The sequence below is a fragment of the Streptomyces sp. NPDC005402 genome (assembly GCF_040606575.1).
Taxonomy (GTDB): Bacteria; Actinomycetota; Actinomycetes; order Streptomycetales; family Streptomycetaceae; genus Streptomyces.
Genome location: NZ_JBEXFB010000007.1, coordinates 425,127 through 467,016, shown reverse-complemented (window position 1 = coordinate 467,016; position 41,890 = coordinate 425,127). Strand labels below are relative to the sequence as shown.

37 protein-coding genes and 1 pseudogene (1 of these 38 running past the window's edge) are annotated in these 41,890 nt (G+C 71.4%); 27 read left to right on the top strand and 11 right to left on the bottom strand.

Annotation, left to right across the window (positions count from 1 at the left end; all coding sequences use genetic code 11):
* Window positions 1-252: 252 nt before the first annotated feature.
* Both ABZT02_RS17090 and ABZT02_RS17085 read left to right on the top strand, forming a co-directional pair.
* Window positions 253-501, top strand: a pseudogene (locus tag ABZT02_RS17090) (ABC transporter permease); the annotation flags it as partial.
* Between the two features lie 163 nt (window positions 502-664).
* Entirely contained in the window at window positions 665-1,396 is a 732-nt protein-coding gene (locus tag ABZT02_RS17085; RefSeq protein ID WP_356018624.1) for a carbonic anhydrase, read from the top strand.
* Between the two features lie 21 nt (window positions 1,397-1,417).
* Here ABZT02_RS17085 and ABZT02_RS17080 read toward each other — a convergent pair whose 3' ends face one another.
* A complete protein-coding gene (locus ABZT02_RS17080; RefSeq protein ID WP_356018623.1) occupies window positions 1,418-2,095 on the bottom strand; it encodes a GDSL-type esterase/lipase family protein in 678 nt (225 codons plus the stop codon).
* 132 nt (window positions 2,096-2,227) lie between these two features.
* Here ABZT02_RS17080 and ABZT02_RS17075 point away from each other — a divergent pair, with 132 nt between their 5' ends.
* A complete protein-coding gene (locus tag ABZT02_RS17075) occupies window positions 2,228-3,220 on the top strand; it encodes a WD40 repeat domain-containing protein (RefSeq protein ID WP_356018622.1) in 993 nt (330 codons plus the stop codon).
* Here ABZT02_RS17075 and ABZT02_RS17070 read toward each other — a convergent pair.
* Window positions 3,203-3,994, bottom strand: coding sequence for a TetR/AcrR family transcriptional regulator (locus ABZT02_RS17070; RefSeq protein WP_356018621.1), 792 nt, complete (start codon window positions 3,992-3,994; stop codon window positions 3,203-3,205). The two genes, ABZT02_RS17075 and ABZT02_RS17070, sit on opposite strands and share 18 nt — an antisense overlap.
* Before the next feature lie 89 nt (window positions 3,995-4,083).
* Here ABZT02_RS17070 and ABZT02_RS17065 point away from each other — a divergent pair, with 89 nt between their 5' ends.
* The 4 genes from ABZT02_RS17065 to ABZT02_RS17050 all read left to right on the top strand — a co-directional run bounded on the left by ABZT02_RS17065 (window position 4,084) and on the right by ABZT02_RS17050 (window position 9,277).
* Window positions 4,084-5,049, top strand: coding sequence for an ATP-binding cassette domain-containing protein (locus ABZT02_RS17065; protein WP_356018619.1), 966 nt, complete (start codon window positions 4,084-4,086; stop codon window positions 5,047-5,049).
* Entirely contained in the window at window positions 5,046-5,855 is an 810-nt protein-coding gene (locus ABZT02_RS17060) for an ABC transporter permease (protein WP_356018618.1), read from the top strand. Before ABZT02_RS17065 ends, ABZT02_RS17060 begins: the two co-directional genes overlap by 4 nt.
* 130 nt (window positions 5,856-5,985) lie before the next feature.
* The gene (locus ABZT02_RS17055) at window positions 5,986-7,497 is read left to right on the top strand and encodes a cellulase family glycosylhydrolase (protein WP_356018617.1); all 1,512 of its coding nucleotides are present in this window, start codon (window positions 5,986-5,988) and stop codon (window positions 7,495-7,497) included.
* A gap of 166 nt (window positions 7,498-7,663) precedes the next feature.
* On the top strand, window positions 7,664-9,277 hold the full coding sequence (locus ABZT02_RS17050; RefSeq protein WP_356018616.1) for an alpha/beta hydrolase: 1,614 nt from the start codon (window positions 7,664-7,666) through the stop codon (window positions 9,275-9,277).
* 154 nt (window positions 9,278-9,431) lie between these two features.
* Here ABZT02_RS17050 and ABZT02_RS17045 read toward each other — a convergent pair whose 3' ends face one another.
* On the bottom strand, window positions 9,432-9,656 hold the full coding sequence (locus ABZT02_RS17045; protein ID WP_356018615.1) for a hypothetical protein: 225 nt from the start codon (window positions 9,654-9,656) through the stop codon (window positions 9,432-9,434).
* Here ABZT02_RS17045 and ABZT02_RS17040 point away from each other — a divergent pair.
* Window positions 9,655-9,792 (top strand): hypothetical protein, encoded by a 138-nt coding sequence (locus ABZT02_RS17040; protein WP_356018614.1) that lies wholly within the window; start codon window positions 9,655-9,657, stop codon window positions 9,790-9,792. The genes ABZT02_RS17045 and ABZT02_RS17040 overlap by 2 nt on opposite strands.
* A 243-nt stretch (window positions 9,793-10,035) precedes the next feature.
* Here ABZT02_RS17040 and serC read toward each other — a convergent pair whose 3' ends face one another.
* The gene (serC, locus tag ABZT02_RS17035; protein ID WP_356018612.1) at window positions 10,036-11,154 is read right to left on the bottom strand and encodes a phosphoserine transaminase; all 1,119 of its coding nucleotides are present in this window, start codon (window positions 11,152-11,154) and stop codon (window positions 10,036-10,038) included.
* A gap of 89 nt (window positions 11,155-11,243) precedes the next feature.
* Here serC and ABZT02_RS17030 point away from each other — a divergent pair, with 89 nt between their 5' ends.
* The 3 genes from ABZT02_RS17030 to ABZT02_RS17020 all read left to right on the top strand — a co-directional run bounded on the left by ABZT02_RS17030 (window position 11,244) and on the right by ABZT02_RS17020 (window position 15,709).
* The gene (locus ABZT02_RS17030; RefSeq protein ID WP_356018611.1) at window positions 11,244-14,105 is read left to right on the top strand and encodes an FAD-binding and (Fe-S)-binding domain-containing protein; all 2,862 of its coding nucleotides are present in this window, start codon (window positions 11,244-11,246) and stop codon (window positions 14,103-14,105) included.
* Window positions 14,106-14,213: 108 nt separating this feature from the next.
* A complete protein-coding gene (locus ABZT02_RS17025) occupies window positions 14,214-14,663 on the top strand; it encodes a GNAT family N-acetyltransferase (protein ID WP_356018609.1) in 450 nt (149 codons plus the stop codon).
* 110 nt (window positions 14,664-14,773) lie between these two features.
* Window positions 14,774-15,709: an EamA family transporter gene (locus tag ABZT02_RS17020; protein ID WP_356018608.1), complete on the top strand. Its 936-nt coding sequence runs from the start codon at window positions 14,774-14,776 to the stop codon at window positions 15,707-15,709.
* 263 nt (window positions 15,710-15,972) lie between these two features.
* Here ABZT02_RS17020 and ABZT02_RS17015 read toward each other — a convergent pair whose 3' ends face one another.
* Window positions 15,973-16,716, bottom strand: coding sequence for a class I SAM-dependent methyltransferase (locus tag ABZT02_RS17015; protein WP_356018607.1), 744 nt, complete (start codon window positions 16,714-16,716; stop codon window positions 15,973-15,975).
* Between the two features lie 105 nt (window positions 16,717-16,821).
* Between ABZT02_RS17015 and ABZT02_RS17010 the strand changes: the two genes are divergently transcribed.
* The 8 genes from ABZT02_RS17010 (at window position 16,822) to ABZT02_RS16975 (ending at window position 27,011) form a co-directional block, all read left to right on the top strand.
* Complete coding sequence (locus ABZT02_RS17010) at window positions 16,822-17,616, top strand: TIGR03084 family metal-binding protein (RefSeq protein WP_356018606.1); 795 nt, start codon at window positions 16,822-16,824, stop codon at window positions 17,614-17,616.
* Between the two features lie 157 nt (window positions 17,617-17,773).
* Window positions 17,774-19,450 carry an acyclic terpene utilization AtuA family protein gene (locus tag ABZT02_RS17005; protein WP_356018604.1) on the top strand — a complete coding sequence of 559 codons (1,677 nt, stop codon included), beginning with the start codon at window positions 17,774-17,776 and terminating at the stop codon, window positions 19,448-19,450.
* Window positions 19,447-21,045, top strand: a complete 1,599-nt coding sequence (locus tag ABZT02_RS17000; RefSeq protein WP_356018603.1) for a carboxyl transferase domain-containing protein — start codon at window positions 19,447-19,449, stop codon at window positions 21,043-21,045. The genes ABZT02_RS17005 and ABZT02_RS17000 overlap by 4 nt, the downstream gene beginning before the upstream one ends.
* Window positions 21,046-21,055: 10 nt before the next feature.
* Window positions 21,056-22,897, top strand: coding sequence for a biotin carboxylase N-terminal domain-containing protein (locus tag ABZT02_RS16995; protein WP_356018602.1), 1,842 nt, complete (start codon window positions 21,056-21,058; stop codon window positions 22,895-22,897).
* Window positions 22,898-22,939: 42 nt separating this feature from the next.
* Entirely contained in the window at window positions 22,940-24,076 is a 1,137-nt protein-coding gene (locus ABZT02_RS16990; protein ID WP_356018601.1) for an acyl-CoA dehydrogenase family protein, read from the top strand.
* A gap of 33 nt (window positions 24,077-24,109) precedes the next feature.
* Entirely contained in the window at window positions 24,110-25,678 is a 1,569-nt protein-coding gene (locus ABZT02_RS16985) for a 4-coumarate--CoA ligase family protein (RefSeq protein ID WP_356018600.1), read from the top strand.
* The gene (locus ABZT02_RS16980) at window positions 25,675-26,409 is read left to right on the top strand and encodes an enoyl-CoA hydratase family protein (protein ID WP_356018599.1); all 735 of its coding nucleotides are present in this window, start codon (window positions 25,675-25,677) and stop codon (window positions 26,407-26,409) included. Before ABZT02_RS16985 ends, ABZT02_RS16980 begins: the two co-directional genes overlap by 4 nt.
* Complete coding sequence (locus tag ABZT02_RS16975) at window positions 26,397-27,011, top strand: TetR/AcrR family transcriptional regulator (protein WP_356018598.1); 615 nt, start codon at window positions 26,397-26,399, stop codon at window positions 27,009-27,011. Before ABZT02_RS16980 ends, ABZT02_RS16975 begins: the two co-directional genes overlap by 13 nt.
* Before the next feature lie 75 nt (window positions 27,012-27,086).
* Here ABZT02_RS16975 and ABZT02_RS16970 read toward each other — a convergent pair whose 3' ends face one another.
* A complete protein-coding gene (locus ABZT02_RS16970) occupies window positions 27,087-28,211 on the bottom strand; it encodes a citrate synthase 2 (protein ID WP_356018597.1) in 1,125 nt (374 codons plus the stop codon).
* A gap of 170 nt (window positions 28,212-28,381) precedes the next feature.
* On the opposite strand from ABZT02_RS16970, the gene pdxH reads away from it, so the two are divergent.
* The 4 genes from pdxH (at window position 28,382) to ABZT02_RS16950 (ending at window position 31,733) form a co-directional block, all read left to right on the top strand.
* On the top strand, window positions 28,382-29,011 hold the full coding sequence (pdxH, locus tag ABZT02_RS16965) for a pyridoxamine 5'-phosphate oxidase (protein ID WP_356018656.1): 630 nt from the start codon (window positions 28,382-28,384) through the stop codon (window positions 29,009-29,011).
* 341 nt (window positions 29,012-29,352) lie between these two features.
* Window positions 29,353-29,751, top strand: coding sequence for a RidA family protein (locus ABZT02_RS16960; protein ID WP_356018596.1), 399 nt, complete (start codon window positions 29,353-29,355; stop codon window positions 29,749-29,751).
* A 31-nt stretch (window positions 29,752-29,782) separates the two neighbouring features.
* Window positions 29,783-30,202, top strand: coding sequence for a GNAT family N-acetyltransferase (locus ABZT02_RS16955; protein WP_356018654.1), 420 nt, complete (start codon window positions 29,783-29,785; stop codon window positions 30,200-30,202).
* A gap of 121 nt (window positions 30,203-30,323) precedes the next feature.
* Window positions 30,324-31,733, top strand: a complete 1,410-nt coding sequence (locus ABZT02_RS16950) for a PAS domain-containing protein (protein WP_356018594.1) — start codon at window positions 30,324-30,326, stop codon at window positions 31,731-31,733.
* 2 nt (window positions 31,734-31,735) lie between these two features.
* Here the strand turns inward: ABZT02_RS16950 and ABZT02_RS16945 are convergent, their stop codons facing one another.
* Window positions 31,736-32,512, bottom strand: a complete 777-nt coding sequence (locus ABZT02_RS16945; RefSeq protein WP_356018593.1) for an SIS domain-containing protein — start codon at window positions 32,510-32,512, stop codon at window positions 31,736-31,738.
* Between the two features lie 206 nt (window positions 32,513-32,718).
* Here ABZT02_RS16945 and ABZT02_RS16940 point away from each other — a divergent pair, with 206 nt between their 5' ends.
* Both ABZT02_RS16940 and ABZT02_RS16935 read left to right on the top strand, forming a co-directional pair.
* Window positions 32,719-33,411: a metal-dependent transcriptional regulator gene (locus ABZT02_RS16940; protein WP_037709529.1), complete on the top strand. Its 693-nt coding sequence runs from the start codon at window positions 32,719-32,721 to the stop codon at window positions 33,409-33,411.
* 521 nt (window positions 33,412-33,932) lie between these two features.
* Entirely contained in the window at window positions 33,933-34,841 is a 909-nt protein-coding gene (locus ABZT02_RS16935; RefSeq protein WP_356018592.1) for an alpha/beta hydrolase, read from the top strand.
* 305 nt (window positions 34,842-35,146) lie between these two features.
* Here the strand turns inward: ABZT02_RS16935 and ABZT02_RS16930 are convergent, their stop codons facing one another.
* Genes ABZT02_RS16930 through ABZT02_RS16920 form a run of 3 tightly spaced genes read right to left on the bottom strand, consistent with a single transcriptional unit; the run spans window position 35,147 to window position 38,202 of the window.
* Complete coding sequence (locus tag ABZT02_RS16930) at window positions 35,147-36,736, bottom strand: transporter (protein WP_356018590.1); 1,590 nt, start codon at window positions 36,734-36,736, stop codon at window positions 35,147-35,149.
* The gene (locus tag ABZT02_RS16925; RefSeq protein ID WP_356018589.1) at window positions 36,733-37,503 is read right to left on the bottom strand and encodes an ABC transporter ATP-binding protein; all 771 of its coding nucleotides are present in this window, start codon (window positions 37,501-37,503) and stop codon (window positions 36,733-36,735) included. The genes ABZT02_RS16930 and ABZT02_RS16925 overlap by 4 nt, the downstream gene beginning before the upstream one ends.
* Window positions 37,504-37,539: 36 nt before the next feature.
* A complete protein-coding gene (locus ABZT02_RS16920; protein ID WP_356018588.1) occupies window positions 37,540-38,202 on the bottom strand; it encodes a bifunctional DNA primase/polymerase in 663 nt (220 codons plus the stop codon).
* Between the two features lie 293 nt (window positions 38,203-38,495).
* Here ABZT02_RS16920 and ABZT02_RS16915 point away from each other — a divergent pair, with 293 nt between their 5' ends.
* Together ABZT02_RS16915 and ABZT02_RS16910 are read left to right on the top strand one after the other, a co-directional pair.
* Window positions 38,496-39,881: a transcriptional regulator gene (locus ABZT02_RS16915; protein ID WP_356018587.1), complete on the top strand. Its 1,386-nt coding sequence runs from the start codon at window positions 38,496-38,498 to the stop codon at window positions 39,879-39,881.
* Between the two features lie 170 nt (window positions 39,882-40,051).
* Window positions 40,052-41,827 (top strand): hypothetical protein, encoded by a 1,776-nt coding sequence (locus ABZT02_RS16910; protein ID WP_356018586.1) that lies wholly within the window; start codon window positions 40,052-40,054, stop codon window positions 41,825-41,827.
* Window positions 41,828-41,863: 36 nt separating this feature from the next.
* Here ABZT02_RS16910 and ABZT02_RS16905 read toward each other — a convergent pair whose 3' ends face one another.
* Window positions 41,864-41,890, bottom strand: partial view of an ABC transporter substrate-binding protein gene (locus tag ABZT02_RS16905; protein WP_356018584.1) — the final stretch only. Its footprint extends 1,311 nt past the window's final position; 27 of the gene's 1,338 nt are visible here — the last part of the coding sequence; its start codon lies beyond the right edge, outside the window; its stop codon occupies window positions 41,864-41,866.

Sequence of the window (41,890 nt, the reverse complement as noted above, 5' to 3'; positions counted from 1 at the left end):
TCCACAACTCCCTCAAGAACACCGAGGGTTCCGCCGCCGCCCTGACCATCCGCGCCACCACCACCCACGGCGACATCACCGCCCGCAGCCTCTGACCCGCAGCCCTCACAAGGGGCACCCACCATGACCGACCTGGCCATCGCGGCGAACAGGCTGCGCAAGTCCTACGGGGACAAGGCCGTCCTCGACGGCATCGACATCCAGGTGCCGGCCGGCACGATCTTCTCCCTCCTGGGGCCGAACGGCGCCGGCAACAACGCCATGCCGCTGATCTTCCTGCCGCTCGTCTCCAGCGCCTTCGTGACGGTCGACGCCATGCCGGGATGGTTCCGGCCGATCGCCGAGTACCAGCCCTTCACCCCGGCCATCGAGACCCTGCGCGGCCTGCTCCTCGGCACCGGGATCGGCCACAACGGCTGGCTCGCCGTCGCCTGGTGCCTCGGCCTCGCGGTCCTCGGCTACCGCTGGTCGACCGCGAAGTTCCACGCCGACCCGAAGTGACACCGCCGTGACGGCGCCGGCCAACTCCCTTACTCTGTCCACGGGTTGCGCGGTCCTGGTGCCGGCCAAGAACGCTTCAGTGTTCGCCCATGAATCACCAACGTCCGTCCATGAAAGGGCAATCCGAACGGAAAGGGAGCGGGTCGGACGTACGTTCCCCTCCGTGAACTCTGATCACGGACCCCACAGAACCGCGCGGCGCGCCCTCCTGCGCGCCGCGCTCACCGGAACCGCCGCCCTCGGCACCGGCCTCGCCGCCGGCGTCCCGGCCGCGGTCGCCACGCCCTCCGCGGCCGCCTCGCGCAAGCGGCCCGCCACCGCCGAGGAGGCCCTGCGCGAGCTGGCCGCCGGCAACCGGCGCTGGCGCACCTACCGCGAGCAGCACCCCGACGAGACGCCCGCCGTCCGGCAGGCGCTGGCGACCTCGCAGCACCCCTTCGCCCTGATCCTCGGCTGCATCGACTCCCGGGTCGCCCCCGAGCTGGTCTTCGACCAGGGCCTCGGCGATCTGATGACCGTGCGCACCGCCGGCCAGGTCCTCGACGAGGCCGTGCTCGGCAGCCTCGCGTACGGGGTGCTCGAACTGGGGATCCCGCTGCTCATGGTGCTCGGCCACCAGTCGTGCGGGGCGGTGAAGGCGACGGTCCAGGCGGACGAGTCGGGTGCGCGGTTGCCCGCGCACATCGCGTACCTGGCCGATCAGATCAGTCCGGCGATCGACCGCGCGAAGTCCGGGGACGCGCGGATCGACTCGACGGTCGACGCGAACATACGGCTCGTCCGTTCACGGCTCGCGGCGGAACCCGAGCTCGCCGCCAAGATGGACTCGGGCGAGCTGGCCGTCGTGGGCGCGCGCTACGAGCTGACCACGCAGCGGGTGCACCACCTCGACTGAGCCGACGCGAAGGCCGGCCCCTCAGCCGGCCTCGTAGGGTCCGCCGAGGCCCCACGCCTGGTGCATCGCCGCCGCGAAGGCCGCCGCGATCCTGTGCTCGCCGCTCGCGTTCGGGTGGGTGCCGTCGTAGGTGTCGTGGTTGATGTCGTACGACGACGGAGGCGAGGCGGGCAGCAGCGGGGAGCGGGGCTCGTCCAGGTCCGCGATCGCCTTGGCCAGAAGCTCGTTGAAGCGGGTGACCTCCGTCGCGAAGGGCGCGTCCGACTCCGCCCGGACGTTGGGGATGACCGGGAGGACCACCATCCGGATCCGGGGGTTCGCCCGGCGGGCCTCGACGACGAAGGCGCGGACGTTCTCCGCGGTCTGTTCCGCGTTCGTGTAGAAGCCCAGGTCGATCAGGCCCAGCGACACCAGGAGCACGTCGGCGCGGTGGACCCGTACCGCCTCGCCGATCAGCGGGGCCATGTGCAGCCAGCCCTCGCCCCAGCCGGCCAGGTGGGCCCGGGGGAAGTCGGGATCGGCGTACGCGTACGACGTCGGGGCGTCGGCCGCCTTGTCGTACAGCGTCTCGCGCGGGCCCACGAGGGCGAAGGGGTCGCCGTAGGTGTCACGCAGGTGCTGCCACATGCGATACCGCCAGGTGTGTTCACCCGCACTCCCGATCGTCATGGAGTCGCCGACCGGCATGAATCGCAGCATGCGCTCATCATCGGTGATTCTTACCGGCGGGTAATAGATCTCCGGCAAGTGGGCGCTGTGAAGATGGCCACGCGCCGGGACCGGGTCCGCCCGCCCGGCCCACCCGGCGGAGCCGGATGGCAGGCTGGGGGCATGCGTCGACCCTTCGTCCTGCTCGCCGGGATCCTGCTCGTGGGCGGCTTCACCCTGCCCGCCGCCGTGCCCGCCTCCGCCGCCGACGGGGACGGGAAGGGGGATGCGGGCTTCACCATCGGCGATCCCCGGATCACCGAGTCCAGCGGGCTCGCCGCCTCGCGGCAGCACCCGGGGATCTACTGGACCCACAACGACCAGGACACCGGCGCGTACCTGTACGCCGTCGACAGCGCCACCGGCAAAACCGTCGCCAGGATCACCATGACCGGCGTGGGCGCCCCGCGGGACGTCGAGGCCATCTCCATCGGGCCCGACAACCAGATCTGGGTCGGCGACATCGGCGACAACGACGGGGTCAGCTGGCCCTACGTGTGGATCTACAAGCTGCCCGAGCCGAAGGATCTCAAGGACCAGTCCGTCAAGGCCACCCAGTACGTCGTGAAGTACACCGACGGCTCGCGCGACGCCGAGTCGATGGTCGTCCATCCGAAGACCGGGCGCGTGTACATCATCGACAAGCAGGAGGACGGCGGGCATCTCTACGCGGGGCCCACCACCCTCTCCCCCTCCGGGACGAACGTCTTCAAGCCCGTCAAGGCCGTCGACCTGTGGGCCACCGACGCCGCGTTCTCGCCCGACGGGCAACAGCTCGTCGTACGCGGGTACTTCGGCGGTATCTGGTACGACTGGAACGGCGGCGACATCAAGCGGAAGGGGCGGCTCAGCGTGCCGCTCGGGCAGGGGGAGTCCGTCTCCTACTCGCCCGACGGGACCAAGATCCTGCTCGGCATGGAGGGCGCCGACAGCGAGGTGGAGGCCCAGGACGCGCCCGGTGACGGCGGGTCCAAGTCGTCCTCGGGGAGCGGGAGTTCCTCGGCCTCCGGAAGCGACGGCGGCGGGAGCTCCGACGGCACCATCAAGATCGGCGCCCTCGCCCTGGGGGCCGTCGCCGCCCTCTTCGGACTCCGGCGGCTATTCCGGCGTTCGTGAGCCGTCCGGGCCCGCCAGCCCCTCGCGCCGGTCGGCCACGAACACCTCCAGGCCGTCCAGGATCCGCTGGAGCCCGAACTCGAAGTGGTCGAACGCCGGGCTCCACGTGTCCTCCGCGAGGGAGGCGAGGACCGGGTAGCGGCCGGTGGCCATGACGTTCTCGATGAACGGGGCCTGGGCCGCGAAGAAGTCCGCGGTCGTCATGCCAGATGTGCGCTCCGCCTCCCGCTGGTAGACCTGCGTGCGGGCGGCCCCGACGACGTACCCGTCGACCATGATGACCGCCGACACCAGCTCCGGGTCGGTCAGGCCCATCGGACGGATCCGGCCGAGCATCTTCTCCATCCCGTCCAGCGCGCTCGGGCCGAGCAGCGGGCGGGCCTGGTTGACGCCGAGCAGCCACGGGTGGCGGGTGTAGAGGGCGAGCGTGGCGCGGGCCATGGCCTCCAGGGCGGAGCGCCAGCCGCCGTCGCCGTGGTCGGCGGGGTTCTCGGACGGGCGCTGGACGCGGTCGAGCATCAGGTCGAGCAGCTCGGCCTTGCCCGGGACGTACCGGTACAGGGACATCGCGCCGGTGCCGAGCTCGGTGGCGATCCGGCGCATCGAGACCGCCCCGAAGCCCTCCGCGTCCGCGATCCGGACGGCCGCTTCCACGATCCGGTCCAGCGTCAGCCCCGGTCGGGGCCCTCGGCTGGGGCGCGGCGCCCCGTCCCACAGCAGTTCGAGCGTGCGGACGATGTCCCCGCTGCCACTGGTGTCCCCGCTGCTCGTCATGGGTGCAGCTTAGTTCTGCCGAATAATTGAGTACAGCGTACGCGCAATCGGGTACGGTGTACTCAGTTAAGGGAGAGAAGGGGGAACCCATGACCGACGACGGATACGCCGTCCACGCCGAGGGCCTGGAGAAGCGCTACGGCGAGAAACACGCCCTCGACGGCTTCGACCTCGCCGTCCGCGAGGGCACCGTGCACGGCCTGCTCGGGCCGAACGGCGCGGGCAAGACCACGGCGGTCCGCATCCTGTCCACGCTGATCCGGCTGGACGGCGGCCGGGCCACCGTGGCGGGACTGGACGTGGCCCGCCAGGCGCGCGAGGTGCGGTCCAGGATCGGGCTCACCGGGCAGTACGCCGCCGTGGACGAGGTCCTCACCGGCCGGCAGAACCTGGAGATGTTCGGCAGGCTGTTCCACCTCGGCGGCAAACGGGCCAAGCGGCGCGCCGCCGAGCTCCTGGACCAGTTCGACCTCACCGACGCCGCCGACAAGGGCGTGGGCAAGTACAGCGGCGGCATGCGGCGCCGGCTCGACCTCGCCGCCTCGATGATCCTCGCGCCCGCCGTGCTCTTCCTCGACGAGCCGACCACGGGACTCGACCCCCGCAGCCGGGGCGAAGTCTGGGAGTCCGTACGGGCGTTGGTGGCGAGCGGCACCACCGTCCTGCTGACCACTCAGTACCTGGAGGAGGCCGACAAGCTCGCCTCCCGCATCACCGTCATCGACCAGGGCCGGTCCATCGCCGACGACACCCCGGACGGACTCAAGGACCGGGTCGGCGGCGACCGTATCGAGGTCGTGGTCGCCGATCGGTCGGAGATCCCGCGCGTGGTGAAGGTCGTCGCCCGGGTCTGCGACGGTGAACCCGAGGTGGAGGAGGGGGAGTCGCGGGTGCACGCGCCCGTCGTCGACCGCGTCTCCGCCCTCACCGAGGTGGCCCGCACCCTCCAGGACGAGGGCGTGAAGGTCGAGGACATCGGACTGCGCAGGCCGAGCCTCGACGACGTGTTCCTGCGCCTGACCGGACACCGCACGGAGAAGGAGACAGCGGCATGAGCACCATGGAGGCCACTCACGGCCGTACCTACTGGGTCCTCGCCGACGTCTGGAACATCGTCCGCCGCGGACTCACCCACTACCAGCGCCAACCGATCAACATCGCCTGGCAGTTGGGCTTCCCGATCCTCTCCGTCCTGCTCTACGGCTATGTCTTCGGCAGCGCCATGCAGGTGCCCGGCGGCGGGGACTACAAGGACTTCCTGATGCCCGGCATGTTCGTGATGACGATGGCCTTCGGCTTCATCAACACCGCGACCCTGGTGGTGTACGACGCCACGAAGGGCGTGATCGACCGGTTCCGCTCGATGCCGATGGCCTCCTCCGCGGTGGTCGCGGGGCGCGGGGTGACCGATCTGCTCGTCGCCTGCGCCGAGTTGGCGATCATGATGCTCACCGCGGTGGCCATGGGCTGGCGGCCCGACGGCGGGTTCGGTTTCCTCGCCGCCTTCGGACTGCTGCTGTGGCTCAGGTTCGCGCTGATCTGGGTCGGGGTGTGGCTGGGCCTGATGGTCCCCAACCCGGAGGCGGCGGGCGGACTGTTCGCGGTCGCCTTCCCGCTCACGATGATCTCCAGCATCTTCGTCGCGCCGCAGCTGATGCCCGACTGGCTGGGCGCGGTGGCCGCGTGGAACCCGATCTCCTCGACGGCGGCTGCCTCCCGGGACCTGTTCGGGACGCCGGTCGGGGGCGGGGACTCGTGGGTCGAGCAGCACGCGCTGCTGATGGCCGGGGTGTGGCCGGTGGTGCTCACGGCGATCTTCCTGCCGCTGGCGGTACGGAGGTTCCAGAAGCTGAGCCGGTGACGTCCCGCGCACAAGGCGACGTCCAGTGTCTTGACGTGTCCATGTGACCTGACTTCCATGGGAGGTGCAGGGTGATGGGAGCGCTCCCATCGAGTTCCGGGCCCGCGCCTCCCGAGAGGAAGCAGCGAACATGTTCCGCAGCTTGCGAAGAGCGCTGTGCGCGGTGGCGGCGGCTCTCCTGGTGCCGCTGGGGGCCGCCGGTCTTCAGACGGCCGACGCCGCCGAGGCAGTCGGCGCCGGCTACTGGCACACCAGCGGCCGTCAGATCCTGGACGCGTCGGGGCAGCCGGTCCGGATCGCCGGGATCAACTGGTTCGGCTTCGAGACCGACAACCACGTCGTCCACGGCCTCTGGTCACGTGACTACAAGTCCATGATCGACCAGATGAAGTCGCTGGGCTACAACACGATCCGCATCCCCTACAGCGACGACATCTTCAAGTCGGGCACCGTCCCCAACAGCATCGACTTCTCCAGCGGCAAGAATGCCGACCTCCAGGGGCTGAACTCTCTGGGCGTACTGGACAAACTCGTGTCGTACGCCGGCCGGGACGGCCTCAAGGTCATCCTCGACCGGCACCGTCCCGACTCCGGCGGCCAGTCGGCGCTCTGGTACACGGCCGCGGTCCCGGAGTCGACGTGGATCGCCAACCTCAAGGCGCTGGCGACGCGTTACCAGGGCCAGGACGCGGTCGTGGGCATCGACCTGCACAACGAGCCCCACGATCCGGCCTGTTGGGGCTGCGGGGACACGGCGACGGACTGGCGGCTGGCCGCGCAGCGCGCCGGGAACGCCGTCCTGTCCGTCAATCCCGACCTGCTGATCTTCGTCGAGGGCGTGCAGACCTTCAACGGCGTCTCCGGCTGGTGGGGCGGCAACCTCATGGGCGTGGCCCAGTACCCGGTGCAGCTGAGCGTCGCGAACCGGGTCGTCTACTCCGCCCATGACTACGCGACGAGTGTGGCCCAGCAGAGCTGGTTCAGCGATCCGGCGTTCCCCGCCAACATGCCGGGGATCTGGGACAAGTACTGGGGCTACATCTTCAAGCAGAACATCGCCCCGGTGTGGGTGGGCGAGTTCGGCACCACCCTCCAGTCGACCGTGGACCAGAAGTGGCTGGCGGCACTGGTCTCGTATCTGCGCCCGACCTCGACGTACGGCGCCGACTCCTTCCACTGGACCTTCTGGTCCTGGAACCCCAACTCCGGTGACACGGGCGGGATCCTCAAGGACGACTGGCAGAGCGTGGACACCGTGAAGGACGGGTATCTGGCGAGTGTGAAGGCGCCGGGGTTCCCGAGTTCGGGCGGCGGTGACCCCGGTGACCCGGGCGGCGGCACGGCGGCCTGCACCGCCGCCTACACCGTCAGCAGTGACTGGGGCGGCGGCTTCAACGCCGAGGTGAAGGTGACCAATTCGGGGTCGACGGGTCTGTCCTCCTGGAAGGTGACCTGGACCTGGCCGGGCTCACAGAAGGTCACCTCCATGTGGAACGCGTCGTACACCCAGACCGGCTCCACCGTGACCGCGACGAACGCCTCCCACAACGGGGCGGTCCCGGTGGGCGGTTCGGCGGGCTTCGGGTTCGGTGGCGCGCCCGGGGGCGGGGGTGTGCCGAGTGTGACGTGCACGGCGACGTGAGGCCCGCGTGACGGAGGCGCTCGGTGGGTGCCGAGCGCCTCCAGATCAAAGGAGTTTCAAATCTTTCGTTGAGATGATTCTCATCAACGAGCTTCTTCGGCAGGATTCGGTCCGGATCGTGCATTTTCCGGTCCGGACCCAACCCCCCATGGTTTGAGAGAACTTCATGAGAAGAAGCGCAGTCGTACTGTGCGGCGCGACCGTCGTCCTGGCCGGGACGCTCACCGCCGTCCCCGCCGAGGCCGGCACGTCGCTCTCCGCGGCCACCGCCCAGGCGGCGGCGAAGGTCAGCTGGAAGAAGTGCGGCACGGAGGACTACCCGACCCTGCAGTGCGGGTCGGTGAAGGTGCCGCTCGACTACGCCAAGCCGCAGGGCCGGAAGATAACCCTGGCCCTGTCCCGGGTTCCGCACACCGCGAAGAAGTACCAGGGCCCGCTGCTGGTCAACCCCGGCGGCCCCGGCGGCAGCGGTCTCGGCCTCGCCGAATTCGTCGCGGGCGCACTGCCCAAGGCGGTCGCGTCCCAGTACGACGTCATCGGCTTCGACCCGCGCGGCGTGGGTGACAGCAAGCCCGCCCTCGACTGCAAGCCGGGCTACTTCAACCCGGTGCGCCCGGACTCCGTGCCGAGCACCCTCGCGATCGAGAAGGCGAACCTGGAGCGCGCCAAGTCCTTCGCCGCCGCCTGCGGCCGCAAGTACGCGGACGTGCTGCCGTACATCAACACGATCAACGCCGTGAAGGACATGGACTCGATCCGCAAGTCCCTCGGCGCCAAGAAGATCAACTACTTCGGCTACTCGTACGGCACCTACCTGGGCCAGGTCTACGCCAAGCTCTTCCCGGGCCAGGTGCGCCGCCTGGTGCTGGACTCGATCGTCGACCCCGACGGGGTCTGGTACGACGCCAACATCTCGCAGGACTACGCCTTCGACGCCCGGCAGAAGGCGTTCATGGCGTGGATCGCCAAGTACGACTCCACCTACAAGCTCGGTACCGACCCGGCCAAGGTCGGCGCCAAGTGGTACGCGATGCGGGCGGCCCTCGCCAAGACCCCGGCCGGCGGCAAGGTGGGCGCCTCCGAGCTGGAGGACACCTTCATCCCCGGCGGCTACTACAACGGCTACTGGCCCTCCCTCGCCCAGGCGTTCGCGGCGTACGTGAACCACAAGGACACCGCCCCGCTCGTCAAGGCGTACGAGGGCATGGCGGCCATCGACGCCTCCGGCGACAACGGTTACAGCGTCTACACCGCCGTGCAGTGCCGTGACGTCGCCTGGCCGCGCGACTGGAACCAGTGGCGCAAGGACAACTGGGCCGTGTACGAGAAGGCCCCGTTCATGGCCTGGAACAACGCCTGGTACAACGCGCCGTGCGCGTTCTGGCCGACCAAGCCGGCGAAGCCGGTGAACGTCGCCAACTCCAAGCTCCCGCCGGTGCTGCTGTTCCAGGCGACGAACGACGCGGCCACCCCGTACCAGGGCGGCGTCACCGTGCACCGCCTGCTCAAGCACTCCAGCCTGGTCGTCGAGCAGGGCGGCGGCAACCACGGCATCTCGCTGAGCGGCAACGCATGCCTCGACAACTACCTGGCCAAGTACCTGACTGACGGCACGGTCCCGCGCGGCCACGGCACGGCCGACGCGGTCTGCAAGAAACTCCCGGACCCGACACCGCTGGAGTCTCAGTCGGCGAAGTCGGCCCTGAGCGGCACATCGGAGCCGGGCGCCACGGTTCCCGGTGGTGCCGCCCTGCACGGGATACTCGGCTTCCGAGGTTGAGTCCGACCTGAACGACCCTGAGGGCGCCCGGTGTTCACCGGGCGCCCTCGCTGTCTGTCGATCACCGATGGCATGTTCACCCGTGCGATTGACCATGTGGGCATCTGAACGTGGAGCGTGTGTTTGCTCGATTACGTTCCGTCGCATGGTCAGTTCACCACATGACGCCGTGCATCGGATCTTCCGGGAGGAGACCGATCTCCTGGCTCGGCTCGTGCCGGAGGCAGGCGTCAAGTTCCCCGAGTACAGCTCGATCGAGCCGCTCGACACCGATCTCGTACCGGTTGCCGCCGATTCTGCTGGTCGTGTGCCGGGACAAGAAGACGGCGGCATGGGCGAAGCAGCCCATCCGCATCGGGCGAAGTTTCCATACGAGCATGGAGGTGTTTCCCCTGGTCCTGGGACCGATCGGCGTGCGTCCGATCACCGATCCGGAGGAGGCGGCGAAAGACCCGGCCCTCACCACGATCTCCGTGCTCATCAACGGCAAGGACCAAGGTTCACTCCGATGGTGAGGCCAGGGGAGAGGCCAAGGCCGTCCTTCGGGTTCTCCGTACGCGGGGTGTCGAGGTCTCGGAGTCCGTGGAGGAACGGGTCATGGCCTGCGTCGACCTGGAGGTCCTGGAGACCTGGCTCGACCGTTCCCTGAGCGTGGAGAGCGCCGAGGAACTGTTCGGCGAGGAGTGAGTGGCCTGCCTCAGGACGAGAGAAGGGCGCCCGGCGAGAACCGGGCGCCCTTCGTCGTCGTACCGGAAAGATCAGAGCTTCTCGATCACGTAGTCGACGCACTTGGTGAGCGCCTCGACGTCCGCCGGGTCGATCGCCGGGAACATCGCGACGCGGAGCTGGTTGCGGCCGAGCTTGCGGTAGGGCTCGGTGTCGACGATGCCGTTGGCGCGCAGGACCTTGGCGATCGCGGCGGCGTCGATCTCGTCGGAGAAGTCGATCGTGCCGATGACCTGGGAGCGCTTGGCCGGGTCGGTGACGAACGGGGTCGCGTGCTTGGACTCCTCCGCCCAGCTGTACAGGCGGCTCGAGGAGTCCTTCGTGCGGGCCGTGGACCACGCGAGACCACCCTGGCCGTTGATCCACTCCAGCTGCTGGTTCAGCAGGAACAGGGTGGCCAGCGCCGGGGTGTTGTACGTCTGGTTCTTGCGGGAGTTGTCGATCGCCGTCGGCAGAGAGAAGAACTCCGGGACGTGGCGGCCGGACGCGTGGATCCGCTCGGCGCGCTCGATCGCCGCAGGGGAGAACACGCCGATCCACAGGCCGCCGTCGGAGGCGAAGGACTTCTGCGGGGCGAAGTAGTAGACGTCCGTCTCGGCGATGTCGACCGGGAGGCCGCCGGCGCCGGAGGTGGCGTCGACCAGGACCAGCGACCCGGAGTCCGCGCCCGCGACACGCTTCAGCGGGGCCGCGACACCCGTCGACGTCTCGTTGTGGGTGAAGGCGTACACGTCGACGCCCGCCTCGGCCTGCGGCTCCGGGTGCGTGCCGGGGTCGGAGGAGATCACGGTCGGCTCGGCCAGCCAGGGAGCCAGCTTGGAGGCCTTCGCGAACTTCGACGAGAACTCGCCGAAGGTCAGGTGCTGCGACTTGTTCTCGATCAGGCCGTGCGTCGCCACGTCCCAGAAGGCGGTGGAGCCGCCGTTGCCGAGGACGACCTCGTAGCCCTCGGGGAGCTGGAACAGCTCGGAGATGCCCTCGCGGACCTGGCCGACCAGGTTCTTGACGGGAGCCTGGCGGTGGGAGGTGCCGAGGAGGGAGGTGCCGGTCGCGGCCAGCGCGTCCAGCGCTTCCGTCCGCACCTTGGAGGGGCCCGCGCCGAATCGACCGTCGGCGGGCTTGATGTCAGCGGGAATCTGGATCTCAGCCACGAGGGGAGCGTAGCCGTTGGGGGAAACCTGGTCGAAACGTAGTCCGTCGGGTGAGACGGCGGTGTTGACCCGACTGGTTTGCTGGAGTCATGACGGATCTTGAGGCCGACCTGCGCAAGGCCGTCCGGGGTGAGGTCGGTTTCGACGTCACCTCCCGGGCCCTGGTCACCATGGACGCGTCCAACTACCGGCGTGTGCCCCTCGGGGTCGTCGCCCCGCGGGACGCCGACGACGTGGCCGCCGTACTGGAGGTCTGCCGCACCCACGGCGTCCCCGTCGTTCCCCGCGGTGGCGGTACCTCCATCGCCGGGCAGGCCACCGGTACCGGGGTCGTGCTGGACTTCACCCGGCACCTGAACCGGGTCCTGGCGCTCGACCCCGAGGCGCGTACCGCCGTCGTCCAGCCCGGTCTCGTGCTCGACCGGCTCCAGGACGCCGCCGCCCCGCACGGGCTCCGCTTCGGGCCCGACCCCTCCACCCACAGCCGGTGCACGCTCGGCGGAATGATCGGCAACAACTCCTGCGGCTCGCACTCGGTGGCGTGGGGGACGACCGCGGACAGTGTGGCGGAGCTGGACGTCGTCACCGCGCGCGGACAGCGGCTGCGGCTCGGGCAGGGGTGGGCCGGGGCGCCCGCGGGACTGCGGGAACTGGTCGACGGTGAGCTCGCGCGCCTGCGGACCGGCTTCCCCGAGCTGCCCCGCCGGATCTCCGGGTACGCCCTGGACGCCCTCCTGCCGGAACACCGGGCCGACGTCGCCCGGTCCTTCTGCGGCAGCGAGGGCACCCTCGGCGTGCTCACCGAGGCCGTGGTCCGGCTGGTGGAGGCGCCACGCGCGCGTGCGCTCGCCGTCCTCGGGTACGCGGACGAAGGCGCGGCCGCCGAGGCCGCCGCCGGGCTGCTGGTGCACCGCCCCCTGACGGTGGAGGGCATGGCGGCCGACCTGGTGCCCTCGGCGGCCGCGCTGCCTCGGGGCGGTGCCTGGCTGTTCGTGGAGACCGGCGGCTCCTTTGAGGCCGAGGCACACGCGCGTGCGGCGGAGATCGTGCGCGCGGCCGACGTCCTCGACGCCCTCGTGGTGACCGACCCGGCCGGGCAGCGGGCCCTGTGGCGCATCCGTGAGGACGCCAGCGGCACGGCGACCCGCATGCCGGACGGGACCGAGGCCTGGCCCGGCTGGGAGGACTGCGCGGTGCCGCCGCAGCGGCTGGGCGCGTACCTGCGGGACTTCCGGGGACTGCTGGGCGCGCATGGGCTGCGCGGGACGCCGTACGGACACTTCGGCGACGGGTGTATCCACGTCCGGATCGACTGCGACCTGCTCACGGAGGCGGGGATCGGGAGGTTCCGGCGCTTCTCCGAGGAGCTCGCCGAGCTGGTGGCGGCGCACGGCGGATCGCTGTCCGGGGAGCACGGGGACGGCCAGGCGCGGGCCGAACTGCTGCCGAGGATGTACGGCGACGAGATGGTCGCCCTGTTCGAGCGGGCGAAGGCGGTGTGGGACCCGGACGACCTGCTCAACCCGGGGATGCTGGTCCGCCCGGCACCCCTCGACTCCCACCTCCGCTTCTCCGTCCTGCCCCGCGAGCCGGTCGACGTCGCCTTCGGGTACCCGGCCGACGGCGGTGACTTCTCCGCCGCCGTACGACGCTGCGTCGGGGTCGCGAAATGCCGTACGACACCGGCGACCGGGTCCGCCGTCATGTGCCCGTCCTTCCGGGCCACCGGCGAGGAGGCGCACTCCACGCGCGGGCGGGCCCGGCTGCTGCACGAGATGCTCGCCGGTGAACTGGTCACCGACGGCTGGCGTTCGACGGAGGTCCGTGACGCGCTGGACCTGTGCCTGTCCTGCAAGGGCTGCCGGTCCGACTGCCCGGTCGGGGTCGACATGGCCACCTACAAAGCGGAGTTCCTGCACCACCACTACACGGGACGACGGCGCCCCGCGTCCCACTACAGCATGGGCCGGCTGCCGGTCTGGCTGCGCCTGGTGGACCGTGTGAGGGCGGCCGCGGTGGTCAACACCCTCGCCTCGGTACGGCCGTTGGCGGCCCTCGCCAAGCGGCTCGGCGGGATCGCGCCCGAGCGGCGGATCCCCAAGGTGGCGACGGAGACGTTCAGCCGGTGGTGGAGCAGGCGACCGGCCCGCGCCACCGGCGAGCACACGGTCATCCTGTGGCCGGACACCTTCACCGAGCACCTCTCGCCCTCCGTGGGGCAGGCCGCCGTACGCGTGCTGGAGGCGGCGGGGCTGCGGGTGGCGCTGCCGCCCACCGTGCACCTGGAGAAGGCGCCCGTGGGCGACGGCAGGACGGTCGCCCTCGACCCCGTGTCCCTGCTGCGCGGCCGGGGCCGGGTCTGCTGCGGACTGACGTACGTGTCGACGGGCCAACTCGACCTCGCCCGTACGGTGTTGCGCCGCACCCTCGACCTGATGGCCCCGGTGCTGGAGTCCCGGGCCCCGGTCGTCGTCCTGGAACCGAGCTGCGCGGCCGCCCTCCGCACGGACCTGCCCGAACTGCTGCACGACGATCCGCGGGCCGCCCTGCTCGCCTCCCGGGTCCTCACCTTCGCGGAGGCGCTGGAACGACTCGCCCCCGACTGGCGGCCGCCGTCCCTGAACCGCCCGGCCGCCGGCCAGACCCACTGCCACCAGCACGCGGTCCTGGGCGACGCCCCCGACCGCCGACTGCGCGAGGCCGCCGGCCTCACCGGCGAGTTGACCGGCGGCTGCTGCGGCCTGGCGGGCAACTTCGGCTTCGAGGAAGGCCACTTCGAGGTGTCGCGGGCCTGCGCGGACGAGCAACTGCTGCCGTCGGTACGCCAGGCACCCGAGGGCGCGGTGGTACTGGCCGACGGCTTCTCCTGCCGTACGCAGCTGGAGCAGCTGGCGGGGGTGCGGGGGCGGCATCTGGCGGAGGTGCTGGCGGAGGGACTGGGACCGGCCTGAACGTGCCGTACGGCCGCCCCGGCGCCCACTGGCGCGACGGACAGGGAGGCGCTGGAGGTGTTCGGGCCACCTGACGGCGGAGGACCCTTGGCTTGAGAGACTCCCGCCATGAACACGAGCACGTGGGCCCTGCGTCCCGCGCACCCCGCAGACGTCGAGCCGATAGCCGAGCTGCGGGCCGTGGTGATGCGCCCCGACCTGGAGCGGCTGGGGCGGTTCGACGAGCACCGGGTGCGACAGCGGTTCCGGGACGCCTTCGTCGCACGGCACATGTCGATCATCGTGACCGAGGGCCGGTTCGCGGGCTGTGTCGCGCTGCGTCCCGCCGAGGACACGCACTGGCTGGAGCACTTCTTCATCGACCCGGAACTCCAGGGCCACGGCCTCGGCTCGGCCGTCCTGCGCAGCCTGCTCGCCCGGACCGACGCCGACGGCGAACCCGTCCGCCTGAACGTCCTCCAGGGCAGCGCGGCCCGGCGACTGTACGAGCGGCACGGGTTCACGGTGGAGAGCGAGGACACGGTGGACGTCTTCATGGTGCGCGGGCCGGGTCGGTAGTGGCTCGGGGGACAGTCGTATAACGGGTTTACGCCCATGACTCAGTCCACTATCGTGAACTGAGTAGTGCAGCATGATGGACGAACTCCGAGTCGACCCCTGGAAGCCCCGTGACCCCCTCCAGCAGCGCCCCGACGTCGTCGCCGAGCACGGCCTCGGTGGCCGCCACGCCCACCGGTGGGCCCCGCCGCTTCGGCTCCCTCGGTCCCGTCGGCCTGGTGCTCGCCGGAGGTGTCTCCGTGCAGTTCGGGGCGGCGCTGGCCGTGACCCTGATGCCGAGGGCGGGCGCTCTCGGGGTCGTGACCCTGCGCCTGCTGGTGGCCGCGCTCGTCCTCCTCGTCGTCTGCCGCCCCCGGCTGCGCGGGCACTCCCGTACCGACTGGGGCACGGTCGTCGCCTTCGGCCTCACCCTCGCCGCGATGAACGGCCTCTTCTACCAGGCCGTCGACCGCATCTCGCTCGGCGCCGCCGTGACCCTGGAGTTCCTCGGCCCCCTCGCCCTCTCGGTGCTCGCCTCCCGCCGCGCGGTCAACACCGTCTGGGCCGCGCTCGCGCTCGCCGGGGTCTTCCTCCTCGGCGGCGGCGACTTCGGCGACCTGGACCCCGCGGGCGTGGCCTTCGCGCTGGGCGCGGGCGCCATGTGGGCGTCGTACATCGTCTTCAGCGCGCGCACCGGCCGCCGCTTCCCACAGGCCGACGGCCTCGCCCTGGCGATGGCGATCGGCGCGCTGGCGTTCCTGCCGCTCGGCATCGCGGAGTCCGGCACCAGGCTGCTCGACCCGGTGACCGTGGGCCTCGGTGCGGCGGTGGCCCTGATGTCCTCCGTCCTGCCCTACACCCTCGAACTCCTCGCCCTGCGCAACCTCCCCGCCTCCGCCTTCGCGATCCTCATGAGCCTGGAGCCGGCCATGGCCGCCCTCGCGGGCTTCCTGATCCTGGACCAGACACTGTCCGCGCTTCAGGCACTCGCGGTCGCCCTGGTGATCGCGGCGAGCATGGGGGCGGTACGGACGCAGGTGGGGCGGGGCAGGGCCAGCACTCCGTGAGCGGTACCGGGGCGGGTCTCCTGGCCCTGTCTCCCACACGGGGGCTGCTCGCTGTCGCCGGTGAAGGGCTGCCGCCCGAGTCCGTCACCGGGCCGTGCATACCGTAGGTGCCGTACCGGGGCGGTGTCCGGGTCGGCGCGGGGGGTGCCGGCGGCGGAACCGGGGTGATACTCCTGCCTTCCGTCGCCGTCACGGCCTGGCGGGCCCCGTAAACCTCGCAGGCCTCAGTCGCCGGCGCCGGGGCAGACGTCATCCCGCGGGCGTCAGTCCACAACCTTCTCCCACACCGAGACATGCTGCTCACTGTCCGCTGTGAAGGGCTGCCGCCCCCAGTCCTCCCACCGGTCCCGCAGCCGCATGCCGGCCAGCCGGGCCATCAGGTCGAGTTCGGCGGGCCAGACGTAACGGAAGGGGATGGACCGGAACGATCCCTGCCCGTCCTCCGTGACGTTGACGTGGTGGGAGGCCATCGCCTGGGTGGCCACGTCGTAGGTGTCGAAGCCGAGGCGGTTCTCGCCGACGTGGAAGGGGACGGCGTTCTGCCCGGGCGGGAGTTTCCGCAGCTGGGGGACCATGACCTCGACGACGAAGGTGCCACCTGGCTCCAGATGGTCGGCGACATTGCGGAAGCAGTCCACCTGGGCGTCCTGGGTCGTCAGGTTCATGATCGTGTTGAAGACCAGGTAGGCGACCGAGAAGGTGCCGGGCGCGCGGGCCGTCGCGAAGTCCCCGACCGTCACCCCGACCGCCTCACCACCGGGCTTGGCCCGCAGCCGGTCCGCCATCGCCCGGGACAGCTCGATCCCGTGCACCTCGACGCCATGCCCGGCCAGCGGCAAGGCGATGCGCCCGGTCCCGATGCCCAGTTCCAGGGCCCGCCCCTCTCCGGCCAGCTCCGCCAGCACGCCAACGGCCGGATCGACCGCGTCCGCCGTGAACATCGCCGCCGCCGACTCGTCGTACGTCGCCGCGACGGACTCTCCGAAATAACCGTCGTCATCGATCACCGGAGGACCGTACTGCGGGGGAGGACGCGGGCGCCTTCGAAATCGGCGTCCTGAATTAATGCAAGCACGCTTGCTTGTTTTCGAAGTCGCTGACATCCTCGCCCCATGGCAGACCCCACGCCCGTCATCGACGACCTGTGTGCGGAGAGCGAGGAACTCGACCTGCTGGTAGCGGAGTTGAGCCAGGAGCAGTGGTCGCTGCCGACCCCCGCCCCCGGCTGGACCGTCGCCCACCAGATCGCCCACCTCGCCTGGACCGACCACTCCTCCCTGCTCGCCGTCACCGACCAGAAGGCCTTCTCCCGCGAGGTCGAGAAGGCGCTGGCCGCGCCCGGGGACTTCGTGGACGACGGCGCGGAGGAGGGCGCCCGCAAACCTCCGGCACGACTGCTCGCCTACTGGCGGGCGGGACGCGAGGACCTGGCGGAGGCCCTGCGCGCGGCACCCGAGGGGGCCCGTTTCCCCTGGTACGGCCCGCCCATGTCCACCGCCTCCATGGCCACCGCCCGTCTCATGGAGACCTGGGCCCACGGCCTGGACGTGGCGGAGGCGCTGGGGGTGGCCCGTGCGGCGACCGACCGGATCCGGCACATCGTCCGCCTCGGTGTCCGCACCCGTGACTTCGCCTTCGGGGTGCACGGCCTGACCCCGCCCTTCGAACAGTTCCGCATCGAACTCACCGCTCCCTCCGGCGAGTTGTGGTCCTACGGCCCCGAGGACGCCGCCGCCCGCGTCACCGGCCCCGCCCTCGACTTCTGCCTCCTGGTCACCCAGCGTGCCCATCGAGCCGACCTCGCCCTGACCGCCGTAGGAGAGGACGCCGACCAGTGGCTCGACATCGCCCAGGCCTTCGCGGGCCCGCCGGGCGTGGGGCGCCCGGCGAGGGGGACGGCCGGATGACCCCCCTGCGGATCGGCAACGCCTCCGGTTTCCACGGCGACCGCCTTGCACTGTGTGCCGTGGGCATGGAGGCGGGTCCTTGGCCCGACATCGCTCCAGCACCGCAGGCTTTCGCAGACCCGCCCGGCGTTGGCCGCCCGGAGAGGAGGGCGGCCGGATGACCGCCCTGCGGATCGGCAACGCCTCCGGGTTCTACGGCGACCGCTTCGACGCCCTGCGCGAGATGCTCACCGGCGGCGAGCTCGACGTCCTCACCGGCGACTACCTCGCCGAACTCACCATGCTCATCCTCGGCCGGGACCGGCTGAAGGACCCCGACGGCGGATACGCCCGCACCTTCCTGCGCCAACTCGAGGAATCCCTCGGCCTCGCGCACGAGCGGCGCGTCCGGATCGTCGCCAACGCCGGGGGTCTCAACCCCGCCGGACTGGCCTCTCGCATAAGGGAGTTGGCGGACCGGCTCGGCCTGCCGGTCCGGGTCGCCCATGTCGAGGGCGACGATCTCACCGCCGGGCACCCCGGCGCCCTCGCCGCCCACGCCTACCTCGGCGGCTTCGGCATCGCGGCCTGTCTCAAGGAGGGCGCGGACGTGGTGGTGACCGGCCGGGTGACGGACGCGGCCCTGGTCACCGGGCCCGCCGCCGCCCACTTCGGCTGGGGGCCAGGGGACCACGACCGTCTCGCGGGGGCCGTCGTCGCCGGGCACGTCCTGGAGTGCGGGACACAGGCGACCGGCGGCAACTACGCGTTCTTCACCGACGGCGAGCGGGATCTGAGAAGGCCCGGCTTCCCCCTCGCCGAGCTCCACGAGGACGGCACCGCCGTCATCACCAAGCACCCCGGCACCGGCGGCTTCGTGGACGTCGGCACGGTGACCGCCCAGCTGCTGTACGAGACCCAGGGCGCCCGGTACGCCGGCCCCGACGTCACCGCCCGGCTCGACACGGTCCGGCTCACCCGGGACGGCCCCGACCGCGTCCGGATCTCCGGTGTCCGCGGTGAGGCCCCGCCGCCCACCCTCAAGGTCGGCCTCAACCGCCTCGGCGGCTTCCGCAACGAGGTCACCTTCGTCCTGACCGGCCTGGACATCGAGGCCAAGGCCGCGCTGGTGCGGGAGCAGTTGGAGCCACACCTGGCCAAGGTCACCGACACGCGCTGGGATCTGGTCCGCACCGACCGCCCGGACGCCGACACGGAGGAGACCGCCAGCGCGCTGCTGAGGCTGGTCGTCCGGGACGCGGATCAGGAGGTCGTCGGGAGGGCGCTCAGCGGGGCCGCCGTGGAGCTGGCCCTCGCGAGCTACCCCGGGTTCCATGTGCTGGCGCCACCGGGAAAGGGATCGCCCTACGGGGTCTTCGAGGATGTGTACGTCCCCCATAGCGCCGTGAACCATATGGCCGTCCTCCACGACGGGCGTCGCATCCCCGTGGTACCGGCCCAGGAGACCGCCGTACTCGAGAAGCCACCGGAACCACCCCTGCCCGAGCCCCTGCCGCCCGGTCCGACCCGACGGGCCCCCCTCGGGCTCGTCGCCGGGGCCCGCAGCGGTGACAAGGGCGGGAACGCCAACGTGGGCGTGTGGGCACGGACCGACGAGGGCTGGCGGTGGCTCGCGCACACGCTGACCGTCGACCGGGTGCGCGAACTCCTTCCGGAGACAGCGGACTTGGACGTCACCCGGCACGACCTCCCGCAGCTCCGCGCCCTGAACTTCGTCGTCGAGGGGATTCTCGGCGAGGGCGTCGCCGCCCAGCACCGTTTCGACCCGCAGGCCAAGGCCCTCGGCGAATGGCTGCGCTCCCGCCACCTGGAGATCCCGGAGTCCCTGCTGTGACGATCCTGCGGACCACCCTCGACACCACCGGCCCCGACTACCAGGCCCACCGCGAAGCCATGCTCGGCAAGCTCGCCGACCTGGACACCGAGCACGCGAAGGCGCTCGCGGGCGGGGGCGAGAAGTACGTCCAACGGCATCGCAAGCGCGGCAAGCTGCTCGCCCGGGAGCGCATCGAGCTGCTCCTCGACCCCGACACGCCCTTCCTGGAACTGTCCCCGCTGGCCGCCTGGGGCAGCGACTACACGGTCGGCGCCTCCCTCGTCACCGGGATCGGGGTGGTGGCAGGCGTGGAGTGCCTGATCACCGCCAACGACCCGACCGTGCGCGGCGGTGCGAGCAACCCGTGGTCGTTGAAGAAGGCCCTGCGCGCCAACGACATCGCCCTCGCCAACCGCCTTCCCTGCATCAGCCTGGTGGAGTCCGGCGGCGCCGATCTGCCGTCCCAGAAGGAGATCTTCATCCCGGGCGGGGCCATCTTCCGCGATCTGACCCGGCTGTCGGCGGCCGGCATCCCTACCGTCGCCGTCGTCTTCGGCAACTCCACCGCGGGCGGCGCGTACGTCCCCGGCATGTCCGACCACGTGATCATGGTCAAGGAGCGGGCCAAGGTGTTCCTCGGCGGTCCGCCCCTCGTCAAGATGGCCACCGGTGAGGAGAGCGACGACGAGTCCCTCGGTGGTGCCGAGATGCACGCGCGCGTGTCGGGCCTCGCGGACTACTTCGCCGTGGACGAGCAGGACGCGCTCCGGCAGGCCCGGCGAGTCGTCGCCCGCCTCAACCACCGCAAGGCGTACGGCGATCCGGGCCCCGCCGAGCCCCCCGAGTACGACCAGGACGAGCTCCTCGGCATCGTCCCCGGCGATCTCCGCACCCCCTTCGACCCGCGCGAGGTCATCGCCCGGATCGTCGACGCCTCCGACTTCGACGAGTTCAAGCCCCTGTACGGCACCAGCCTGGTGACGGGGTGGGCGGCGCTCCACGGATATCCGGTCGGCGTACTGGCGAACGCCCAGGGGGTCCTGTTCTCCGAGGAGTCCCAGAAGGCGGCCCAGTTCATCCAGCTCGCCAACCAGCGCGACATCCCGCTGCTCTTCCTGCACAACACCACCGGCTACATGGTCGGCAAGGAGTACGAGCAGGGCGGCATCATCAAACACGGCGCGATGATGATCAACGCGGTCAGCAACTCGAAGGTCCCGCACCTCTCCGTCCTGATGGGCGCCTCCTACGGCGCGGGCCACTACGGCATGTGCGGCCGCGCCTACGACCCCCGCTTCCTCTTCGCCTGGCCCAGCGCCAAGTCGGCCGTCATGGGCCCCCAGCAACTCGCCGGCGTGCTCTCCATCGTCGCCCGCCAGTCGGCCGCGGCGAAGGGACTGCCGTACGACGAAGAGGGCGACGCCGCCCTGCGCGCCATGGTGGAGCAGCAGATCGAGTCCGAGTCGCTGCCCATGTTCCTGTCCGGGCGGCTCTACGACGACGGCGTCATCGACCCCCGCGACACCCGGACGGTCCTGGGAATGTGCCTGTCCGCGATCCACACCGCGCCTTACGAGGGCGCGCGCGGCGGCTTCGGCGTCTTCCGGATGTGAGGAAAACCCAGTGATTTCAGCACTCCTTGTGGCCAACCGGGGCGAGATCGCCTGCCGGATCTTCCGCACCTGCCGTGAGCTGGGCATCCGGACGGTCGCCGTGCACTCGGACCCGGACGCGAACGCCCTCCACACGCGCGTGGCGGACGCGGCCGTACGACTCCCGGGAGCGGCCCCTGCCGACACCTACCTGCGCGCCGACCTGATCGTGAAGGCGGCGCTCGCCTCCGGCGCCGACGCGGTGCACCCCGGCTACGGCTTCCTCTCCGAGAACGCCGACTTCGCGCGCGCCGTCCTGGACGCGGGCCTGGTCTGGATCGGACCGCCCCCGTCCGCGATCGAGGCGATGGCGTCCAAGACCCGCGCGAAGCAGCTCATGGGGCTGGCTCCGCCGGGGGAGGTCACCGAGTCCGACCTGCCGGTGCTGGTGAAGGCGGCCGCGGGCGGCGGAGGCCGCGGCATGCGGGTCGTCCGCCGTATCGAGGAGCTGCCCACAGCCCTGGAGAGCGCCCGCGCCGAGGCCATGAGCGCGTTCGGCGACGGCGAGGTCTTCGTCGAGCCGTACGTCGAGGACGGCCGTCACGTGGAGGTCCAGATCCTCGCCGACACCCACGGCACGGTCTGGGCCCTGGGCACCCGCGACTGCTCCCTCCAGCGCCGCCACCAGAAGGTGATCGAAGAGGCCCCGGCCCCCGGACTCCCGGCGGACCTCAGCGAGGAACTGCGCGAACTGGCCGTACGAGCGGCCCGTGCGGTGGACTACGTGGGCGCGGGCACGGTCGAGTTCCTGGTCTCCGGCACCAAGGCGCACTTCCTGGAGATGAACACCCGCCTCCAGGTCGAACACCCCGTCACGGAGGCGGTGTTCGGCGTCGACCTGGTCGCGGAACAGATCCGCGTCGCCGAAGGCGCCCCCTTGCCCGACGCGCCCCCACGCGCGCGTGGCCATGCCGTCGAAGCGCGCCTGTACGCCGAGGACCCCGCCCGGGACTGGACCCCGCAGACCGGCACCCTGCACCGCCTGTCCCTCTCACCCGCGGTCCGCCTGGACACGGGGTACGAGGACGGCGACCCGATCCCCGTCCACTACGACCCGATGCTCGCCAAGGTCGTCGCCCACGCCCCCACGCGCGCGGAGGCGGTCCGCAAACTGGCGGGCGCGCTGGAGAGGGCGACGATCCACGGCCCGACCACGAACCGGGACCTGCTGGTGAACTCCCTGCGCCACAAGGAGTTCACGACGGCCCGTATGGACACGGGCTTCTACGGCCGTCACCTGCCCGAACTCACCGAGCACGCACCCGACTCGCCGGCCCCCCTGGCCGCGGCCCTCGCGGACGCCCACGGCCGCTCCCCCTTCGGAGGCTTCCGCAACCTGCACTCGGCCCCGCAGACCAAGCGCTACGAGATGGCGGGCGAGGAGCACGAGGTCCACTACCGACACACCAGGGAGGGCCTGGAGGCGGACGGGGTCCGGGTGATCCACGCGGACGCGGGCGTGGTCGTACTCGAAGTGGACGGTGTGCGGCGGAAGTTCGAGGTGGCGAGGTACGGCGACCAGGTCCACGTCAACGGGACGACTCTGACGGCCCTACCCCGCTTCCCCGACCCGACGTCCCAGCACGCCCCGGGCTCATTGCTGGCCCCCATGCCGGGAACGGTCGTCCGGGTCGTGGACGGCCTCACAGAGGGATCAGCCGTGGAAGCCGGCCAGCCCCTTTTGTGGCTGGAGGCGATGAAGATGGAACACAAGATCACAGCTCCCGTGAAGGGCACGCTGGCCGCACTGAATGCGGTACCCGGCCAACAAGTGACGGTCGGCTCTCTACTCGCGGTTGTCGAACCTGCTTAGGGGCGCGGGGAACGGCGCGACCAGCCACAACGAAGGAGCCACATGCCCACGATCGAAACCGACGAGCACAAAGCCCTCCGAGCAGCCGTATCCGCCCTCGGCAAACGCCACGGCCGCACCTACGACCGAGAGGCACTCTGGGCCGAAGCGGCCAAGCTCGGCTACCTGGGCGTCAACCTGCCGGAGGCATACGGCGGCGGAGGCGGCGGAATCGCCGAGCTGTCCATCGTCCTGGAGGAGCTCGGCGCAGCCGGCGCCCCCCTCCTCATGATGATCGTGTCACCCGCCATCTGCGGCACGGTGATCGCCCGCTTCGGCACGGAGTCCCAGAAGCGCGACTGGCTCCCCGCACTCGCCGACGGCACCCGCACGATGGCCTTCGGCATCACGGAACCCGACGCCGGTTCCAACAGCCACCGCATCAGCACCACGGCCCGCCGCGACCCGGACACCGGAGACTGGCTCCTCACCGGCCGCAAGGTCTTCGTCTCCGGCGTCGACATAGCCGACGCCACCCTCATAGTCGGCCGTACGGAGGACTCCCGAACCGGACGCCTGAAGCCCTGCCTGTTCATCGTCCCCCGGGACTCCCCGGGCTTCGGCAGGCGCCGTATCGAGATGGAACTGGACGCCCCGGAGAAGCAGTTCGAGCTCACCCTCGACGACGTACGGCTCCCCGCCGAAGCCCTCGTGGGAGACGAGGACGCGGGCCTCCTGCAACTCTTCGCCGGCCTCAACCCCGAGCGCATCATGACGGCCGCCTTCGCGATCGGCATGGGCCGCTACGCCCTCTCCCGGGCGATCACGTACGCCAAGGACCGCACGGTGTGGAACACCCCCATCGGCGCCCACCAGGCCATCGCCCACCCCCTCGCCCAGGCGCACATCGACCTCGAACTCGCCCGCCTGATGATGCAGAAGGCCGCCCACCTCTACGACGAGGGCGACGACGTGGCCGCGGGAGAGGCCGCCAACATGGCGAAGTACGCCGCGGGGGAGGCCTGTGTGAAGGCCGTGGACCAGGCGGTCCACACCCTCGGCGGCAACGGTCTGACCCGGGAGTTCGGGATCGCCTCGTTGATAACGGCCGCGCGCGTGGCTCGTATCGCACCGGTCAGCAGGGAGATGATTCTCAACTACGTCTCCCACCAGACCCTGGGCCTGCCCAAGTCGTACTAGGCAGCCTGGGAATCAGGCCGTCTTGGAGGAACCGTGTTCCGCAGCGCGTACGCAGACGTCCAGCCCATAGAACTTCCCATCCACGACGCGGTGTTGGCCCGCGCCGCCGAGTTCGGTGACGCGCCCGCCCTGATCGACGGCACCGACGGCACCACCCTCACGTACGGACAGCTCGACCGGTTCCACCGCCGGGTCGCCGCGGGCCTCGCGGAGGCGGGCGTCGCCAAGGGGGACGTTCTCGCGCTGCACAGCCCCAACACGATCGCCTTCCCGACCGCGTTCTACGCCGCCACGCGCGCGGGTGCCTCCGTCACGACCGTGCACCCGCTGTCCACGCCGGCGGAGTTCGCCAAGCAGCTCAGCGACTCCGCGGCCCGCTGGATCGTCACCGTCTCGCCGCTCCTGGAAGCCGCACGCAGGGCCGCCGAACTCGCGGGCGGAGTGCGGGAGATCTTCGTCTGCGACAGCGCCCCCGGCCACCGTTCCCTCATCGACATGCTGGCCTCGACGGCCCCCGAGCCGGACGTCGCCATCGACCCGGTGGCGGACGTGGCGGCGCTGCCGTACTCCTCGGGCACCACCGGCACCCCCAAGGGCGTGATGCTCACGCACCGGCAGATCGCCACCAACCTCGCCCAGCTCCAACCGCTGATGTCGGCGGGCCCCGAGGACCGAATCCTCGCGGTTCTTCCCTTTTTTCACATCTACGGGCTCACCGCCCTCATGAACGCGCCCCTGCGCGTCGGCGCGAGCGTCGTCGTCCTGCCCCGCTTCGACCTGGAGACCTTCCTCGCGGCCATCCAGAACCACCGCATCACCGGCCTGTACGTGGCCCCGCCGATCGTCCTCGCCCTCGCCAAGCACCCGCTGGTCGAGCAGTACGACCTGTCGTCCCTGCGCTACATCGTCAGCGCCGCCGCCCCGCTGGACGCCCGACTCGCCGCCGCCTGTTCGGCCCGGCTCGGCCTCCCGCCCGTCGGCCAGGCGTACGGCATGACGGAACTCTCGCCCGGCACCCACGTCGTCCCGCTGTCCGCCATGCGGGAGGCACCGCCCGGAACCGTCGGCAAACTCATCGCCGGCACCGAGATGCGGATCGTCTCCCTCGACGACCCCGACAAGGACCTCGACATCGGCGAGCCCGGCGAGATCCTCATCCGAGGCCCGCAGATCATGAAGGGCTACCTCGGCCGCCCCGACGACACCGCCGCGATGATCGACCCCGACGGCTGGCTGCACACCGGGGACGTCGGCCATGTCGACGCCGACGGCTGGCTGTTCGTCGTCGACCGGGTCAAGGAGCTCATCAAGTACAAGGGCTTCCAGGTGGCCCCCGCCGAACTGGAGGCCCTCCTGCTCACCCACCCCGGCATCGCCGACGCGGCCGTCATCGGTGTCTACAACGACCAGGGCAACGAGGTCCCGCACGCCTTCGTCGTCCGTCAGCCCGCCGCCAGCGGCCTCTCCGAGAGCGAGGTCATGATGTACGTCGCCGAGCGCGTCGCCCCCTACAAACGCGTCCGCCAGGTCACCTTCGTCGACGCGGTGCCGCGGGCCGCGTCCGGCAAGATCCTCCGACGGCAGCTCAGGGAGCGCACATGACACTGATCGCCCGCACGCACGCGCGGGGCGTCGAGACCCTCACCCTCGACTCCCCGCACAACCGCAACGCCCTGTCGGCGGCGCTGGTGGGGGAGCTGGCCGACGCGTTCGAGGACTGCGCCAAGGACGCGGGCGTCCGGGCGATCGTCCTCACCCACCACGGCAACACCTTCTCCGCGGGCGCCGACCTGAAGGACCCGCCGGACCCGGACACCCTGGTCCGGCTCCTGCGGCGGATCGTGGAGCTCGGCAAGCCGGTCGTCGCACGCGTCACCGGCCATGTGCGCGCGGGCGGCCTCGGCCTCCTCGCCGCCTGCGACATCGCCGCCGCGTCCACAGGGTCGACCTTCGCCTTCACCGAGGTACGGATCGGCGTCGCCCCCGCGGTCATCTCGCTGACCCTGCTGCCCCGCACCGACCCCCGCGCCCTCGCCCGCCACTACCTCACCGGCGAGCGCTTCGACGCCGCCGAGGCCGCCCGTATCGGCCTGGTGACCGCGGCGGGCGACGACGTGGACGCCGTACTCGAACCGATCCTGGACGGTCTGCGCCGGGCCGCCCCCGAAGCCCTGGCCGAGACGAAACGGCTGCTCGCGGCTAGGGTGCTGGAGACCTTCGACCGGGACGCGGCCCATCTGACCGCGATCTCGGCCCGGCTGTTCGCCTCACCGCACGCGCGCGAGGGCATGACAGCCTTCCTGGAACGACGGGATCCCTCATGGGTGGTGTGACCACGATCGGCGACCGGGCCGACCGCGTGCCGAAGCAGGACCGCAGCCGGGCCACCCGGCAGCGCCTCCTCGAAGCGGCCGTCGCCTGCCTCGCCGAACACGGCTGGGCCGGCTCCACGGTCACCGTCGTCGCCGAACGCGCTGGCGTCTCCCGCGGCGCCGCCCAGCACCACTTCCCGACCAGGGAGGACCTCTTCACGGCAGCGGTCGAATACGTGGCGGAAGAACGTTCCACGGCCCTGCGAGCCCTGTTCCCGCAGGGCGCGGCGGACGACCGGCGCGCGGTGATCTCCGCCCTCGTCGACCTCTACACCGGCCCCCTCTTCCGCGCCGCCCTCCACCTCTGGGTAGCCGCCTCCAACGAGGAGCAACTGCGCCCCCGGGTGACGGAGTTGGAGGCACGCGTGGGCCGGGAGACGCACAGGATCGCGGTGGACCTGCTGGGCGCGGACGAGTCGAGGCCGGGCGTCCGGGAGACGGTCCAGGGCCTCCTGGACATGGCGAGGGGCTTGGGCCTGGCGAACCTGCTGACGGACGACGAGGCCAGACGGGACGGGGTGGTGACCCAGTGGGCGGTCCTGTTGAACGAGGTACTGCTGTAGCTCCTCAGGGGCGCGGGGAACCGCGCGACCAGCCACAAGCAGCCCGCAGTCGCCCACGCTCCTCAGACACCCCTCTCAGCGGGCGATGCCCCCGTACCCCTCGATGTCCTGAGGATCCCGAGCCGCCGGCCCCACATACCGCGCGGACGGCCGCACCAGCCGCCCCGTCCGCTTCTGCTCGAGAATGTGCGCCGACCACCCCGCCGTACGCGCGCACGTGAACATCGACGTGAACATGTGCGCCGGCACCTCCGCGAAGTCGAGGACGATCGCCGCCCAGAACTCCACGTTGGTGGCGAGCACCCGGTCCGGCCGCCGCGCGTGCAGCTCCGCCAGCGCCGCCTTCTCCAGCGCCTCCGCGATCTCGAACCGCGGCGCCCCCAGCTCACGAGCGGTACGACGCAACACGCGCGCGCGTGGGTCCTCGGCCCGGTACACCCGGTGCCCGAACCCCATCAGCCGCTCACCCCGGTCCAGCGCCTGCCTGACGTAGGCGTCCGCGTCGCCCGTCCGCTCGATCTCCTCGATCATCCCGAGCACGCGAGAGGGCGCGCCGCCGTGCAGCGGCCCGGACATCGCACCCACCGCCCCGGAAAGCGCGGCGGCCACATCCGCGCCGGTGGAGGCGATCACGCGCGCGGTGAACGTCGACGCGTTCATGCCGTGCTCCGCGGCGGACGTCCAGTACGCGTCCACGGCCGCGACATGCTTGGGGTCCGGCTCCCCGCGCCACCGGATCATGAACCGCTCGACGACGGACTGCGCCTTGTCGATCTCCCGCTGCGGCACCATGGGGAGCCCCTGCCCGCGCGCCGACTGGGCGACGTAGGAGAGAGCCATCACGGCCGCCCGGGCGAGGTCGGCACGCGCCTGCGCGGCATCGATGTCCAGCAGCGGTTTCAGCCCCCACACCGGGGCGAGCATGGCGAGCGCCGACTGGACGTCCACGCGGATGTCCCCGGAGTGCACCGGGATCGGGAACGGCTCGGCGGGCGGCAGACCGGGATTGAAGGCGCCGTCGACCAGCAGCCCCCACACGTTGCCGAACGAGACATGGCCGACCAGATCCTCGATGTCGACGCCCCGGTACCGCAGCGCGCCGCCCTCCTTGTCCGGCTCGGCGATCTCCGTCTCGAACGCGACGACTCCTTCGAGGCCAGGTACAAAACCGGGGTCAAAGCCGGGGTCGAGGTCGGACATCAGGCGGCTCCTCGTGATGTGAACGACGGATGTCGCCACGATATCCCCGAGTGCCACCTTTGGGGAGGGCAAGCGGCACTCAGTGCCACCATCCCCTGGGGAGGCGATCCGTACGGCAGGATGACGACGTGACCGACGCCGCACACGCCGTCTTCCCGGACCCCGCCTCCATGCGCGAGCAGTACCGCGCGGAGGGTCTCGCCGAGGCCGACCTGGCCGCCACGCCCGTCGAGCAGTTCGCGCGCTGGTTCAAGCAGGCGGCCACCGAGGCGCACCTCTTCGAGCCGAACGCCATGGTCGTCTCCACCGCGGACGCCGAGGGCCGCCCCAGCTCCCGCACGGTCCTGCTCAAGCAGTTCGACGAACAGGGCTTCGTCTTCTACACCAACTACGGCTCCCGCAAGGCGAGGGACCTCGCGCAGAACCCGTATGTCTGCCTGCTCTTCCCCTGGCACCCCATGGCCCGCCAGGTCATCGTCTCCGGCCTCGCCCGCCGCACCGGCCGCGACGAGACCGCCGCCTACTTCCGCACCCGCCCGCACGGCTCCCAGCTCGGCGCCTGGGCCAGCGCGCAGTCCTCGGCGATCGAGAGCCGCGAGCAGGTCGACACCGCCTACGCCGAGCTGGCCGCCCGCTACCCCGAGGGCGAACAGGTCCCGGTCCCGCCGCACTGGGGCGGCTTCCGGGTGGCACCGGAGACGGTCGAGTTCTGGCAGGGCCGCGAGAACCGCCTGCACGACCGGCTGCGGTACGTGGCGGAGCCGGACGGGAGCTGGCGGGTGGAGCGGCTGAGTCCCTGAACGCAGGCGACCCGCGAGCTCTGGGTCCCTCCGCCTTGCGGCGGGGGAGCCGGCCGGACGTTACCGGCGAGCTCGCGGGTCGGGTGACTGCGTTGGATTGGCCGGCTGCGTGCATCTCGTACACGCTGGTCCGGCACCGCACTCGGTGGGTGACGGGCCGCTAGCCCGCAGCCACCTCTTCCGTCCGGTATGAATACATCTGCCGAACCACCTCCTCTCCGAAGTACCTGAACCCTAAGAAAGCCACGGCCCCCGGTTCAACCCCTTTTTTCGAAGCAGTGGCGCCGACCGCCCCCGGAAGGCGATGGACGCGCCCGGAACGATCACCTAGCGTGCCGCGCATGACGCAGCGACGAGCGATCCTCAGCGGTTCCGCCTTCGAGGAACAGATCGGGTACGCGCGCGCCGTGGTCGACGGGGACCGGGTGCACGTGTCCGGCACGACCGGGTTCGACTACGCAACCATGACGATCTCGGACGACGTGGTGGAGCAGGCCGAGCAGTGTCTGCGGAACGTCGGGGCCGCGCTGACCGAGGCAGGGTGCACCTTCGCGGACGTGGTGCGGGTGCGCTACCTGCTGCCGGACCGCGAGGACTTCGAGCCCTGCTGGCCGGTACTGCGCCGCCACTTCGGCGAGGTCCGCCCGGCGGCCACGATGCTCGTGTGCGGCCTGGCCGACCCCAGGATGAAGATCGAGATAGAGGCGTACGCGCGCAGGGGGAGCGGTGACCGTGACTGATCTGCGGATCGAACCCGTCGTGGGGGACGGGATGGCCGAGGAGTGGCGGCACGTGCACAACGTGATCGTTCCGCCCGCCACCCTGGGGATCGAGGACGTACGGGAGCGCGTCCGGCGGTACCGGCTGGAGAACGCGTACCTCGGTGACACGCTCGTGGGCTGCTCGACCGTCCGGCCGCCGGACGGGGAGGACGCCGTGGCGACCGTCATCGCGCGCGTACTGCCCGATTACCGGGGACGGGGTTTCGGGACGGCTCTCTACGAGAAGGGTCTTGATCATGCGCGTGTGCTCGGCGCCCGGGTGATCGAGACATGCGTGCTGGCCGTCAATGGGGACGGGGCGCGGTTCGCGCGGGCGCGCGGGTTCGTCGAGGTCGACCGGTATGTGCTGGACGGCGAGAGCGACGAGTGGATCGACCTGCGGCTGGAGCCGGACCGGGGTTCCGTTTGAGGGGATCCGGGGCGTTTCCGGCGTACAACGATTCCCTCAATCTTGCGGGAACCCGGTGTGTGCTGCGTCACGTTCGAGTTCAATGATTGTTAGTGAGTGAAGCAGCCGGCAGGGGGTCCAGGTGAGTGCTTCCCGGCGTAGTGGGACCACCGACGCGTTGGGGCCCGACGGGCCCGGGCCGGACGGCCCGGAGGGCTCGGGCGGTTCGGACCTGCTCGCCGCGTTGCTGGACGGCATGGACGCGGCACTGTGTGCCTTCGACGCGGACGGTGTGGTCACCCACTGGAATCGCGAGGCCGAGCGGATCCTCGGCTGGACCGCGGCCGAGGCCGTGGGGCGGCACGGGTTCGCCGGGTGGGCCGTACGGCGGGCGGACGCCGAGGAGGTCGAGGGGCGGCTGATGTCCGCCATGCAGGCGCCCGGGCGGCAGGTGCACGAGTTCGCGCTGCTGACCAAGGACGGCGGCCGGGTCCTCGTACGCACCCAGTCCGCGGCCGTGCGCGGGCCCGACGGGAAGCCGGCCGGGGTGTACTGCGCCTTCAGCGAGGTGCACACGCAGATCGATCTGGAGCGGTCGATCGCGCTCAGCGAGGCGCTGTTCGAGGACGCCTCGTGGGGTGTCGTGCTGGTCGACGCCGACCTGCGGCCCGCCGTGGTCAACGCGCACGCGGCCCGGTCCCTGGGCATCGGGCGTACGTCCGTGCTGGGTCGGCCCCTCGGGGAGCTGCTCGCGCAGGGCGTGGAGGAGCTGGAGAGCGCGCTGACCCATGTGCTGGCCGAGGGCGCGCCGCCCGCGCCGGCCGAGATCTGGGTGGCCGTGCGGACCCCGGACGGTGAGAAGCGGCGCTGCTGGCGCTGCGGGTTCGTACGGCTGTCCTCGCCGCTCGCGGAGGAACCGGTGCCGTTGGGCGTCGCCTGGCTGTTCCAGGACGTCACCGAGGCCAAGCAGAGCGAGCAGGAGGCCTCGCTGCTGCGGTTCCGGACGAACCAGCTGCACCGGGCGGCCCGGGCGGCCGCGGAGTGCGAGGACCCGGCCGAGGCCGCCGTCGTCCATCTGGACTTCGCCCTCGCCGGCTTCGCCGACCACGCGCTGATCGACCGGGTGGCCGGGGGCGCGGTGGCCGACGGGGAGGAGACCGGTCCGGTCCGTCTCGTACGGGTCGCCGCGACGCCCTCCGGGGCACCGGGGCCGAGTCTGCAGGCGTCGGGCGCGGCCGGGCTGCCCGTGCGGTACGGGGAGGGGCATCCGGCGCTGCAGTGCGTGGACCGCATCGGGTCGGTACGGGCGAGTGTGGGGTCGGTGTCGGGGGACCTGGCCCGCGAGTGGGCCGAGGCCCGCCAGTGGCCCCCGGACGTGGTGCACGCGTTGTGCGCGGTGCTGCGGAGCCGGGGGCGGACGCTGGGAGTCGTGACGTTCCTGCGGGGCTCCGGGAGGGGGCAGTTCGAGCGGGGCGACGCGGTGTACGCGGAGGACGTGGCGGTCCGGATCGCGGCGGCGCTGGATCTGGGTGGGGTCGTAGGCCGGGCGTAGCGCTACCGCCGGTAGAAGATCCGGTCCCCGTACTCCTCGAAGACCCGCTCGTTCCACTCCAGCCCGCCGTCCACGTTCCCCGACCGCAGCAGCGGCGGCTCGATCCCCCGCTCCGCCAGCGCGCCCGCCGCCGTCGCCATCACGGCCTGGAGCAGGGCCGAGGTCACGACCGTGGAGGCCGGGGCGAAGGGGGCCGGGATGGTGTCCAGGGAGAGCTCCGCGTCGCCGGGGGCGATCTTGGAGTCGAGGACGACGTCGCAGTGGTCCTTGAGGAAGGTGCCCGAGCTGTGCCGGGGCTTCGTCTCCCGGGTGTAGGCGACCGACGTGACACCGATGACCTTCACGCCGAGGGCGCGAGCGCTGAGGGCCATCTCCACGGGCAGCGCGTTGCGGCCGGAGAGGGAGATGATCACGAGGGCGTCGCCCGCGCGCAGGGGTGAGCAGTTCAGGACCGCGCTCGCGAGGCCGTCGACCCGTTCCAGGGCGGAGCCCAGGGTGGCCGGCATGACGTCGACGCCCACCACGCCCGGCACCGTCAGCAGGTTCATGAGGGCGAGTCCGCCGGCCCGGTAGACGAGGTCCTGCGCGGCGAGCGAGGAGTGCCCGGCGCCGAAGGCGAAGAGGCGGCCCCCGGAGGCAACGGTGTCGGCGAGGAGCTCGCCTGCCGCCGCGACGGACTCGGCCTCCTCGTCGCGGACCCGTTGCAGCAGCCCGATCGCGGCGTCGAAGAACTGTCCCGACAGCTTGCCGTCACCGCTCGCGGAGCCCGTCTCGCCCATGCGCCGTCCAACCCTTCGTCGCCGTGTCGCGGATCACCGTGCGGTCTGGACCAGTGGGATGTCAATACGGCCGCGTGCCTGCTCGTAACCGCCTGGTTTCAACGGCGCGGCACGCTTGTCAGTGGCATCCGGCAGAATTGATGTCAGGGCCAGCGCACGCGCCGGGAAGCTGTCGTGCTTCCGGCAGATCTCATCAAGGGGCACGTATGTCCGGACTGATCGACACCACGGAGATGTATCTCCGCACCATCCTCGAGCTGGAGGAGGAAGGTGTGGTCCCCATGCGTGCCCGGATCGCCGAGCGACTCGACCAGAGCGGGCCGACCGTCAGCCAGACCGTGGCGCGGATGGAGCGCGACGGACTGGTGTCCGTCGCCAGTGACCGGCACCTGGAGCTGACGGACGAGGGCCGGCGGCTGGCCACCCGCGTGATGCGCAAGCACCGGCTCGCGGAGTGCCTGCTCGTGGACGTGATCGGGCTGGAGTGGGAGCAGGTCCACGCGGAGGCGTGTCGCTGGGAGCACGTGATGAGCGAGGCGGTGGAGCGCCGGGTGCTGGAGCTGCTGCGCCACCCCACCGAGTCGCCGTACGGCAACCCGATCCCGGGTCTGGAGGAGCTGGGCGAGAAGGACGGCCCGCATCCCTTCCTGGACGAGGGCATGGTGTCGCTGGCCGAGCTGGACCCGGGTCTCGACGGAAAGACGGTCGTCGTACGCCGTATCGGCGAGCCGATCCAGACGGACGCGCAGCTGATGTACACGCTGCGTCGCGCCGGTGTGCAGCCCGGTTCGGTGGTGAGCGTGACCGAGTCTGCCGGCGGGGTGCTGGTGGGCAGCGGCGGCGAGGCCGCGGAGCTGGAGTCGGACGTCGCCTCGCACGTGTTCGTCGCCAAGCGCTGAGGGTGTCGGGAGACGCGACCGCCTGGAGCTGTGGGGCGGTTGTGGCTTCCGTGGGTCCGGTGCCCGGGTTCGTCGGGGGGCTCGGCGATCCGAGATTCACTGTGCGGAATCGCAGCGCTTCGACGCTGGTCGTGCGAGGCTGTCGCGTGAGGCATATGACCTGAGGGGGGCGGGCGGATGTGCCGTAGACGTGTGGATGGCCCCGGCGCCTTTCGGTGCCGGGGCCGGTCCTCCCCTGTGCTGACCCGGAGCCCCGAGCTCTCAGGGTCATTCCCCTCGGACCGATGTCCCCGAGCGGTCCGCCTCCCGCTGAAGATCTCCCCTCGGCTGCGGCGATCATGCCTTGGGGGGTGTCACTCGAATGAGGGGTGTTACCGCGTGCGACCCGATTTTCGAATGTGTATTCGATAGATTGATGGTCTGAAGGTGACGGGGCGCGGGGGATGTGCGCTACAGAGATGTACGACAAGGAAGCGGCAGGCAGGGCAGGCACAGCGGCCAGGGGAGCTAGGGGGGTGCCAATGGCGCGGCGCATCGACGTGACCGGGGCGGGCGGCGTACGTCTTGCTGCCTGGGAGTTCGGTGACCCTCCCAAGACCGACCCGGCGGATCCCGCGGAGAAACGATCACCCGGGGTGCTGTTACTCCACGGCCTGATGGGCCGTGCCTCGCACTGGGCGTCCACCGCCCGCTGGCTCTCCGAGCGCTATCGGGCCGTCGCGCTCGACCAGCGCGGTCACGGCCGGAGCGACAAGCCCCCTCGGGCCGCCTTCACCCGTGACGCGTACGTCGAGGACGCCGAGGCCGCCCTCGAACAGCTCGGCCTCGCGCCGACCGTCCTCATCGGCCATGCCATGGGCGCCCTGACCGCCTGGCAGCTCGCCGCCCGCCGACCCGACCTGGTCCGCGGAGTGATCATCTGCGACATGCGGGCCTCCGCCCTCGGCGCCGCCTCGCAGCGGGAGTGGGGCGAGTGGTTCAGGGCCTGGCCCGTCCCCTTCGCCACCCTGGCCGACGTACGCAAGTGGTTCGGCGAGGACGACCCCTGGGTGGAGCGGCCCAACCCGGCCCGTGGCGAGTTCTACGCCGAGGTGATGGCCGAGTCCCCCGACGGCTGGCGGCCCGTCTTCGAGCCCGAGCAGATGCTGTCGTCGCGCGAGACGTGGGTCTACGACGCCCACTGGGAGGAACTGACCCAGGTCAGGTGCCCCGCCCTGGTCGTCCGCGGCCTCGACGGCGAACTGGGCCGCGCCGAGGCCCAGGAGATGGTCCGCGTCCTGCCCCGCGGCGAGTACGCCGAGGTCGCCGACGCCGGCCACCTCGTCCACTACGACCAGCCGGAGGCCTGGCGGGCCGCCATAGAGCCCTTCCTGGACGGCCTGGACGGCCTGGACCCCAAGGGCCCCAAGGACTCCAAGGACGCCGACTGACGCCGTCCGGCGTGGAGACGGACCGGCCCCCGGCGGATCACGTCCACCGGGGGGCCGGGCGAGGTCAGCGCACGTCGACGTAGTCACCGTCGGCCGTGGCGCTCGCTGTCGGCCGAGAGGTGATCCTCCCGCTGCCATCCGCTGTCGGAGCTGCCGTGGCCGGGGGCGCGAGCAGCACGGACGCGGCGATCACCGCCCCGCACCGCACCGCCCCGGCGGATCTTCGAACACCGATCATGAAAAAGCCCCCTCGCCCGCTCCAAGCGGCGGCTCTGACACTCGAACCGGCAGCCGCAGACCGGCGGTCAGCCCTTGCTGACCGCCGTCAGGATCTCCGGCAGCCGGCGGGCCGTGCGGGGGGCCGCCAGCCGAAGTCCCGCCAGCGTTATGGCGGTTCCGTACACCGCGCCGACCGGCAGCAGCACCCAGCTCCACTCGTCGCCGTCCGCGCTGAGGTTGGCCCAGATCGTCAGGGCGATCACGGGGGCGCACAGCAGGGCGGCCGAGACCATGCCGCCGACGACTGCGGCGGCGGCGAGACCGGCCTGGCCCGGGGCCACGTTCTTGTAGCCCTCCTGCGGAATCGAGTACGGGAAGCGCGCCGACGTCCACGCCCCGGTCGCCAGCATCGCCCCGAGCAGCGCGAAGGAGACACCGAGCACCTCGGGCAGCTTCGGCCAGTCGCCGATCAGCGCGGTCGTGACGACGGTGACGAGCGTGGCGTACGGCAATGTGATCAGCAGCAAGGCCAGCGCACGCGCGCGCAGTTCGACGTAGGCGTCCCGCGTCGAGGAGATCGTCATCGCGACCATCCAGAACGCGGAGGTGTCCTGCCCGAACTGGTTGTACATCTGCACGCCGAGCATCCCCGCGGCGAAGCACGCGAAGTAGATGGACCCCGTGCCCTGCACCGCGTTGAACACCGGCACGATCAGCCCGATGGCCAGCGACGTCACCCACGCGGCCTTGGTCTTGGGGTCGCGCCACACATAACGCAGGCTGCGTTCCATGACGGTGCCGGTGCGCCCGGCCGGCAGCAGCCGGGCGAGCCCCGTCGAGTTCCGCTGCCGCGCGGCGCCCTCGGCGGAGGGGAGCGTGGAGCCGTCCGGGGAGGTCATCAGCCGGGTCAGGTGACGGGACCAGAGCGCGAGCAGACCCGCCAACGCGATCGCCGAAAGGGCGAGTTGCAGGACGGCGACCCCGTACGACCCCTCGCTCGCCGAGTCGACCGCCCCGATCGCCGACGCGGGCGGCACCCACTTCAACACCTCGGCCGGACCGTCCAGTTGGCCAAGTCCGCCCGAACCGAGCCGCTGCGCGCCGAAGTTCACGACCTGCGCGCCGACGGCGATGACGAGCCCGCTCAGCACCGCCAGATCGCGGCCCTTGCGGCTGGTCAGCAGCCGGATGTTGGCCACGGCGACGGCCCGTGCGAGCGCCACGCAGACCAGCAGCGCGAGCACGACACCGAGCACGGAGAAGACGTACGCCGTCCCGCCGTGCGCGACCGAGACGACGGACCCGACGAGCACGCAGAGCGTGAACACCGGTCCGATGCCGACCAGCGAGGCCACCAGGAGTGCCCGCACCAGGGGCCGGGGCCGCAGCGGCAGCATCACCAAACGGGTGGGGTCGAGGGTCTCGTCGCCGCCGGGGAAGAACAGCGGCATCACGGCCCAGCCGACCGCCAGCACGGCGACCAGCGGGAGGACGACGGAGCCGGCGTGCTCGTCGCCGCGCAGGGCGATCAGACCGAGCAGCTGAAGGACGGAGAAGAGCAGGACGGCCACGGCCGAGGCGATGTAGGCGGCCCGTCGCCCGCCGGACTGCCGCAGTCCGTTCCTGAGCAGCGACAGCTTCAGCCGTACGACGATCGGGGTGATGTCCTGCGTCACCGGGCCCCGCCGCCCAGCCAGTCGAGGTTCGCGCCGGTGTCGTGCCCCTGTGCGCCCACGAGTTCGAGGAACGCGCGCTGCAGGGAAGGCGCGGCGCCGCGCACCTCGTCGAGCGGCCCGTGGGCGCGGATGTGACCGGCGGCCATGACGGCCACCCAGTCGCACAGGGACTCCACGAGCTCCATCACGTGCGAGGAGAAGACGACGGTGGCGCCGGAGGCCGTGTACCGCTCCAGCACGCCCCGGATGATCTGCGCGGAGACGGGGTCGACGCCCTCGAAGGGCTCGTCGAGGAACAGCACTTCGGGGTTGTGGAGCAGGGCGGCCGCGAGCCCGATCTTCTTCCGCATCCCGGTCGAGTAGTCGACGACCAGCTTGTGCTGGGCCCCCGCCAGGTCGAGCACGTCGAGCAGCTGGGAGGCCCGCCGGTCGACCTCGCCGCCGGGCAGCCCCCGCAACCGTCCGGAGTACGCGAGCAGTTCGCGCCCGGAGAGTCGCTCGAACAGCCGCAGGCCCTCGGGCAGGACGCCGATCCGGGCCTTGACGGTCACCGGGTCGCGCCACACGTCGTGTCCGACGACCGAGACGGACCCCTGATCGGGCCGCAGCAGCCCGGTCACCATGGACAGGGTGGTGGTCTTCCCCGCCCCGTTCGGTCCCACGAGCCCGATGAACTTCCCGGCGGGCAACTCCAGATCGATCCCGGCGACAGCGACCTGCTGCCCGAACCGCTTCCAGAGCCCACGAACACTTACAGCCGACGTCATGAACGCCAACTCTAGGCGCGCGCGGAACCGGGCCCGCTACCTGTCCCGACCGCACGCATAGGCGAGCGGCGAGATCAACTCCTCGACGTCCGGCAGCCAACGGTTCGCGGGCGTCGGACGGCAGGCCCACTGCACGGCGCCGGACGACCCGTACCGGGTAGGGGGAGCCGCCACATGGGCCCCCTCGCCGAGCGCGACCAGATCGAGGGAGGACGGAGTCCAGCCGAGCTTCCGTACCAGCTCCGGCAGTTTGACCGACGCCCCCGGCAGTACGAAGAAATGCATCCGACGATCAGGCGTCAACGTCACGGGGCCCAGCGTCAACTCCATGCGCTCCATCCGCGCCAGCGCGAGGAACCCGGCCGTCTCGGCAACGGAGATCGCGTCGAAAGTCCGCCCGGTCGGCAACAGGATGGCCGCCGTCGGCTGCTTCTGCCACATCCGGCGCGCGACCGTCGCACTGCCGGTGGCCTGCGTCGCCCAGTCCTCCCGAGCGGGATGCGCCCCCGGCGCGGCGCACGCGGTGTCACCGCAGGAGCACCGCTGCACCCCGTCGACGGCTTCCAGCCAGGTGCCGGGGAAGACGTCCCAGTGGCGCTCCTCGGCGTATCGTACGGCTGTCTCCAGCAGCGATTCCCCGCGCTGCTTCGGAATCTGAGCGGCTTCGGTACCCACGATCGTCTCTTCCACGCAGAGCACAACTCCCGCACCCACCTCGGGTTACGGCCAGGCCAGGACCTGCGCGCGCGGGGGAAGCGCACCGATTCCGTATCCGGGGCGCATGGATGCATGTGTGGGGGCGCAGAGGAGGAACCTCAGCGTGAGCTGGGTAACCAGGTGTGGGGTCGGTACGAGTCTCTACCCCGGCAATCCTCGCATGCCTCGCATTTTCGACACGTTGGCGGGGCATTGATCTTCGCGGCCGGAACTTTTCGGTGGAAGACACGTCAACTCGGTGCGTGGGCAGGCACCGCAGCCACAGGGGGTACGCCATGGCCGCAAGGCCTCTCGTCGCGCGGCAGCCGAACGAACGGCTGCAGGCGCTCATCCAGGAGGCGGGGTGCTCGAACGCCGGGCTCGCCCGCCGGGTCAACATGTGCGGTGCCGAGCACGGCCTCGACCTGCGCTACGACAAGACGTCCGTGGCCCGTTGGCTGCGCGGACAGCAGCCGCGGGGCCGGGCGCCCGCGATCATCGCGGAGGCTCTCGGACGCAAACTCGGCCGTACGGTCACGATCGACGAGATCGGCATGGCCAACGGCAAGAACCTCGCCTCCGGCGTCGGGCTCCAGTTCTCGCCGACGGTACTGGGCGCCATCGAGCAGGTGTGTGAGCTGTGGCGCAGTGACGTGGGCCGCCGGGACTTCCTGTCCGGCTCCTCGGTCGCCGCGTCCGCGCTGGTCGAGCCGAGCCGCGACTGGCTGATCTCCTCGCCCGACTCGCAGGTGGCACGTCAGGCGGGCCCGCGCGTGGGCCAGTCCGACGTGGCGGCCGTGCGGGCGATGACCCAGGCGCTCGTCGACCTCGACCACCAGTACGGCAGCGGGCATGTGCGCCCGGTCGTCGTGCACTACCTCAACAGCGTGGTCTCCGGGCTGCTCGCGGGGTCGTACCGGGAGGCGACCGGGCGTGAACTGTTCGCGGCGGTCGCCCGGTTGACGGAACTCGCCGGGTACATGGCGATCGACACCGGGCAACCGGGCCTGGCCCAGCGGTACTACATCCAGGCGCTGCGGCTCGCACAGGCGGCGGGCGACCGCGGATACGGCGGCTATGTGCTCGCCGCGTCCATGAGCCACCTCGCCGCGCAGCTCGGGAACCCCCGGGAGATCGCCCAGTTGGCGCGCGCGGCGCAGGAAGGGGCACGGGGGCGCGTGACACCGCGCGCGGAGGCGATGTTCTACGCGGCGGAGGCCCGCGGGCACGCGCTCCTGGGTGACGCGCGGGCCACGCAGGCGGCGTCCGGACGGGCCGTGCACGCGCTGGAGGCGGCGGATTCCTCCTCCGGTGACGATCCGGCGTGGATCGCGCACTTCGACGAGGCCTACCTGGCCGACGAGTTGGCCCACTGCCACCGTGACCTCGGTCAGGCCGACGCGGCGGCGCGGTGCGCGCAGGAGTCCCTCGACGGGCTCCCCGAGAACAAGGCGCGCCGCCGGGCCATCGGTCTGGTCCTGCTCGCCTCCGCGCAGGTGCAGCAGCGCGAGATCGAGCAGGCCTGCAACACGGGCCTGAAGGCGGTGGAGTTGCTGGAGACCGTCCGCTCCAACCGGGGCGCGGAGTACCTCGACGACTTCCAGCAGCGTTTGGAGCCGTTCCGGGACGAGGCGGTCGTAAGGGAGTTCGGGGCCCGGCTGGATCTTCAGGCGGCCGCGTAAAGGAGGACATATACAGCGGATACGAGCCCGGAACCGTCACGTGATCTCCCAGGATCTGTTACTGCGGTCACAGGCACGCAGGTCACGTCCTGTGCTACGTGGCACCGGGCTCGGGGGACCCGGTAGCGTGAGCCGACGATTCCGAAGTTCCCCCATAAGTAGGAGTCCCGGTGACGCAGAGTGGACAGGGCGAGCAGCCCTCGGCGCGCGAAGCGCGCGAAGGCATCGTGCTGCCCTCCGACGGCGGGGAACCCCTGCTGCCGGGACAGACGGGTGGTTACGGCAGTCCGCAGCCCGGGTACGGCCCCCCGGAGCAGGGCGGTTACGGCGGTCCGCCGCAGCAGGGTGGCCGGCTCGGCCCCGCTGCCGACGAGGCCTACGGACAGCCGCCCGCCGCCCAGGCGTGGGGCACCCCATGGGGCCCCGGTCAGGAGCAGGGCCAGGAGCAGCAGCAGGACCAGGCCCAGGACTGGCCGCAGCCGCCCACCCAGACCTGGGGCACGCCCCAGCAGCCCGGCGGTATACCGCCCCAGTCGCACTCCCAGGCCCAGCCGATGCCCGCGCCGGGGTACGACAGCAACGAACCGACCTCCTACTACCTGCCGCCCGTCGGTCAACCCGCCCCCCAGTCCCAGCCCCTGCCCCCGCAGCAGGGCCAGGTCGCGCCCTATGAGGCTCCCGGGACGGGCGCACCGCAGCAGCAGGCCACGCCGGGCTACCACACCGACGAGCCGACCTCGTACTACCTGCCGCCCGTGGGGCAACCCCTCCCGTCGGCCCCCGGCGCACCCGCCTCCGCGCCCCTGCCGCCCGCCGACGAAGGCGCCACCCAGTTCATCCCGCCGGTCGCGGCCGGCCCCGCCCCCCACGAGGGAGCGACCCAGTACCTCCCGCCCGTCCGCCCCGGCGCGCTGCCGCCCGAGGTGTCCGCCGAGGCGGCGCGTTTCCCGGGGCAGCACCCGCACGCCCCGTACGGCGCGCAGCCCCCGCAGAGCGCGGCGTCCGGACCGGGCGCCGGCCCCGACGCCGAGGCCACGCAGTACATCGCCCCCGTGCCCGGCCAGGCCCCCGGCGCGCCCTACGGCGGGGAACGGCAGCCGCCCTCCGAGTTCGACAACCTCTTCCGCGGCGGGCCGGGCGGTGACGGCGGGGCCGCGTCCACGCAGCAGATGCCGCGGTTCGCCCAGCCCGAGGCCGTACCGCCCGCGTACGGGGCCCAGCAGCCCGCGTACGGGGCCCCGCAGCCGGCGTACGGCGCCCAGCCCCCGTACGGCCCGCCGGGCGGCGACCGCTACGACGACGGCGACGGAGGCGGCGGCAAGCGATCGCGGGTGCCGGTCATCGCCGCCGTGGGCATCGGTATCGCCGTGCTCGGCATCGGCGCGGGCGCGCTGCTCGCCGGGGGCGGAGGCGGCGACGGCGGCGACAAGAACCAGACCGTGTCGGCGACGGCCCCCGCGAGCGGCGGCTCCTCCTCGCCGGCCGCCGATCCGGCGAAGGCGCAGGCCGTCGAGCTGGACAAGCTGCTCGCCGACAGCGGCAACAGCCGTTCCTCGGTGATCAGCGCGGTGGCGAACGTGAAGTCCTGCAACAACCTCGGCCAGGCGGCCAAGGACCTGCGGGACGCGGCGGCCCAGCGCACCGGCCTGGTGACCCGCCTCAAGGCGCTCCCCGTCGACCGGCTGACGGCCCACGCCGAGCTGACCGACGCCCTCACCAAGGCCTGGCAGGCGTCCGCGTCCGCCGACAACCACTACGCGGCCTGGGCCGACCAGGCGGCCGGCAAGAAGGGCTGCAAGAAGGGCCAGGCCCGCACCACGGGTCAGACCCAGGCAGGCAACCGGGACAGTGGCACCGCCAGCACCGAGAAGGCCAGGGCGGCCCGGCTGTGGAATGCGATCGCCAAGAAGTACAGCCTGACCGAGCGCACCGCCACCCAGCTCTGAGCGGTCCGCGGGGGGCGCCCCGGCGCCCCCCGCGGCTCAGTTGACGTCCGCGTTCTGGAGGGT

Bases quoted from the DNA above. Each gene is read 5' to 3' on its own strand.
- ABZT02_RS17060 (WP_356018618.1), top strand. From the start codon at position 5,046: ATGAGCACCATGGAGGCCACTCACGGCCGTACCTACTGGGTCCTCGCC.
- ABZT02_RS16980 (WP_356018599.1), top strand. From the start codon at position 25,675: ATGACACTGATCGCCCGCACGCACGCGCGGGGCGTCGAGACCCTCACC.
- ABZT02_RS17045 (WP_356018615.1), bottom strand. From the start codon at position 9,656: ATGCTCGTATGGAAACTTCGCCCGATGCGGATGGGCTGCTTCGCCCAT.
- ABZT02_RS16935 (WP_356018592.1), top strand. From the start codon at position 33,933: ATGGCGCGGCGCATCGACGTGACCGGGGCGGGCGGCGTACGTCTTGCT.
- ABZT02_RS17080 (WP_356018623.1), bottom strand. From the start codon at position 2,095: ATGCTGCGATTCATGCCGGTCGGCGACTCCATGACGATCGGGAGTGCG.
- ABZT02_RS16990 (WP_356018601.1), top strand. From the start codon at position 22,940: ATGCCCACGATCGAAACCGACGAGCACAAAGCCCTCCGAGCAGCCGTA.
- ABZT02_RS17025 (WP_356018609.1), top strand. From the start codon at position 14,214: ATGAACACGAGCACGTGGGCCCTGCGTCCCGCGCACCCCGCAGACGTC.
- ABZT02_RS16975 (WP_356018598.1), top strand. From the start codon at position 26,397: ATGGGTGGTGTGACCACGATCGGCGACCGGGCCGACCGCGTGCCGAAG.
- ABZT02_RS17040 (WP_356018614.1), top strand. From the start codon at position 9,655: ATGGAGGTGTTTCCCCTGGTCCTGGGACCGATCGGCGTGCGTCCGATC.
- ABZT02_RS16955 (WP_356018654.1), top strand. From the start codon at position 29,783: ATGGCCGAGGAGTGGCGGCACGTGCACAACGTGATCGTTCCGCCCGCC.
- ABZT02_RS17010 (WP_356018606.1), top strand. From the start codon at position 16,822: ATGGCAGACCCCACGCCCGTCATCGACGACCTGTGTGCGGAGAGCGAG.
- ABZT02_RS16960 (WP_356018596.1), top strand. From the start codon at position 29,353: ATGACGCAGCGACGAGCGATCCTCAGCGGTTCCGCCTTCGAGGAACAG.
- ABZT02_RS17055 (WP_356018617.1), top strand. From the start codon at position 5,986: ATGTTCCGCAGCTTGCGAAGAGCGCTGTGCGCGGTGGCGGCGGCTCTC.
- ABZT02_RS17075 (WP_356018622.1), top strand. From the start codon at position 2,228: ATGCGTCGACCCTTCGTCCTGCTCGCCGGGATCCTGCTCGTGGGCGGC.
- ABZT02_RS16940 (WP_037709529.1), top strand. From the start codon at position 32,719: ATGTCCGGACTGATCGACACCACGGAGATGTATCTCCGCACCATCCTC.
- pdxH (WP_356018656.1), top strand. From the start codon at position 28,382: ATGCGCGAGCAGTACCGCGCGGAGGGTCTCGCCGAGGCCGACCTGGCC.
- ABZT02_RS17065 (WP_356018619.1), top strand. From the start codon at position 4,084: ATGACCGACGACGGATACGCCGTCCACGCCGAGGGCCTGGAGAAGCGC.
- ABZT02_RS17050 (WP_356018616.1), top strand. From the start codon at position 7,664: ATGAGAAGAAGCGCAGTCGTACTGTGCGGCGCGACCGTCGTCCTGGCC.
- ABZT02_RS16945 (WP_356018593.1), bottom strand. From the start codon at position 32,512: ATGGGCGAGACGGGCTCCGCGAGCGGTGACGGCAAGCTGTCGGGACAG.
- ABZT02_RS16915 (WP_356018587.1), top strand. From the start codon at position 38,496: ATGGCCGCAAGGCCTCTCGTCGCGCGGCAGCCGAACGAACGGCTGCAG.
- ABZT02_RS17005 (WP_356018604.1), top strand. From the start codon at position 17,774: ATGACCGCCCTGCGGATCGGCAACGCCTCCGGGTTCTACGGCGACCGC.
- ABZT02_RS17030 (WP_356018611.1), top strand. From the start codon at position 11,244: ATGACGGATCTTGAGGCCGACCTGCGCAAGGCCGTCCGGGGTGAGGTC.
- ABZT02_RS17070 (WP_356018621.1), bottom strand. From the start codon at position 3,994: ATGACGAGCAGCGGGGACACCAGTGGCAGCGGGGACATCGTCCGCACG.
- ABZT02_RS16970 (WP_356018597.1), bottom strand. From the start codon at position 28,211: ATGTCCGACCTCGACCCCGGCTTTGACCCCGGTTTTGTACCTGGCCTC.
- ABZT02_RS16925 (WP_356018589.1), bottom strand. From the start codon at position 37,503: ATGACGTCGGCTGTAAGTGTTCGTGGGCTCTGGAAGCGGTTCGGGCAG.